This window comes from Streptantibioticus ferralitis, from assembly GCF_029223525.1.
In the GTDB taxonomy this organism is placed as follows: Bacteria; Actinomycetota; Actinomycetes; order Streptomycetales; family Streptomycetaceae; genus Streptantibioticus_A; species Streptantibioticus_A ferralitis.
In genome coordinates, this window is sequence record NZ_JARHTQ010000025.1 from 57,672 (window position 1) to 110,335 (window position 52,664).

The 52,664-nt window shown below is 70.0% G+C and carries 63 protein-coding genes and 1 pseudogene (1 of these 64 only partly in view); 24 read left to right on the top strand and 40 right to left on the bottom strand.

What is annotated here, in order from left to right:
- The 8 genes from P2L57_RS29535 to P2L57_RS29570 all read right to left on the bottom strand — a co-directional run.
- A protein-coding gene (locus P2L57_RS29535) for a hypothetical protein (RefSeq protein ID WP_275819593.1) crosses the window boundary here: on the bottom strand, window positions 1-102 show its 5' portion. 582 nt of this gene lie to the left of the window's left edge; 102 of the gene's 684 nt are visible here — the first part of the coding sequence; its start codon is at window positions 100-102; its stop codon lies beyond the left edge, outside the window.
- The gene (locus tag P2L57_RS29540) at window positions 99-557 is read right to left on the bottom strand and encodes an NUDIX domain-containing protein (RefSeq protein WP_275819595.1); all 459 of its coding nucleotides are present in this window, start codon (window positions 555-557) and stop codon (window positions 99-101) included. Before P2L57_RS29540 ends, P2L57_RS29535 begins: the two co-directional genes overlap by 4 nt.
- 22 nt (window positions 558-579) lie before the next feature.
- Window positions 580-756: a DUF8839 family protein gene (locus P2L57_RS29545; RefSeq protein WP_275819597.1), complete on the bottom strand. Its 177-nt coding sequence runs from the start codon at window positions 754-756 to the stop codon at window positions 580-582.
- On the bottom strand, window positions 753-1,238 hold the full coding sequence (locus P2L57_RS29550) for a hypothetical protein (protein ID WP_275819599.1): 486 nt from the start codon (window positions 1,236-1,238) through the stop codon (window positions 753-755). Before P2L57_RS29550 ends, P2L57_RS29545 begins: the two co-directional genes overlap by 4 nt.
- Window positions 1,238-1,444, bottom strand: a complete 207-nt coding sequence (locus P2L57_RS29555) for a hypothetical protein (protein WP_275819601.1) — start codon at window positions 1,442-1,444, stop codon at window positions 1,238-1,240. Before P2L57_RS29555 ends, P2L57_RS29550 begins: the two co-directional genes overlap by 1 nt.
- 23 nt (window positions 1,445-1,467) lie before the next feature.
- The gene (locus P2L57_RS29560) at window positions 1,468-1,632 is read right to left on the bottom strand and encodes a hypothetical protein (RefSeq protein ID WP_275819603.1); all 165 of its coding nucleotides are present in this window, start codon (window positions 1,630-1,632) and stop codon (window positions 1,468-1,470) included.
- 117 nt (window positions 1,633-1,749) lie between these two features.
- Entirely contained in the window at window positions 1,750-2,190 is a 441-nt protein-coding gene (locus P2L57_RS29565) for an ASCH domain-containing protein (protein WP_275819604.1), read from the bottom strand.
- Window positions 2,187-2,864: a GGDEF domain-containing protein gene (locus P2L57_RS29570; protein WP_275819606.1), complete on the bottom strand. Its 678-nt coding sequence runs from the start codon at window positions 2,862-2,864 to the stop codon at window positions 2,187-2,189. Before P2L57_RS29570 ends, P2L57_RS29565 begins: the two co-directional genes overlap by 4 nt.
- A gap of 107 nt (window positions 2,865-2,971) precedes the next feature.
- On the opposite strand from P2L57_RS29570, the gene P2L57_RS29575 reads away from it, so the two are divergent.
- Window positions 2,972-3,253, top strand: a complete 282-nt coding sequence (locus P2L57_RS29575; protein WP_275819608.1) for a hypothetical protein — start codon at window positions 2,972-2,974, stop codon at window positions 3,251-3,253.
- A 61-nt stretch (window positions 3,254-3,314) separates the two neighbouring features.
- Here P2L57_RS29575 and P2L57_RS29580 read toward each other — a convergent pair whose 3' ends face one another.
- From P2L57_RS29580 to P2L57_RS29615, 8 genes and pseudogenes are all read right to left on the bottom strand, one after another.
- Window positions 3,315-4,160 carry a hypothetical protein gene (locus P2L57_RS29580; RefSeq protein ID WP_275819610.1) on the bottom strand — a complete coding sequence of 282 codons (846 nt, stop codon included), beginning with the start codon at window positions 4,158-4,160 and terminating at the stop codon, window positions 3,315-3,317.
- Window positions 4,161-4,252: 92 nt separating this feature from the next.
- Window positions 4,253-4,735 (bottom strand): annotated as a pseudogene (locus tag P2L57_RS29585) (ATP-binding protein); the annotation flags it as partial.
- Window positions 4,736-4,758: 23 nt separating this feature from the next.
- A complete protein-coding gene (locus P2L57_RS29590) occupies window positions 4,759-5,268 on the bottom strand; it encodes a hypothetical protein (protein ID WP_275819612.1) in 510 nt (169 codons plus the stop codon).
- Between the two features lie 119 nt (window positions 5,269-5,387).
- A complete protein-coding gene (locus P2L57_RS29595; RefSeq protein WP_275819614.1) occupies window positions 5,388-5,654 on the bottom strand; it encodes a hypothetical protein in 267 nt (88 codons plus the stop codon).
- A 2-nt stretch (window positions 5,655-5,656) separates the two neighbouring features.
- Window positions 5,657-6,187, bottom strand: coding sequence for a hypothetical protein (locus P2L57_RS29600; RefSeq protein WP_275819616.1), 531 nt, complete (start codon window positions 6,185-6,187; stop codon window positions 5,657-5,659).
- 28 nt (window positions 6,188-6,215) lie between these two features.
- Window positions 6,216-6,680 carry an RRQRL motif-containing zinc-binding protein gene (locus tag P2L57_RS29605; protein ID WP_275819618.1) on the bottom strand — a complete coding sequence of 155 codons (465 nt, stop codon included), beginning with the start codon at window positions 6,678-6,680 and terminating at the stop codon, window positions 6,216-6,218.
- Window positions 6,681-6,944: 264 nt separating this feature from the next.
- Complete coding sequence (locus P2L57_RS29610; protein ID WP_275819620.1) at window positions 6,945-7,199, bottom strand: hypothetical protein; 255 nt, start codon at window positions 7,197-7,199, stop codon at window positions 6,945-6,947.
- Window positions 7,200-7,286: 87 nt separating this feature from the next.
- On the bottom strand, window positions 7,287-9,614 hold the full coding sequence (locus tag P2L57_RS29615) for a hypothetical protein (RefSeq protein WP_275819623.1): 2,328 nt from the start codon (window positions 9,612-9,614) through the stop codon (window positions 7,287-7,289).
- A 234-nt stretch (window positions 9,615-9,848) separates the two neighbouring features.
- Between P2L57_RS29615 and P2L57_RS29620 the strand changes: the two genes are divergently transcribed.
- Window positions 9,849-11,072: an RNA-guided endonuclease InsQ/TnpB family protein gene (locus P2L57_RS29620; RefSeq protein WP_275819625.1), complete on the top strand. Its 1,224-nt coding sequence runs from the start codon at window positions 9,849-9,851 to the stop codon at window positions 11,070-11,072.
- 57 nt (window positions 11,073-11,129) lie between these two features.
- Here P2L57_RS29620 and P2L57_RS29625 read toward each other — a convergent pair whose 3' ends face one another.
- The 11 genes from P2L57_RS29625 to P2L57_RS29675 form a co-directional block, all read right to left on the bottom strand.
- Entirely contained in the window at window positions 11,130-11,510 is a 381-nt protein-coding gene (locus P2L57_RS29625) for a hypothetical protein (protein ID WP_275819627.1), read from the bottom strand.
- Between the two features lie 21 nt (window positions 11,511-11,531).
- Entirely contained in the window at window positions 11,532-13,367 is a 1,836-nt protein-coding gene (locus P2L57_RS29630; protein ID WP_275819629.1) for a hypothetical protein, read from the bottom strand.
- A 135-nt stretch (window positions 13,368-13,502) separates the two neighbouring features.
- Window positions 13,503-14,138 carry a hypothetical protein gene (locus P2L57_RS29635; protein ID WP_275819631.1) on the bottom strand — a complete coding sequence of 212 codons (636 nt, stop codon included), beginning with the start codon at window positions 14,136-14,138 and terminating at the stop codon, window positions 13,503-13,505.
- A gap of 1 nt (window position 14,139) precedes the next feature.
- Window positions 14,140-14,613, bottom strand: a complete 474-nt coding sequence (locus P2L57_RS29640) for a DUF6197 family protein (RefSeq protein ID WP_275819633.1) — start codon at window positions 14,611-14,613, stop codon at window positions 14,140-14,142.
- A 264-nt stretch (window positions 14,614-14,877) separates the two neighbouring features.
- The gene (locus P2L57_RS40370; protein ID WP_275819635.1) at window positions 14,878-17,082 is read right to left on the bottom strand and encodes a DUF2637 domain-containing protein; all 2,205 of its coding nucleotides are present in this window, start codon (window positions 17,080-17,082) and stop codon (window positions 14,878-14,880) included.
- Window positions 17,083-17,229: 147 nt separating this feature from the next.
- Entirely contained in the window at window positions 17,230-17,604 is a 375-nt protein-coding gene (locus P2L57_RS29650) for a hypothetical protein (RefSeq protein ID WP_275819637.1), read from the bottom strand.
- 156 nt (window positions 17,605-17,760) lie between these two features.
- Window positions 17,761-18,102, bottom strand: coding sequence for a hypothetical protein (locus P2L57_RS29655; RefSeq protein WP_275819639.1), 342 nt, complete (start codon window positions 18,100-18,102; stop codon window positions 17,761-17,763).
- Between the two features lie 110 nt (window positions 18,103-18,212).
- Entirely contained in the window at window positions 18,213-18,515 is a 303-nt protein-coding gene (locus P2L57_RS29660) for a WhiB family transcriptional regulator (protein ID WP_275819641.1), read from the bottom strand.
- Window positions 18,516-18,677: 162 nt separating this feature from the next.
- Window positions 18,678-18,866 (bottom strand): hypothetical protein, encoded by a 189-nt coding sequence (locus P2L57_RS29665; RefSeq protein WP_275819643.1) that lies wholly within the window; start codon window positions 18,864-18,866, stop codon window positions 18,678-18,680.
- Window positions 18,867-18,948: 82 nt separating this feature from the next.
- On the bottom strand, window positions 18,949-19,125 hold the full coding sequence (locus tag P2L57_RS29670) for a hypothetical protein (RefSeq protein WP_275819645.1): 177 nt from the start codon (window positions 19,123-19,125) through the stop codon (window positions 18,949-18,951).
- Between the two features lie 147 nt (window positions 19,126-19,272).
- Window positions 19,273-19,881: a hypothetical protein gene (locus tag P2L57_RS29675; RefSeq protein ID WP_275819647.1), complete on the bottom strand. Its 609-nt coding sequence runs from the start codon at window positions 19,879-19,881 to the stop codon at window positions 19,273-19,275.
- A gap of 326 nt (window positions 19,882-20,207) precedes the next feature.
- Here P2L57_RS29675 and P2L57_RS29680 point away from each other — a divergent pair, with 326 nt between their 5' ends.
- Both P2L57_RS29680 and P2L57_RS29685 read left to right on the top strand, forming a co-directional pair.
- Window positions 20,208-20,966, top strand: a complete 759-nt coding sequence (locus P2L57_RS29680; protein ID WP_275819649.1) for a GntR family transcriptional regulator — start codon at window positions 20,208-20,210, stop codon at window positions 20,964-20,966.
- The gene (locus tag P2L57_RS29685) at window positions 20,963-21,526 is read left to right on the top strand and encodes a P-loop nucleotide/nucleoside kinase family protein (RefSeq protein WP_344185342.1); all 564 of its coding nucleotides are present in this window, start codon (window positions 20,963-20,965) and stop codon (window positions 21,524-21,526) included. The genes P2L57_RS29680 and P2L57_RS29685 overlap by 4 nt, the downstream gene beginning before the upstream one ends.
- Before the next feature lie 282 nt (window positions 21,527-21,808).
- On the opposite strand, the gene P2L57_RS29690 is transcribed toward P2L57_RS29685, so the two are convergent.
- On the bottom strand, window positions 21,809-22,405 hold the full coding sequence (locus P2L57_RS29690; RefSeq protein WP_275819653.1) for a ferredoxin reductase domain-containing protein: 597 nt from the start codon (window positions 22,403-22,405) through the stop codon (window positions 21,809-21,811).
- A 1,590-nt stretch (window positions 22,406-23,995) separates the two neighbouring features.
- Here P2L57_RS29690 and P2L57_RS29695 point away from each other — a divergent pair.
- Window positions 23,996-26,407, top strand: a complete 2,412-nt coding sequence (locus P2L57_RS29695) for a hypothetical protein (protein WP_275819655.1) — start codon at window positions 23,996-23,998, stop codon at window positions 26,405-26,407.
- Window positions 26,404-27,246, top strand: coding sequence for a DciA family protein (locus P2L57_RS29700; RefSeq protein ID WP_275819657.1), 843 nt, complete (start codon window positions 26,404-26,406; stop codon window positions 27,244-27,246). Before P2L57_RS29695 ends, P2L57_RS29700 begins: the two co-directional genes overlap by 4 nt.
- Before the next feature lie 113 nt (window positions 27,247-27,359).
- On the opposite strand, the gene P2L57_RS29705 is transcribed toward P2L57_RS29700, so the two are convergent.
- A complete protein-coding gene (locus P2L57_RS29705) occupies window positions 27,360-27,740 on the bottom strand; it encodes a hypothetical protein (RefSeq protein ID WP_275819659.1) in 381 nt (126 codons plus the stop codon).
- 121 nt (window positions 27,741-27,861) lie between these two features.
- Here P2L57_RS29705 and P2L57_RS29710 point away from each other — a divergent pair, with 121 nt between their 5' ends.
- Both P2L57_RS29710 and P2L57_RS29715 read left to right on the top strand, forming a co-directional pair.
- A complete protein-coding gene (locus P2L57_RS29710) occupies window positions 27,862-29,133 on the top strand; it encodes a hypothetical protein (protein ID WP_275819661.1) in 1,272 nt (423 codons plus the stop codon).
- A 91-nt stretch (window positions 29,134-29,224) separates the two neighbouring features.
- The gene (locus tag P2L57_RS29715; protein WP_275819663.1) at window positions 29,225-29,932 is read left to right on the top strand and encodes a hypothetical protein; all 708 of its coding nucleotides are present in this window, start codon (window positions 29,225-29,227) and stop codon (window positions 29,930-29,932) included.
- 42 nt (window positions 29,933-29,974) lie between these two features.
- Here P2L57_RS29715 and P2L57_RS29720 read toward each other — a convergent pair whose 3' ends face one another.
- Complete coding sequence (locus P2L57_RS29720) at window positions 29,975-31,216, bottom strand: hypothetical protein (protein WP_275819665.1); 1,242 nt, start codon at window positions 31,214-31,216, stop codon at window positions 29,975-29,977.
- A gap of 325 nt (window positions 31,217-31,541) precedes the next feature.
- Here P2L57_RS29720 and P2L57_RS29725 point away from each other — a divergent pair, with 325 nt between their 5' ends.
- The 4 genes from P2L57_RS29725 (at window position 31,542) to P2L57_RS29740 (ending at window position 33,626) form a co-directional block, all read left to right on the top strand.
- Window positions 31,542-32,261, top strand: coding sequence for a hypothetical protein (locus P2L57_RS29725; protein WP_275819667.1), 720 nt, complete (start codon window positions 31,542-31,544; stop codon window positions 32,259-32,261).
- A gap of 9 nt (window positions 32,262-32,270) precedes the next feature.
- Window positions 32,271-32,399, top strand: a complete 129-nt coding sequence (locus P2L57_RS29730; RefSeq protein ID WP_275819670.1) for a hypothetical protein — start codon at window positions 32,271-32,273, stop codon at window positions 32,397-32,399.
- Window positions 32,400-32,975: 576 nt separating this feature from the next.
- Window positions 32,976-33,230, top strand: a complete 255-nt coding sequence (locus P2L57_RS29735; protein ID WP_275819671.1) for a DUF8825 domain-containing protein — start codon at window positions 32,976-32,978, stop codon at window positions 33,228-33,230.
- A 30-nt stretch (window positions 33,231-33,260) separates the two neighbouring features.
- Window positions 33,261-33,626 carry a DUF6233 domain-containing protein gene (locus tag P2L57_RS29740; protein WP_275819673.1) on the top strand — a complete coding sequence of 122 codons (366 nt, stop codon included), beginning with the start codon at window positions 33,261-33,263 and terminating at the stop codon, window positions 33,624-33,626.
- Window positions 33,627-33,742: 116 nt separating this feature from the next.
- Here the strand turns inward: P2L57_RS29740 and ku are convergent, their stop codons facing one another.
- Window positions 33,743-34,780, bottom strand: coding sequence for a non-homologous end joining protein Ku (gene ku, locus P2L57_RS29745; protein ID WP_275819675.1), 1,038 nt, complete (start codon window positions 34,778-34,780; stop codon window positions 33,743-33,745).
- Between the two features lie 310 nt (window positions 34,781-35,090).
- Here ku and P2L57_RS29750 point away from each other — a divergent pair, with 310 nt between their 5' ends.
- Together P2L57_RS29750 and P2L57_RS29755 are read left to right on the top strand one after the other, a co-directional pair.
- A complete protein-coding gene (locus tag P2L57_RS29750; protein WP_275819677.1) occupies window positions 35,091-35,393 on the top strand; it encodes a coiled-coil domain-containing protein in 303 nt (100 codons plus the stop codon).
- A 290-nt stretch (window positions 35,394-35,683) separates the two neighbouring features.
- Window positions 35,684-35,962, top strand: coding sequence for an acyl-CoA-binding protein (locus tag P2L57_RS29755; protein WP_275819679.1), 279 nt, complete (start codon window positions 35,684-35,686; stop codon window positions 35,960-35,962).
- A 318-nt stretch (window positions 35,963-36,280) separates the two neighbouring features.
- Here the strand turns inward: P2L57_RS29755 and P2L57_RS29760 are convergent, their stop codons facing one another.
- Complete coding sequence (locus tag P2L57_RS29760) at window positions 36,281-38,977, bottom strand: ATP/GTP-binding protein (protein WP_275819681.1); 2,697 nt, start codon at window positions 38,975-38,977, stop codon at window positions 36,281-36,283.
- A gap of 163 nt (window positions 38,978-39,140) precedes the next feature.
- On the opposite strand from P2L57_RS29760, the gene P2L57_RS29765 reads away from it, so the two are divergent.
- Complete coding sequence (locus P2L57_RS29765) at window positions 39,141-39,452, top strand: hypothetical protein (RefSeq protein ID WP_275819683.1); 312 nt, start codon at window positions 39,141-39,143, stop codon at window positions 39,450-39,452.
- On the opposite strand, the gene P2L57_RS29770 is transcribed toward P2L57_RS29765, so the two are convergent.
- The gene (locus tag P2L57_RS29770; RefSeq protein WP_275819685.1) at window positions 39,404-41,254 is read right to left on the bottom strand and encodes a zeta toxin family protein; all 1,851 of its coding nucleotides are present in this window, start codon (window positions 41,252-41,254) and stop codon (window positions 39,404-39,406) included. The two genes, P2L57_RS29765 and P2L57_RS29770, sit on opposite strands and share 49 nt — an antisense overlap.
- Window positions 41,251-41,772, bottom strand: coding sequence for a hypothetical protein (locus P2L57_RS29775; RefSeq protein WP_275819687.1), 522 nt, complete (start codon window positions 41,770-41,772; stop codon window positions 41,251-41,253). The genes P2L57_RS29770 and P2L57_RS29775 overlap by 4 nt, the downstream gene beginning before the upstream one ends.
- Window positions 41,773-41,988: 216 nt before the next feature.
- Here P2L57_RS29775 and P2L57_RS29780 point away from each other — a divergent pair, with 216 nt between their 5' ends.
- Window positions 41,989-42,867: a M48 family metalloprotease gene (locus P2L57_RS29780; RefSeq protein ID WP_275819689.1), complete on the top strand. Its 879-nt coding sequence runs from the start codon at window positions 41,989-41,991 to the stop codon at window positions 42,865-42,867.
- A 78-nt stretch (window positions 42,868-42,945) separates the two neighbouring features.
- Window positions 42,946-43,077 (top strand): hypothetical protein, encoded by a 132-nt coding sequence (locus P2L57_RS29785; protein WP_275819691.1) that lies wholly within the window; start codon window positions 42,946-42,948, stop codon window positions 43,075-43,077.
- A 23-nt stretch (window positions 43,078-43,100) separates the two neighbouring features.
- Here P2L57_RS29785 and P2L57_RS29790 read toward each other — a convergent pair whose 3' ends face one another.
- Together P2L57_RS29790 and P2L57_RS29795 are read right to left on the bottom strand one after the other, a co-directional pair.
- Window positions 43,101-43,376, bottom strand: coding sequence for a hypothetical protein (locus tag P2L57_RS29790; protein ID WP_275819693.1), 276 nt, complete (start codon window positions 43,374-43,376; stop codon window positions 43,101-43,103).
- On the bottom strand, window positions 43,373-43,738 hold the full coding sequence (locus P2L57_RS29795; RefSeq protein ID WP_275819695.1) for a DUF6247 family protein: 366 nt from the start codon (window positions 43,736-43,738) through the stop codon (window positions 43,373-43,375). The genes P2L57_RS29790 and P2L57_RS29795 overlap by 4 nt, the downstream gene beginning before the upstream one ends.
- A 297-nt stretch (window positions 43,739-44,035) precedes the next feature.
- Between P2L57_RS29795 and P2L57_RS29800 the strand changes: the two genes are divergently transcribed.
- Both P2L57_RS29800 and P2L57_RS29805 read left to right on the top strand, forming a co-directional pair.
- Entirely contained in the window at window positions 44,036-45,592 is a 1,557-nt protein-coding gene (locus P2L57_RS29800; RefSeq protein ID WP_275819697.1) for a helix-turn-helix domain-containing protein, read from the top strand.
- Window positions 45,592-46,194 (top strand): transcriptional regulator, encoded by a 603-nt coding sequence (locus P2L57_RS29805; RefSeq protein ID WP_275819699.1) that lies wholly within the window; start codon window positions 45,592-45,594, stop codon window positions 46,192-46,194. The genes P2L57_RS29800 and P2L57_RS29805 overlap by 1 nt, the downstream gene beginning before the upstream one ends.
- Before the next feature lie 100 nt (window positions 46,195-46,294).
- Here the strand turns inward: P2L57_RS29805 and P2L57_RS29810 are convergent, their stop codons facing one another.
- Window positions 46,295-46,498: a hypothetical protein gene (locus P2L57_RS29810; RefSeq protein WP_275819701.1), complete on the bottom strand. Its 204-nt coding sequence runs from the start codon at window positions 46,496-46,498 to the stop codon at window positions 46,295-46,297.
- Between the two features lie 194 nt (window positions 46,499-46,692).
- On the opposite strand from P2L57_RS29810, the gene P2L57_RS29815 reads away from it, so the two are divergent.
- The 5 genes from P2L57_RS29815 to P2L57_RS29835 all read left to right on the top strand — a co-directional run bounded on the left by P2L57_RS29815 (window position 46,693) and on the right by P2L57_RS29835 (window position 49,128).
- On the top strand, window positions 46,693-47,361 hold the full coding sequence (locus P2L57_RS29815; protein ID WP_275819703.1) for a hypothetical protein: 669 nt from the start codon (window positions 46,693-46,695) through the stop codon (window positions 47,359-47,361).
- Between the two features lie 150 nt (window positions 47,362-47,511).
- Complete coding sequence (locus P2L57_RS29820; protein WP_275819705.1) at window positions 47,512-47,673, top strand: hypothetical protein; 162 nt, start codon at window positions 47,512-47,514, stop codon at window positions 47,671-47,673.
- A 317-nt stretch (window positions 47,674-47,990) separates the two neighbouring features.
- Window positions 47,991-48,224 carry a hypothetical protein gene (locus tag P2L57_RS29825; protein ID WP_275819707.1) on the top strand — a complete coding sequence of 78 codons (234 nt, stop codon included), beginning with the start codon at window positions 47,991-47,993 and terminating at the stop codon, window positions 48,222-48,224.
- A complete protein-coding gene (locus P2L57_RS29830) occupies window positions 48,224-48,496 on the top strand; it encodes a hypothetical protein (protein WP_275819709.1) in 273 nt (90 codons plus the stop codon). Before P2L57_RS29825 ends, P2L57_RS29830 begins: the two co-directional genes overlap by 1 nt.
- Window positions 48,497-48,840: 344 nt before the next feature.
- The gene (locus P2L57_RS29835) at window positions 48,841-49,128 is read left to right on the top strand and encodes a hypothetical protein (RefSeq protein WP_275819711.1); all 288 of its coding nucleotides are present in this window, start codon (window positions 48,841-48,843) and stop codon (window positions 49,126-49,128) included.
- Window positions 49,129-49,157: 29 nt separating this feature from the next.
- On the opposite strand, the gene P2L57_RS29840 is transcribed toward P2L57_RS29835, so the two are convergent.
- The 3 genes from P2L57_RS29840 to P2L57_RS29850 form a co-directional block, all read right to left on the bottom strand.
- Window positions 49,158-49,655 (bottom strand): hypothetical protein, encoded by a 498-nt coding sequence (locus tag P2L57_RS29840; protein WP_275819713.1) that lies wholly within the window; start codon window positions 49,653-49,655, stop codon window positions 49,158-49,160.
- A gap of 635 nt (window positions 49,656-50,290) precedes the next feature.
- On the bottom strand, window positions 50,291-50,764 hold the full coding sequence (locus P2L57_RS29845; protein WP_275819715.1) for a helix-turn-helix transcriptional regulator: 474 nt from the start codon (window positions 50,762-50,764) through the stop codon (window positions 50,291-50,293).
- Entirely contained in the window at window positions 50,761-51,477 is a 717-nt protein-coding gene (locus tag P2L57_RS29850) for a hypothetical protein (protein ID WP_275819718.1), read from the bottom strand. The genes P2L57_RS29845 and P2L57_RS29850 overlap by 4 nt, the downstream gene beginning before the upstream one ends.
- Between the last annotated feature and the right edge of the window lie 1,187 nt (window positions 51,478-52,664).

Genomic DNA, 52,664 nt, shown 5'->3' on the forward strand with positions numbered 1-52,664 from the left:
GCGCAGGGCGGTGAGCGTCGCGCGGAACTGGTCGACGACGGCCTGGTCCTCGGGGGAGAGGGCGCCAGCGTTGCCGCAGCGGCGGAAGGAGGGTCGCTTCATCGGGTGGACTCCTGCTCGGGGGTGAGGTGGGCGGTGAGGGCCACGGCCGCGCTGAGGATCTGGGCGTGGTCGAACGCCAGCCGGTCCGGCAGGCCGTTCAGGGGCCACCAGCAGGCGGTGCGGGCATCGTCCCCGGCGACGATCGGGGTGTCGGCAGGGACGACAGCCAGGTACGCGACGGTGACGTACCGGCCGCGCGGGTCGCGGCCGGGCTGGTCCCAGACGCCGATCTGGTGCAGGTCGCCGGCGGCCACGTGGACCCCGGTCTCCTCAGCGAGCTCCCGAGCGCCGGCCTCGCGGCTCGTCTCCCCCTGGTCGACGTGACCACCGGCGCAGGCCCAGTGGCCTTCGAACGGCGGCCAGTCGCGCTCGATCAGCAGGACGTCGCCGCCGGGCGTCAGGACGACGACGTCGGCGGTATAGCGGATGGTCTCGTACGTCTCGGTGTCGGTCATGTGCACCTCTCGGTGGGGTGGGCTAGTGGGTGGTGGTGCCGGTGACCACGAGGAACTGGTCGCTGTGGAGGTCCATGACGACGTGGGCGTCGTGGCCCTGGGCGCGCTGGGCGGCGGCGTATTCGTCGGCGGGCCAGGAGCCGCGGGGGTGGCCGGCGGGGAACCGCTCCAGGACGGTGCGGGGCGCAGCGGTGGTCATCGGTCGTCACCGCCGTGCACGCGCTCGTGGATGTCGATCAGGGTGGCGATGGCGTCGGGGTTGTCGGCGAGACCGACCCACTGCCCTTGCGCGGTGAAGACGGGAACGGCGTCGGTGTCCGCGTCGAAGATGACGACGTAGTCGCCGTACCGGTCGATGACCATCTCGCGCAGGGCGGGGACCAGCGCGGTGTCGAGGACCTCCAGGACGTCCACGGTGAGCCGGGCGCGCTCGCCGGGCGTCGCGGGCTGGGCCAGGGTGCCGGTGACGCGCAGCAGGTCGCTGGGCTGTATGCCGGTCAGCAGGTTGTGGACGATCCCGGCGTCCTTGGCGGTGCAGGAGACGACGGTGTCGGGGGCGTCCTCGGGGAGGGTGTCCGCGTCGGCGGGTCGGATGGTCAGGTCGAAAGTGGCGGTGCCGTGCGGGCCGGGGGCGGGGATCGCGTCGACCCATCCGTCGACGGCGCAGTGCTTGGTGTCCATCAGCTGGCCTCCGCCAGGGTCTGGGTGGGGCGAGGGATGCGAGGTCGGGGGGTGCGCTGCGCGAGCAGCAGGAGTTCGCAGTTGCGCTTCTGCTGCGCGGGGGTGAGGGGCCGGGCCGTCGCGCCGCCGTGGCGGTGCCAGAGCGGGGAGGCCGGCGGCTCGGGGTAGGCGAGAGCGTGGTCGACGTCGCGGTCGGTGCTGCTCATGGGGACCTCCGAGGGGGAGGGGTTCAGGCGTGGGTGGCGCGCTTGGTGCTCTTGGACTGGGTGTCGGAGGCGAACCGGCCCTCGCGGCGTGCCTCAACGGGGTTCGCGGCGATCCAGTCCTCAGCGCACGCCTTGTGGACGGGCTCCCCGGCGTGGGAGCGCATCGGCGTGGGCTTGTTGCACAGCACGCAGGGGCGGTCCTGCCAGCGGTCGAAGTGCTGGCTGTCGCGCCATTCGAGGCACGCGCCGGGAGCCGGGACCAGGCCCGGGTTCGAACGGCTGCTTCTTCTTGCCTCGGGCGCTGGTCACGGCCGGAAGTCGGGCAGCTGCTGGAACACGCGCTCCAGCAGGTCCGGCGTCGGCTTCCACGGGACGACCTGCCCGCGCGCGGGGACGGGCAGGGGCAGCTCCTGGACGTCGGCGAGCACCAGGTGCCAGGCCCCGGGGTGTGCCCACTGAGAGCAGAGCGGCGCTCCCTCGAGGTCCTGGTGGCAGTCGGTGACCCGGGCGATGCCGACGACCGCGCCGGTGACCAGCTCGCGGTCGCGGATCGTGCGGCCGATCAGCGGGAGGCGCAGGGCGGGCCGGTCGATGGTCTTGCTCGTGTGCAGCAGCACCCAGCCGGTCCGCCACCGGCCGGGCCGGTTCTCCACGTCCTTGGCACCGGCGAGGATGCAGGCCGCGTACGGCTGCCGGATGCTGATGCCGCGGATCCAGTCGCCCTCGGGCAGGGTCACGGCGCTCATGCGGCCCGCCCCCACACGCTGGTGCCCGGACGGCCGGCCCGGCGCCCGTTGATGGACGCCACGGTGACGTGCTGCGCCGTCGCGAGGACCGCCCGGCCGGAGTGCTTGCCGTCGTAGAGGGCGGCATCGGCGGCCCTCTGCAGCCGGGTCAGGTCGCGGGAGCCGACCGAGGCCGGGGCCGCGGCACCTACCGAGGCGCCGACGTCGACGGTGCGGCCGTCGTCCAGGGTGACCGGCGTGTGCAGCATCCGGACCAGCTGCTCCAGGCGCTGCTCGCGGCGGTCGGCCTTCAGCTCCAGGACCACGGCGAACTCATCGCCCCCGAGCCTGCCGATCGCTGCGCGCGGGCCCGCCCAGGCGGTGAGCCGGGCGCCGAACGATGCGAGGACGGTGTCGCCCGCCGCGTGTCCGAGGCCGTCGTTGATGCCTTTGAAGTGATCGGCGTCGACCATGACCACGGTCGTGTCGTCGCCGTGGCGGGACAGGAGCCGGCGGGCGCGGGCGGTGTAGGTGTCGCGGCGCAGCAGGCCCGTCAGCGAGTCCTTCTCCTTGGCGGCGATCTGCTTGTACAGGGCGACGGCGTGGACCGCCCAGCCGGTCAGCGGGACGGCTGCGGCGGTGATCAGGAGGGTGCGCGGGCCGAACCGGCCCGTCGTGTGCAGGACGGAGTCCATACTGGTGTCTCCCTCTCGTCTCGTACGGGATGGGGAACCCGGGGCAGGCGACGGTTTCGACGCCTAGAGCGCCTGTCCCGGGGCGAATTCACATCAGGTTGTTGGGGTTGACCCACGCCGTGGTGGTGGCGTTGGGCCAGTCCAGGACCCAGTCGGGGCGCAGGCCGTGCGCGGCCCATCCGTCGCTGGAGTCGTCGGGGGGCCGGGCGGCCTGCGGACATCTGCTGCACGGCCCGGTAGTAGGCGTTGTGCGCGGCGGCCAGGGCCTCGCTCTCTCCGGCGGCGTAGCCGGTGAAGACGTGAAGACCTCGCCGTTCCTGGTCCGTTGCGTGGTGTATCGGGACGTCGACCTCGTATCGGCGCATGACGTCCAACTCCTTCCGTGTTGAGGGACCACCGCGGCCGCCCCGGCTTCCGTCGTGCGGAGACCGGGGCGGCACGGAGCGTCCGTCAGGCGCGGTAGGTGGGCGGGCGGACTCCGGCACGGAGTTCGCGGATGATCGAGCAGGGGCCCTTGGTGGCGCAGTACGCGTCGTCGGTGTCCGGAAGGGCGTTGCCCGTGTTGCCCCACATCTCGCGGGCGGCCGCGTTCACGGCGCGCAGCATCTCGCCGTTGTTGGGGCGGCAGGGGCTGTTCGTGTCGCCGACGCCGTGCCAGTGGGCGCTGATGAGGTGCTGGCGGGCCTGGCGGGCGGCCCAGCGGCGGCTGCTGGGGCCGGTGTTCTCGTGCACGTGCCCGCAGTCGTGGAAGGTGTCCATGTGGCAGCCGGTGCAGTGGTAGGTGACCAGCTGCTGCGGCTCGCTGTCGGGAAGCCACTTGCCTTCGAACTCGTAGACGATGACCTCCGCGCCCGGGATCTCGGTGTGCGCGAAGGCGGTGACGAGGCCGACGCCGTCCGCGATGCCGCCGCGCGCCTGCACGTTCCAGAAGACGCGGGGGAGGAAGTCGTCCCAGCCCTTGCCGTGGGGCCACTGGGCGTACATGACTCCCTGGGAGGCGTCGAAGGTCGCGTTGCCGTCGGCGTTCTCGCGCTGGTACTGCTCGATCTGTGCGATCGACCCGAAGTACGTGGCGCTGAACTCCTCGGACTCCAGGAAGATCAGCCCGTACCCCTCGGGGCGGGTGTCGTGGCCGTTGTCCTTGAGGATCTCGACCATGTCCTCGTAGCCGGGGTTCCCCGGGGCGATGGTGCCGACAAGCGGTAACCGGTAGCGGTCGCAGCTGGTGACGTGGGCCGGGTTGGTCTCGCTGACGTTGTGCGCGGTGCCGTACGTGTTCGTGATCGTGATGCTCATGCGTGGGTGTCCTTCCCGGGGAAGCAGCGGGTGCCCGGCGTGGCCGGGTCGCGGCGGGTTGTGACTGTTCGGCGAAGCGTCGGCGGCACGACTCACTCGCGGACCGCGTCCGCGTACTGCGCTTCCAGGTCGGCGCGGCCCTCGGGGTCGTCCTCCTGGTCCTCGTCGGTGTTCGGGCCGTGGACGGTGCAGACGATGTCCTCGTCGTCGTCCAGGTCGCCATTCAGCGCCCGGAACAGGCAGGTGACGCTGTAGGCGGGCACCCAGGCGCGGCCGGTGCATTCGTCGTCGTGCGGACACGGCACCATCACGTCGAACCCGATGTCGCCCTCGCCGTCCACGTCGGTGCGCAGGGCGAGGGTGAGGTACTGCTGACCGAGGCGGATCTCCGCGACGCGGTCGCCGCCGGCGACGTTCGAGCCCGGCTTCCACCGCCACAGCGGCAGGATGTCCTCGCCGAACACCCGGCGTACGAGGTTCAGGTCACCGAGGCCGGCGCCACCGTCCAGTCCGAGGTCGGCCTGCCGGGTCTCGCTCAGGCGCTCCAGATACGGCAGGAGCCGGTAGAGGCTGTCCAGACGGGTCCGGGAGCGGCCGGTCACCGCGTGGTGGCCTTGGTCGTGGCGATCAGCGCGGCGACGGTCTCCCAGCCGTGGTGCCAGGCGGAGTCCAGGTGGAACGCCCCGTTGATTCCGAAATCGGCCAGCTTGTAGAAGCCGCCCTTGCCGGTCTTGGTGGCGATCTTCTCCAGCAAGCCCTTGCCGGGAACCCTGCGATCCGCGGCGTAGTGCGTTCCGAACGAGAGGGCGAGCGCGGCCGCGGCGGCGGCCGGGTGAACCCGGATGCCGAGCACCCGGGCGCCGGCCCCGGCCACGATCGCCTGCGTGGCCGTGTACGTCAGGCAGTGGTGGAGGCATGCCATGCGGCCGTCGGCCGTGCCGTGGACCGTCTTCTCCTCGGTGACCGGGTCCTGGTAGGTGACCGGGTGGTCGTCGGAGGCGCCCTTCACGCGGGCGCAGAAGTCGTCCTGGATCCAAAAATCTCCGAGGGCGCTGGCGGCGCGGGTCAGTCCGAGCAGGGCGGCGAAGGTGGCGGGGCGATGCGTCATCCTGGAGTTCTCCTGATCTCGATTCGGGTGATGGGAGCGGGACGACCGGCCTCTTTGCCGATGCTGCGGTCGACCCCGTGCGCCTCCGCCCCGGCCTGTGTGGCCGGGGCGGAGGTCGTTCAGAACGGCGGTTCGTCCGGCCAGGCCGGGACACGCAAGAGCCGGATGCGGAGCTCGCGCCGCTCGGACCAGCAGCCGCACGCCTCCATCTCCGGGAACGGTCCGCCGGTCCACCAGCCGCCCGCGCCCCGGCAGTCGGGGCAAGAGCGGCGGGCGACGGGCGTGAGGTGGATCCGGTGCCGGTCGGCGTACAGCTCCCAGTGGCCGGCCTTGAGGACGGCGGCGGCCGCGGCGGCCGCGACCAGCACGGCGGTTCGGGCGCGCATGGTCAGGGCCGGGCGAAGGGCTGGACGGTGAAGCGGGTGCCCTGTCCGGAGCTGGTGGGCGTCGCGGCGAGGAAGCCGGGGTCGGACCGCGCGAGATCGGTCAGCAGCGCCTTGATCCAGTCGGTGGTCCGCTGGAGGTCGACCCGGATCGCGTTGAAGTCGGAGATGTGCACCGGGTGCGGGGTCTTGCCATAGCGGCGAGCCCACAGCCGGGTGCGGATCATTTCGGCGGCCTCGGCGTAGTCGGGCCCGGCGGGCACACCGCGCGGCATCGCCCGGCATCCGGCCGCGTGCGCGTTGGCGGCCTTGGCGGCGTCCGTCTCGGACATCGAGTTGTGCGCAGCGTTCGTCGCGGCGCGGTAGGTGCAGCCGAGGCAGGCGACGGCGTACCTGGCGGAGCCCCGGTCGGCGTCGGCGGTGTAGACGAGCACGATCGCGCCCTCCAGCGCCCGGTAGCGCTGGGAGACGAGCGTGCCCTCCGGCGTCCAGGTCTCGGGCACGAGAGCGGGGGCGGGGCGTGTGAACAGAGCCACGGTGACTCTCCTTCGAGGGGTTCGTTGATCAGGCGGCCAGCCGGTGGACGACCGGGGCCGTGGAGGCGAAGTAGGTGTCGGGGCTGGGCTCGTAGCCCCGGGCGCAGGGGTCGCAGCAGCCCTGGGTGCGCAGCGGGAGGCAGAAGTAGTACCGGCGCAGGCACTGCGGGCACGTGGACCTCGCAGCCATCGCCCGGTCCAGCGCCCATTCCTGCGCCATCGTCGGCGTCCGCTTCGGCCGGGCGATCTTTACGTCGTAAAGCCAGGCCCGGGTGGGGTGGTTGCACGACTGGTCGGGCCGGTACGCGCAGTATTTGCAGCGCAGCACCGCGACCGGGCCGTGCCCGCCGGGGCACAGGCCCCGCTCGCGCAGCTGGCGTCTGGTGACCAGGCCCTCGGGACAGGAGCGCCGGTCGAACTCCTCCAGCGTCGCGGTGCTGCGCGGCACCTTCTTGAGCTCGCGGCGCCGCCCCTTCTTCCGAGGGCGCGGCATCACCGGCTCCAGGTACCGGGGAGCCGGGCGGGGCGCTGCGGGTAGCGGGGGCCGGGGCGCTGCGGGCGGGGGCGGCCGATGCGGCCGCGCGGGCGGGGGATGAGCACGGGTGTCCTCCAACAGGGTTGATGGCGGGCAGTGCTGCGCCCCGCCGGCGGAAGGACCGTCGACGGGGCGGAAGGGGTGGGGCGTGCGGCCGGGCGGCCTGTCCGGTCCTCGCCGGCCCCGAAGGCGGGGTGGGCGAGGGCCAGGCAGAGCGTCAGGTCAGCGGAAGGCGCGGAAGCGGCGGGCGGCGCACGACCGCAGCCGGTCGAAGCGGGTGGGGTGGGTGTGCTGCCAGGCGGTGGGGAACACGTCGTGCTCGGTGGGGAAGGAGCGGGACGCGCCGCACGTGCACGTCCAGGCGTACGGCTCGGGGCGGGTGTCGTCGCGGGTCGCGGTGACCTTGGCCTTCGTGCCGTCGTGGCTCCCGTGGAAGGTGCCGACCCAGAACTCGGTCTGCTCAAGCTGCGGCTTCATCAGATTCCCTTCGGTGTTGGACGAGCGGGGCGCCGGACTGGAACGGCGCGCCTCCCGTGTGGGAAGCGCGCCGTTGTGTGACAGCGGTCAGGCGGCCTCTTCGCTGGTCTCCTCCGGCCGGGCGCCCAGGGCCACCTTCGAGGTCTTTCCTTCCTTGATCCGGTGGATCTTCCCGGCCTTCTCCAGCTTGTTCAGCACGTTCGCGAAGGTCGACTCCGCCACCCCGCAGGCGGCCTGCAGCTGGCCCCGTTCCACGTAGTCGATGTCGTCGGGGTCGATCTCGTCGCCCTCGTCGACCATGTCCACGTACATGGGGTCGGACTCGTCACGGAGGGCGGCCAGGACCTTCCCCTCCGACGTGAGCTCCTTGGCTTTCGGGAGGTCGACGCCGGCGTACGAGGTACCCGCTTCGCCGGTCCCGCCTTCGTCGTCCTTCTCCTCGAAGCCGGGGATGGGGGTCTGCGCCAGTTCCTCCATGCGCGCCTGGTCGCCCCACCAGGGGACGTCGACCGGGGCCATGATGTTCTCCGGCCGGATGTGCGGGGTGGCGTCCTCCAGGGTGTCGATCCGCATCATGCCGGCGCGCCCGCCCGGTGCCGCGACGTAGCCCAGGCCGAATGTCCTGCGCGGGTCCGACTCCTCGATGGTCGGGTCGTACACCAGCGCGTCGTCGTCCTCCACCCACACCGGCGGGATCAGGGAGGGGTCCAGGCCCTCGAAGCCGGGGGGGAGGTCGCCCAGGTTCACCTGGTCGCTGTCGGTGCGCAGGATGATCCAGGTCCCGCCGGCGATGAGGTTGGCGCGGATGGCCTGCTCTCCGCCCAGCTGGTCCAGGTTGACGGTCTGGTTGATCAGGACCCAGGGCATGCCCATGGAGCGGGTCAGGGAGGCGCCGTCCTTGACGATCTTGATGGCTTCCTTGCGGTTCGGTGCGCCCGGGGCCAGCATCTGGGCGGCCTCGTCCAGGATCGTGGCGCAGTAGGGCCGCATCGCGGACGGCTCGAAGTTCTTCAGGTCCATGGCGGCGGCCTCTTCGATCCGGTGCTGGAGGACCCACCAGGACAGCCGCATGGCGCCCAGGGCGCCGTACTTCGTCAGGCCGCTGTAGGCGGCCATCTTGGGAATCGCGGGGTTGCTGGCGCCCTTGGGGTCGCCGTAGATCTGGGCCATCTTGTTGGCGTGGTAGGCCAGGCTGATCATCTGGCCCGTGCCTCCCTTGCCGGAGCCGGTGGTACCGGCGATCACGACGTGGAGGGCGCCCAGCTTCGGGTCGAACAGCTGGATCTTCGCGGGGAAGCCGGAGACGATTTTCCCGATGTTGACCCAACCTCCCGGGGTGGCCACCAGGGAGTCCAGGCCCTGGAAGTCGTGGCCGGCCTCCAGCGGGTTGTGGTCCATGACGCGGATGATCGCGCGCCGCGGGTCGCGCCGTCCCGGCTCGTAGGAGACGAGGTCGATGGAGCGGCGGAGCGCGCCGGCCAGCTCCCCGACGTTGACGACGCGGGGGAGCGCGTCCAGGTCGTCGTCGGCCACGACGCGTGCCACCTGGCCGCCGGTGTTCTCGTCCTTGCCGACTTCCTCCAGGTGGGTCTTCGGCAGGACCCGCGCCCTCACTCGCTTCCAGGCGCCCTGGAGGGTGGAGGGGTCCAGCTCTGCGCGCTGGGTGTACCAGACGGTGATGAACGCCTCCCCGGAGTGTGCGCCGTACTTCATGGTGATGTCCTCGGGCGGGCGGCCGAAGAGGCTGGAGACGGTCTCCTTCGACACGTTCACGGAGTCGCCCAGGGCCGCGGTGATCCGTCCCTCCCAGCGGTCCGCGTAGATCACGACGTCGGAGAGGACCTGGTTGCGGTGGCGTCCCGTCTTCGGGTCGCTGATCACGCGCCCCCAGGCCGCAATCATCTTGTCGGCCAGGGACACCGGGCCGGATTCGCCGGCATTGGCCGGGCCGACCTGCGTCGGCGCCTGCTCCACCTCGATCTTCTGCCGGCCGAAGACGCGGCGCAGACGCCAGCCGGTGAAGACGACCGCGGCCCACCAGCCCAGCGACAGGACCCCGGGAACGGTGGTCGGCTCAAGGACGCCGGCCATCAGCGCATCGGACGTGGCGGCTCCGCCCAGCTGGCCCACGGCCAGACCCATACCGGTGGTGATCGCCGAGATCCCCATGGTGTCGCGGTGCGCCCGCGCGATGTCGATCCCGGGGAGCTGGTTCGCCCAGCGGCCCAGCCGGTTCATGTAGTTGGCACCGGCGAACGTCGCACCGGCCAGGAAGCCAGCCCCGACGTAGGCCGCCGCGTTCGGGTCCAGGTAGGGGGCCAGGATGCCCACCCCGACGGGCAGGACGATCTGGAGCGCCGCGGCGGCCCGCTCGGCCGGCTCCGCCTTCGGCACGGTCTTGGTGATGGTGGACATCGGGATACTCCTTGGGTGATTCGCAAGGGCGCGGCCGACCATGGGGGGCTACCCGGGCCGGCTGCGCCGGTGGTGCGTTGTGCTATCGGGATTCGTTCGCAGTGCTCCGGCCTTCAGGCCGGGGGTGAAGTGAATCGTGTGAGGGCGAGGCAGAGCGTCACCGCATCGTTCCGGTGGAGCTGGATGCGGCTGATCCGCCCGGGACTGTCAGTGCGGGGTGTTAGCGTCCGGCTCGTGCAGCTTCGGTACGCCTTCCGCCTGTACCCGAACGCCGTCCAACAGGCCGCGCTGGCCAGGGCGTTCGGGTGCGCCCGTGTTGTGTTCAACGATGCGGTCCGCGCCCGTGAGGACGCCCACAAGGCCGGGCGGCCGTTCCCGACGGCCGGTCAGCTGTCCCGGAAACTGATCACCGAGGCGAAGCAGGCGAAGGAGCGGTCCTGGCTTGGCGAGGTGTCCGCAGTGATGCTCCAGCAGTCCCTGCGCGACGCCGAAACCGCGTACCGCAACTTCTTCGCCTCTCTCAAGGGCGCTCGCAAGGGACCGAAGCTGGGTGCGCCCCGGTTCAAGTCCCGAAAGGATCACCGGCAGTCGATCCGATTCACCGCGAATGCCCGGTGGACCATCACCGACGGCGGCCGTCTGAAACTGCCCAAGATCGGCGCGGTGAAGGTGAAGTGGTCGCGCACCCTGCCCTCCACGCCGACCTCCGTCACCGTCGTCAAGGACGCGGCGGGCCGGTTCTTCGCCTCCTTCGTCATCGACACCGCCCCGGCCGCCGACGCCACGCGCATGCCCGCCACCGAGAACACCATCGGCATCGATCTCGGCCTCTCCCACTTCGCGGTCCTGTCCGACGGCACGAAGATCGACTCCCCGCGCTTTTTGCGGCGGGCGGAGAAGAAGCTGAAGAGGGTCCAGCGTGAACTGTCCCGCAAACACAAGGGATCGAAGAACCAGGCCAAGGCCCGCCTGAAGGTCGCCCGCGCCCACGTCCAAGTCGCTGACGCGCGCCGTGAGTTCCACCACCAGCTCTCCACCAAACTGATCCGCGAGAACCAAGCGATCGCTGTGGAGGATCTGCCGGTGAAGGCACTGGCGCGTACCAGGCTGGCCAAGTCCGTACACGACGCCGGATGGTCCTCCTTCATCAACATGCTGGCGTACAAAGCAGAGCGGTACGGCCGCACCCTGGTGAAGATCGGCCGGTTCGAGCCGTCGAGTCAGGTCTGCTCGACGTGCGGGGTCAAGGACGGACCCAAACCCCTGAACGTGCGGGAATGGACCTGCACCCCCTGCGGCACCGTCCACGACCGGGACATCAACGCCGCGCTCAACATCAAACAGGCCGCCGGACTGGCGGCATCGGCCTGCGGAGCGCCGGTAAGACCAGGAGCAATCCCGGCACAGCGCGAAGAAGCAGGAAGCCACGGATTCCCGACCGGAAACCGTGCCGGGTAGCGGCACGGCAACCCGTCGAGAAGGCCAGAATCCTCGCCCTTCAGGGCGAGGAGCAAGTCACTCCTGCTCGAACCAGTCGCGCGACACCTTCTCCAGACCGTCGACGTCGGAGCGGTCGAAGGCTTCCTGGAAGCCGGCGTGGGTGGTGCGGGCCTGGTCACCGGCTGCCTTCGCGGCCTTCGCGGTGTCGGCCGTCTTCGACGCGTAGGTGATCGCGCCCTCCGACACCCCGCGGATGACCTTCGCCAGTTCCTGGCACTCCGCCAGGGAGTCGCGGTCCACGCTCTTGGCTCCCAGCGCGTCCGCGTCGGAGGCGGTGTCGTCGGCCAGTTCCTTGATGTTGTCTGCGGCCTTCTTGACGCCCTCCGCGTTGCGGGCCAGGGCCTTCTCCTTGTCCTGGGTCTTTCGGACGAGGGCCTTGTACGTCAGCTCCGCCATGATCGGGTCTCCCGCCTGGTCCTACGCGGCGGGCGCGTAGGAGCCCTTGTCGTTGTAGAAGCGCAGTTCAGCTGGCTTCGTCTCGTCGCTGTCCACCACGGCCTTGTACAGCGGCGCGTACCTGGTCCCGATGTTGGTCAGGACGACCTTGCACATTTCCGCCGCCCGCTTCGCGCGCTTGTGGAGTTCGGCGGCCTCCGTCGCCTGGGCCTTCGCGTGGTCGGCCAGCTTCGTCAGCTTCGCGGCCAGCTTCTCCCCGCCCTCGACGGCCTTCGCCTGGTCGGCCAGCTCCTGGCAGTCCTTCGCCTCGACCTCCGCGGCGGCCTCGAGCGACTTGCACGCGTCGGCCACCTTGATCAGGTGGTTCTCCTTGGCCTCCAGCTTGCGTTCGTACTGCTTGAAGTTGCGCAGCTCCTTCCGGCTGATCGACCCGCGTGCGCCCTGCGTGCCCAGGGTCAGCGTGTTCGTGTCGATCTCCTTGACCAGGAGAGGCTTCACATCGGTGCTCACTCCGTCGTCTCCTTCGTCCGGCGGGGCGATGACGAGCCTCTGGCCGCTGGGCCCGGTGACCGTCGTCTCCTCCTGCTGCTGCGGATCGTCCTTCTTCGGGGTCTGCTGCTGCGCCTTGTACTGGGCGTGTTTCCTATCCAGCCGCGCGTGCTCCTTACCGTTCTCCTCCTTCTTGTCCTGGTATCCGTCCTTCGCGCCCATCGCGTACGCCTTCACGTGGTCGACCACGTTCCGGACCGCGGAGCCGTCGCCGTGACCGGTCTCCCGCGACCGCTGGAGCGGACTCCGGGTGTCGATCCCGGCCGAGCCGTGACCAGCAGCGCCGTCCTTGCCGTTCTTGCCGGCGCCGCCGCCCGAGCCGGACCCGCCGCTGCTCCCGGAGGGGCCGCTCGGGCCCCGGCCGCTGCCGCCGCCCTTCTCCAGGTCGACCTTCGCGCCCTTTCCCTTCGAGCCGCCGGACGAGCCGCCCGTCGCCGACCCACCGCTGCTTCCGGAGGCACCGGACTTTCCGTCCTTGCCCGCCTTTCCGTCAGCTCCCGCGTTCCCGGAGAAACCGCTCTTCCCCTTGCCCCCGGAATCGGCCGAACCCTTGGAGCCGGTGTCCTTCGGCGAGCCTCCACCACCGTTTCCGCTGGTGCCGCGCCCCCCGCCGGACCCACTGCTCCCATTCGAGCCGGACGAGCCACGCCCGCCACCGGATCCGCCACTCCCGTCCGAGCCGGACGGGCCGCGCCCGCCGCTTCCGGTGGCGCCGCCGTTTACGCCCCGCCCGGTTCCCGCTGAGCCGTTCCCGGTGGAATTCCTTCCTGAACTCCCGCCACTATTTCCGCCGAGATTCCGGCCCCCTCCACCGACCCCTCCGGAGCCATTTCGGGTGGGAAGTCCAGGCGACTTCATGACCGTGGTGGTACGGGCCTCTTTCACCTGGTGCGCGCCAGCCCTGGCCCTTTCCAGGTCCAGCCGCTTGTTCGCTGTCCCGCCGCCCTTCGCCCAGCGGGTGGCACCGGCCCGGATCAGCGTTTTGATCACGCCCTCCTTGTACCGGGCGCCGGCCGCGTCGGATCCGGCACCGGCCAGGTCCTCCGGTGCGTTGTACGCCGCGCTGGTGACGCCCGGGGAGGAGCGGTCCACTACTCCGTCGGCATCTGCCTTCGCGGCCGGATCGTCATCGGCCGGCCTGGCTCCGGCACCGGTCGCGGTGACCGGCCGGGCCGGTTCCACCGCGGCCATCAGGGCGGCCATGATGCCGGTGTCTGCGGCCGGTGCCGACGCGGTGCCGGCGACCGGGGAAGTGGGCGGATCGGGGGGTTCCCCGGGGGCCGGGGGCGCCGTATCGGTCGCCATCATTTCCTCACTCTCAGTGATGGCCGGTGGTTCCTTACTCCTTACCTCCCAGCGGAGAGCAGCCGCTCAGCCGGACCATGGGGTCCGGTCGCGGCGCTCTCCGCCAGGAGGGAGGGAGTAAGGAACCACCGTGCGTGACTACGCGTCGGACTTCTTGCCCTTGCGCGCGAACACCGCGATGGCCAGGCCACCACCGGCGACGAGACCCAGCAGGGCGGGGGAGTTGACCCCGCCGCCCCCGCCGCTACCGGCGTCCTGGGCGTCACCGGCGGCCGCCATGTCGGACCCGTCGAGGGCCTTGTACTGCTGCTCGCAGTCCGCCACGACGTCACCCCTGGACGGCGATCCGTACCCCTTGCCGATCAGGCCGGAGGAGTCCTTCACGCACTTGTCGACGGCCGCCTGGACCTTGTCGGCGGAGGCGGTCGCGGCCTTCGCGTCGGCGGCCGCCTTGTCGTTCCGGACCTTCATCTCCTCCAGCTCCAGCTTCTTCATCTGGAGCTGGAGGGCGGCGGCCTCCTTCTCGTCCTTTGCGACGGCCGCCGAATGGACCTGGAACCAGATGGTTCCGCCGCCGACAAGCGCCACCCCGGCCACCGCGATGGCGACCTTTCCACGTCGGGTCAGACCGGCCTTCTTGTACTTTACGACCGGGGTTCCATACGGCCCCTCGTCGGCGTACGGAGAAGCGTCCGGCTCGCCATTTCCGAAGGTCATTCCTGTCGCCATTCCGGCCCGAATTCCTTCGAACACCTTCTCTTCTTCCGGTGTCATTTCAGTCTCCGTTCTTTCGTGCCATGTCGGAGGCCGCCGAGATCGTGGCCTCCACACCCCGGAAGGTGTTATGAGGAAGGTCGTTCCATTCCCAGAACCGCATGTTCACGCCCTGGCGAGCCAGCTGGGTCTGAAGGTAATTCACGGCCTTTCCCCGGTCGATCGCGGTCACATGCCCGGTGGATTCCAGAAAGGTCTGGGCACCCCTGATGCACATACGACCGGTGGGGGAGAAATCGAAGCTCTGGCACCAGCCGTAGCGGGTCAGGACCTCGATGACCTGGATGAGGTGATACGACGGCTTCAACGGGCGCGGCTCCTGCCAGAGCCCCAGGTCAGCCATCGCGGACCGGATCCCCTTGGGGATCATGCGCTGGCCCCAGGTCGGAGGGTCGGGCGCCCAGATCTCCAGGGCCGGCGGGATCACCGTGGGGGGTGCCAGCGCGGGCGCCAGCGCCGTCGCCGTGGGTGCCATGCTGCGCTCCTTCCTTGCATACATCAGGTGGGGATCTCCTTCTCGGGGGTTGAGGGAAGGGGTTCAGGGGTCCGTGTCCCCGAGGCATGCGCGCGGGGCCGGGGTCGTGCCCGGTACGGGCTGATCGGCCGCGCTCCGCTCGGGGCGGGCGCGGGCGAGCGGCCTGCCGGCCGTGGCCGTCACCGGTCCGCGCTCACGCTCGGGAGCGTGGGCGCGGGCCGGGGGCGACCATGAGCGGCAGGTGCCGCGCAGGGGTGCGGACGCTCAGGCGTTCGCGGGCGCGCTCGCCTTGGCGCTCACCGGGGCGCTCTCCTCAACCTGAGCGCGCAGGCGCTGCGCGGTCGGACGGGAGACCGGCTCATCGGACAGACTCGCCTCGGTGAGCGCGTCGCGGATCTCCGTCCACTCGGGGCGGCGCCCGAGCTCGGTGTAGAGGAGGCGGATGCGGTCGTGGCGGCGCTCGGTGAGCGCGTCCCGCTCGCTGCGAGTTCGGGGGCTGTCCGCTCGGTGAGCGTCGTCCCCCTCCGTGTCGCGCTCACCGGAGTGAGCGCCCGCATTGAGCGCCGGGCGCTCACGCTCACCTTCGGCGCTCCCGGGGGTGAGCGCGCTCGGTTCCGGGTGAGCGTCGCCGCTCTCCTCAATCCGCTCGACGGTGTGAGCGTCCTCGTGGGTGAGCGCGTCGGCGAGCGCGGCAGGCGCGGTGCCGAGCTTGAGCGCCATCCGCTGCTCCAGCGGAGCCTTGCTCCGCCACCGCCAGCCGTGCGCCTCCTTCAGGCGCGCTCGCAGCAGGGTCTGCTCCTGGAGGCGGGTGAGCGCCTCCTCGTAGGAGGTGATCTCCCACAAGATCATCCGGCGGCGCAGGCGAGCGGTGGGGATCGGGGCGAGGATCCAGCGGGACCAGCGCACGGTCTCCATCCGCTTCTTGCCGGTGACCGCGCCGATCCGCGTGGCGTACACGTGGGAGGCGATCTCCGAGAAGATCACCCACAGCAGCGTGAGGGCGGCGTGCCCGAGGCGGCCCGAGGCGGAGTGCGCCGCGTTCCAGTTCAGGTAGACGGTCACCGCCGTCAGTGCCCTGGGCACCCAGCGGATCCAGCGCAGCTCCATGCCCATGCGGATCAGGACCAGGTTGGCGCCGGTGAAGGCGGGGATCGCGACGTCGATGCCAACCGGCAGCAGCCACGGCCAGTCCCAGCCCCACCCCGTCGCCTTGGTCTCCAGCGCGGTGTAGGAGGAGAGCAGTCCGAGGGTGGAGACGGTCGTGGCCGCGAGGACGATCGCGACGACAAGCACCAGTTCCTGTCCGGACAGCGGCGGCACTTCGCCGGCGGGCCGGGCATCGGCCCGTGCCTTGCGCCGTGCGGCGCGCGACTCGGTCCGGATCTCGCGGCGGCGGGCCCGCTGCACCGTGCGCTGCGTCGCCGCCTCCAGGACCCGTTCGGCCTCGGCTCGGGCCTTCGCGGCGGCAGCCTGGTCGGCCGTGGCCTTGGCCGCCGCCTCCCGGGCCGTCTTCGCGTCCGTCTCGGCCTGCTCGCGCAGCCGGGTGACGTCCTTGTCGGCGACAGCCCGTAGCTCCTCAGCGGAAGTGCGGGCGTCGTCCAGGGCGCGTTCGGCATCCTGGCGAAGGCCGGCGGCCATCTTCTCGGCCCCGGCTCGCACCTGTGCGGCCTGGTCGTCCGCGCTCTCGCGCATCCGGTCGGCCTCGCCCCGCGCCCGCTCCAGGAGCTGTTCGGCGTCGGTAGTGGCGCGGGTGCGTGTCTCGGTCGCGGTGCGCTCCGCAACCGCGAGCAGCTCGGTGCGCGTGGTCTCCGCGTCGGCGAGAGCCTTCGCGGCGGCCTGCGCGGCCTCGGTGCGGACCTGCTCCGCGTGCGCGGCCGCCGTAGTGGTGACCTCTTCCGCCTTCCGGCGCGCGTCGCCGAGCAGCTGCTCGGCAGACGCCTTGGCCTCGGCGAGGACCTGGTCGGCCTCGCCGGACGCCGTCGCCGTGACGGTGTCGGCCACCCGGCGCGCGTCGGCGAACAGCTGCTTGACCTTCGCTTCGGCGTCGGTCAGAACCTGGTCGGCGGCGGCGGCCGCGGTGGTCGCGGCCTGCGTGCGGACCCGGTCGGCGTCGGCTTGTGCGTCGGCGAGGACGCGGGCCTGCTCGGTCGTGACCGCCTCGGTGATCGAAGCGGCCTCGGTGCGCGCACCGTCCAGCAGTTCGACGGCGCGGGACTCGCCGTCGGCGAGGATGCGCGCGGCGTCGTCGGCGGCCAGGTCCCGGAGGTCGGCGGCGCGGTCGGCGGCGTCGGCCAAGACCGGGTCAGCCTCCTCGAACACCAAGGGCACGATCTCCTCAGGAGCGGCGGTGGCCTGGGCGGGGATGGAGGTCGGCGTCGTCGGCGGCGTCGGAGCCTTGGCGCGCCCGGCGCCTCGAGGCTTCGCGGCCGGGGCGGGCTTACGCCTGCGCCGGGTGGCGGTGTTGGCCACGGGGGGGTGTCCTCTCTTACGTTCCGGCGCCTCGTGCAAGAGGTCACCGCGGGTCGGCGTCGGTCGGTAGGGTCGTGACTAGGCCCTCCGAGGCCCCGGCAGCGCTAATGCCGGGGGCTCGGAGGGCCGTCTGTGTGGAGCAGGTGGTCAGCGCTGGTCGGGCAGCTCGGCGGCGTTCTGCGCGAGGTGCTGGCGCAGCCAGGCGACGGCGGCCGGGGTCATCGCCGCGGTGTCCGGCTCGCTCAGCGGCGCGGTGTCGATGTCGTGCATCGCGTCGGCCGGCGGGAGCAGCCGCATGTAGTCGGGGTCGATCCCGGCGCGGTGGCGGTTGCCGCTCAGTTCGACCAGGTCGTAGAGGACCTTGCCGGTGTCGGCGTGCCGCCAGGACCGCTCCACCCGGCCGACGAGGGTGTGGCCGGGCTTGCCGAGCCAGAACTTCTCGACGTCGCGGAACAGGACGATGTCGCCCTTGGCGTAGCTGGTCGTCGGCTGGACGGCCTGTGTCTGTGGCGGCTGTGTCACATCGTGTCCTTCCGTTGGCGTGCACCGGCATCGGGCTGTTCCCGGGCCGGGGGCGTGCGAAAGGCCGGCAGCCCGGCGTGCGGGCGGTCGGCCTGGGGGAGTGCTGTGGGGCGGGCCAGAAGTTGCCCGCGGCTCCCGCCGGGCGGGAGCCGCGGGTCAGCTCTCGGGGAGCTGCGCGCCGTGGCGGCGGAGGTCGGCGGTGGTGATGCCGAAGTGGCGGCACCGGTCGATCAGCGGCTGGAGCGTGGTGCCTTCGGCGCGCGCCTCGGGCGAGCCGACACCGAACAGCTCGTTGAGCGCGGCCGCGGTGCGGGCGGCGTGCCGCTCGAAGCGGCCCTCGCCCACCCACTCCTCCGCGATGACGTGGAGGGTGGTGCGCCAGCTGCCGTGGTAGTCCTCCGGCCCGATCGGCGGGATGTCGCTACCGAAGATCGCGAAAGCGGCGGCCTGGGCAGCGGCTTCCGTGCCGGGCTGGAGCGGGGTCATCGTCGTGGCCATGGGGCCTCCCTCGACTGTCGGTCCGGGCTGTCCGGCTCCCCTTCACCGCCTGTCCCGTCCGCCGTGGTGCAGCGGTCGGTGCCGGCGGATCAGGCAGCCGCCAGAACGGATCAGGCAACGGTGCGACGGCGGGCGGCGCGGCGCTTGATGCGGCGGCGGTCGCCCTCGTCGGTACCGCCCCACACGCCGGACTCGTTGCGGTCCAGGGCGCCCTGGAGGCAGCTCTCCATCAGCGGGCAGCGCAGACGGCAGACGGCCTTGGCCTCCTCGCTCTGGAGGAGCGCCGGTCCGGTGTTGCCGATGGGGAAGAACAGCTCGGGGTCCTCGTCGGCGCAGGCCGGACGGGGCCGGACGGGCGCGGCGGTTGAGACGGCGCCGTAGCCGTAGCGCTCGGTGCGTACGATGGTCTGCATAAGGGCCTCCCAGAAGGTCCGGTAGTACGAAGCGGCCCCGGGGATGCGAGCCCCGGGGCTGTGTCCTGTGTCGACGGCCGGAAGGGCCGGAGCGGGGAGCTCCCGACGCTCTCCGTCGTCCCCGCCCGCAAAGGCGCGGGGACGACGGGCAATGCCGGGGGATCAGCGCTGCCGTTTCGACTGGCGTTCGTTGTAGGCGTCCTGGAACCGGGCGAACCGCTCGTGGATCGGCTCACCCTGCACACACGACTCGCCGGCCTGGCAGGCCGGGCAGTTGGTGGTGTGCTCGCTGGAAGCGCTGAACGCCTCCATGTAGCGGACGTACAGGTCGTCCGTCTGACGGGCGGTCATCGGCGGTTTTCCTCCGACCTCTTGTTCTGCTCCGCGTTCTTCCGCGACAGCTCAGCGCGGTCGGCGTCGGTGAGACAGAGGATCACGCCGCCACCTCCAGGCCGACGAACGCCGGGACGGTCGCGGGCAGGAGCACCAGGGAGACATCGACGCCGGTGATGTCCTCGGGCTCGTAGCCCTTGGAGTCGTCCTCGCGCTCGATGTCGTCGATGATCCCGGCCGACGGCTGCGGCGCGGAGCGTGTCATGCTGTGCTGCATCAGGTCCTCCAGTCAGGTCCTGGACAGCCCCGGGGGTCTCAAGTCGCCGGGGCTGTCGTCGTGTTGGCTGGTCATACGAGCAGCCACGGCCCCGGCCGCCCTGCGCTATGCAGGCGGCCGGGGCCGTGGTCGTTCGTGCGCGGTGGTTCAGCGCGTCGGGCGCTTGGGGCGGAGCGTGGTCAGCGGGACCGGCGGGCTGGCCAGCGGGGCGTCACCGGCGGGCAGCTGCGCGCGCCGGGTGTCGGTCTCACGGACCGCCAGCGCCGTCGACACCCACTTCATCTCGCGCAGCAGCCACAGGGGCCGGCCGTCGCCCGGCTCCCCCTCCGTCGGCGCCGTCTGCTTCTGCGCGGCGATCTGGCTGACGGCCGGCGCGGGCGCGACCTTGGGCTTGCGCAGCACGGTGGTCGGGCGACGGCTGGCGGTCTCCGCGCCGCCGTCCTCCAAGCGCTTCTGCCACACCTCGAACGCGACGTCGATACTGACCAGACGGTTGCTGCCCTGGCAGCGGACCGCCGCATCCTTCCGTGCAACGCCGGTGTCGTGCGGGACGAGCTTCTGCTTCTTGGCCTTGATGCCTGTGATCGGCACCCACGTCTTGCAGTCGGGGCAGACCAGCGACGCGCAGGAGGGGCGCAGGTCGTACTGGTGGGGCTTAAGGGTGGAGACGGCGAGCGCCGGGCGGGGGCTGATGTTCCGGGAGCGGGTCCGGCTCCTGCGGTAGCGGGCGGTGGGTTCAAGGGTCGAAGCAAGCACGTGAACTCCTTACGGGCAGAGGGGCGGGGTGCTTCGCGGTGCTCTCTCCGCCCTCCAGGCCGCACGGCAAGCCGGCGTCCTGCAGGACAGACAGCGCACAGCGCTGCGACGTGCACACAGTCGTCGTGCGGTCAGGCCCGGGGGAGTTTGATGGAGCTCTCTGAAACCCCGGCCACCCCGAAGGGCGGACGACTTCCTGCGGTCTTGCTCACTCAGCGCTCCCGGAGGAACACCGACGCCTTACATACATCAGGTTGCCTGAGGTACCCTCAGGTGTCAAGCGGTATAGTGAGGCACCTAGATGAAATTGAAGGAGGCGAAGGCAGATGTCCGGGCCACCCCGAGCCGACAACCGGCCGCCGTACGCACGCATCGCGGGCCACTACCGCGACCTGATCAGCTCCGGGGAACTCTCGCCAGGCGACCTCCTGCCCAGCATCAAGGCGCTGGCCGAGAAGCACAGTGTCAGCACGGCCACAGCGGACCGGGCGATGAAACTTCTGCGCGACGAGAGGCTCGTGCAGGGCATCCCGGGCGTCGGAACCGAGGTGATGGCGCGGCCCATATCGCTCTCCTCAGGGTCGGAGCGCCATGACCGCAGCACCAAGACGCACTCGTCCTGGGGTGTAGGCGAGACGTCGTCCGGCCACACCGCCGGAATAGTCGCTGCCCCCGAGGACGTCGCGTATGTCCTCGGCATCACCCCTGGTGATGACGTGATTCGCCGGAGCCGCGTCTACCGCGATACTCACGGCATCGTCTCCCACTCGACGTCCTGGATCCCCGCCGAATTCGCCCAGGTGCTCCCGGAGCTGACTCGAAGCGAGCGACTCAAGGGCGGGCTGTCGCTCGACTTGATTGCGCGGGCCACCGGGCGGCAAGTCGTGCAGCGGGTGGATGAGGAAACTGCTCGTATCGCCACGGCGCGCGACCTTGAGCTCCTGGAACTGGAAGCCGGAACTGTCGCGGCGATTCTCGTGCTGACCGCGAGGTTTCTTGATGCCGATGGCCAAGTGCTGGAGTACGGCGTGGACTTGGGCGCTCCCGGCCGCACGCGGCGCACCACCTCAGAGGTGCTGCGGTGACCAACCGCGGCGCTGTTCACGCGATACTCATGACAGGGATGCCGGGCGCTGGCAAAACGACCCTCGCCCGCACTCTGGAGCGGGCCGGCGTCCGGCGTTTGTGCCCCGATGAAGAGATGTTCCGACGCTACGGCCACTACGGGAGGGACTTCCCCCGCGGGCAGTTCCGCGTCCGGGAGGCACCCGTCCTCAAGGACGTCGCCCTGGAGCTCCAGGAGGGCCTACGCGCTGGACACGACATCGTGGTCGATCACGGGTTCTGGACTCCGGAGGAGCGCGCGCAGTGGGCGGCGACCGCGATGGAGGCTGGCGGCGCACCGGTGCTCATCTACCTGCCGGTGCCCCACGAGGTGCGCTGGGAGCGGATACGGGAGCGCAACGCCCGCGCGCTGACCGACCCGAACTCGATCGAGTTCAGCGAGGCGGACTTGTTGCGGTTCGCGGGGAGGTTCCACCCCCCGACACTCGACGAACCGCACATCGTCTACGACGGTCACCCGGAGAACGTGCTGGCCGAACTGCGCTGTGTGCGTCCTTCTGCGGATGGCGGTCCCCATTGACCTCTACCTCCGCTGTGCAGCGGGCACTTGTTTCCCATGACCGTGTCCGGGCGATGCACGCCACAGCATGGCTGTGTGGAGCCCGCTCTGCGGGCGCCAACCGGATCGGGTTCCTGTCTGACGGGAAGACGGGGCCACAATTTGCTCGTCTGGCGGGACACGAAGAGGCATTCACGCGAACCCACTTTGTGGTGTCCCTTGCACGTGATGGATTTGGGGCTACGGCCAATTCGGCTTGCGCGTATACGATTTATTGATCCGCTAGCGGGCTTTACTGACGCGTCATCGGGGAGGTGCAGCGAACGGATGGGCGAGATGCACGGACACATCCGCCTGCGGTTCCTCGTCCACGGTGTTGTTCGGGGTCAGTGCGTTGAACGCGGCCCGAAGAGTCCTGGTGTCCGGCTTCCACCGCTTCGGCGCGATCAACTTCAGCCGCGGCGCGTCTTCCGGGCTGAGGACCTGGCTCCGGCAGTCGATGACTGGGATGAGTCCGAGGCTGTGCGCGTACAGCAGTACAGGCTTGCGCGCGATGAGCGAGCGCAACTCAAGGCGGGCGATGGGGCCGAGGAAGTAGACGCGGCTTCCGGCTCTCTTTTGCTTGCCCACCACGATGAGGCCGTCGATGTGTTCGGCAAAGTCAGCCCAGTCGTATGGGCGGTCCTCGGTGAAAACGTTGCGGTAGTGGAAGACTTCGACGCCGGCAGGCAGTTCTTCCGTAATCCGCTCAAGCCACTTGTCCCATTTCGGACCGTTCATCGTCCTAGGGGCCGCGCTGACGTAGACGCGAACCGGCGCGCCGGGCGCCCGGTCAGCGGCGATCCGCTCCATCGCCACGGCGAAGCGCGCCTGCTGCACCGGGTTGGCGAAGGTGTCCACGTCCAGGGGATCCGTCGGCGTCGCTTGCATGCTGCTCATCATGCCGGTCTGGACTCCCGGAGCTCTGCGAAGGGTTGGGACATTCTCTGCCTGTCGACGCGTCAGGACGGTATATCTCAGGGCCGACACGGTCCGTGGCAGGGTGTCGTTACGCGCCGTGCGAGCGGTACTGTGTCTGCGGACAAGATCTATACGGACATGGTTAGGCCCCGCGAGGTGGTGCTCCGGGGCCCGGCCGCAGACCTAACTTCGGATGGTCTCGACATGACTCAGGGTACCCGTACCCGCTGCCAGACACACACGGCACCCACTGCCGTCGTAGCGATGACCTGCGCGTCGCTCCGGCAACAGGGTGCCTTTTCTATGCTTCCGCGCCGGTCCGGGCGCGGGTACACCTCGCCCCGCGAGGGGGTCGAGATGACGTGAATCTGGGGGCGGCGCCTGCAACGCAGGACTTCTAGCCGCCCGGGGCCTGCCCCTCGGTGATGCCACTCACCTCGGTGCCGCGCCCCATCTGATCTCCGGTTCTGGCCTGCCAGCCGCTCCGGAGGAGTTGTTCGACCCGGTTGCCGCCGGTTTCGAACAGTTCGATCTCGGTTCTGTGAGAGGAACCACGAAGCACCACGAGGGGCTTCGTCGTGCCGTTTGGCGATGCCTCACGACGGGAGTCATTTTGCACTACTCGCCTGCGCCTTGTCAGCCCCGGCATGCCCGCTTGGCCCCATTTCGGGCCACGTCTGCGTCACATTTTCGGCCGCTCACCCCGTTTCCTCGATACGTGAGCGGGGGGCAGCAGCGCGCCCACTTCGACTCGCTCTACCGCCATCTGCCCGGCCCCGCCTACCAAGGTTCGATGTGCCGTTTGGAGCGATTCGCGGCATGCTGCCCGGCACGTACCCTGCCGCAGAACGGGCTCCTCCTTCGTCGATCTCCCGCCGTACCGAGAGGGAAGAATTTCTGGGGCAATTCAGCGACCTCGGTCACTTACATGTCGTCCGGCTTGCTTGATCAGAGTGTGATCACCTCCCTGTCCGCTCCCGCTGTGACCGTTCGCCGTAGTTGGTCGATGAGCTGGAACGTCCTGGCTTGTCAGGCCACGTCTGCTCACCGCAGTTGGAAGGGCCTGTTCGACGGAGTTTGGCGGGCTAGGGGCGACGAGGCCCGGGTCGCTGTGCGAAACCGCAGCTCCCGGGAATCTCGCCACCGCGCTCACCAACTACGTGAACACGCGCGAACTATGTCGAACGGTCACATCCTCGCTCCCTCCGCAGGGGGTGTCTCCCATCGTCGGTCCTTGCCCACAGGTCGGCGGCGGCAGCCTGCGGGGATGGTCGTCCGGCGGAGGTGTCCGCTTCTCGGTGCATCGTCTGCCTCCACGTCTCGTGTGGGGGTGGATTGGTGATTGCTGTTGGGATGTTGGTGCCGGGTCCGCGTCAGTTGGTATCACGGTCGGTGAAGGCCGAGGTTCGGGTGCCGGGGCAGCGGGGTGCGTTGCGGCCGGTGCCTCGTCAGGCCGGTGCGGTGCCGGTCCGCGGGCCGGGCCACCCGTTGGCGCTGGGTCGGGATGCGCGGGCGAGGCTGAGTGGTGCAGTGCGTGCGCTGTTGGACGTCGCCGGTCTGGAGGGTGAGGTGGACGCGGTGCGCCTGGCGGCGGTTGTGCTGGCGGCGCGGACGCCGGAGGCAACTGGCCAGGTGGAGATCCGGACGGGCGAGCTGGCCCGGTGGCTGGGCATGTCGAAGTCGTACACGGCCTCGGTCGTGCTGCCGGGGCTGCGCCGATCCGGGGTGGTGCGCACGGGCGTGGTGGAGGGCGAGTTCGGCGAGGACCGGGCGGTGGCGTGCGAGGTGGTGCCGCTGTGGGAGGCCCGCGGTGTGGTTGGTCATCCGCTGGCGCTGTCACGCAAGGAGCTGGCGACGCTGCTGCGGCTGCTGGAAGCCGTGATGGCGCCGGGTTGGGTGCACCGGGATGGGCGGGTCACACCGGCCGGGCTGCTGGGCGCGCGTACGGGCCGCGGCGCGGCGACGGACCGTCTGGCGCTGCTGCTGCTGGTGCTAGAGGCGACGGAGACCGGGCGGGTGCGGTTGTGCGGCGGCTCGGTGGACACCCAGCGCGGCCGGGCGGCGGCGACGGTGGCCCGGCTGCTGGGTCGCACGGCTGCCTCCGGTGAACGGGTGCTCGAGCGTCTGGAGGACGGGGGGCTGGTGGAGCGTCCGCGACGGGAGACGGCATCGGGGTTGGCGCACCGGTCGCGGTTGCTGGTGCCAGCGGTGGCCGCCGCGCACCGAGCGGTCGGCGGTCCGGCCGGCTCGGAGGGCCGCGGTCGCACCTCGGAGCCCGGTTTTTCAGACCCCGACGTTGCGGCAAGGGGTAGTGGCCACGTGAAGCCGGACGTAGAAGCCCAGGTCAACGGGGCACAGGGGGACTTGGAGGCTGAAACGGCAGAGCCCGACGTTACGGCAGCCCTTCACACTGATCACTCTTCTGTGGCTGATGTGGTTATAGATGGTGCTGTTGTTGGTGGGTTTTCCGGCGATGGCCGTGGGGGTGAAGGCCGTCGGCCGGAGCGCGTGTGCGTGCGCGAGGACCAGGCCGCCGACTGCGGACCGGACGTTGCCGGGTCGGCGCCAACGGGGACTGAGGGCGGCCCGCTGCGCGGGGAAAAGCCCAAGGAGTCCTCGGTCGATGAGCGGGATGGGCAACGGGCTGCTGGGGCCGGTGGTCGGCCGAAGGCCGCGGGTGGTGAAAAGGCGCAGCAGCTGCGGAGAGTGGGGCTTCCTGCTGATCTTCGTCTGGGGGTGGCGCTGGGGCCGGTTGCGGGGCTGTGGGAGCGGCTGTCCGGCTGGCAGCAGGACCAAGTCGAAGCGGCGGCGAAGGCGGAGGCGACCCGGCTGGCAGGCATGCTGATGCGCCCGGAGACGGCGCCGCGGCTGCTGGCCGACCGGCTCTCCGACCGGCTGGAGGAGACCGGCGGCGAGTCCCTGATCGGCAGCCCGTACGGGTGGCTGATCCGGCGGGGCCTGGTGCAGCGGCCGGCCTGCTCGGACCGGCGGTGCGACGACGGGATCCAGCTGGACACCGGCGGTGAGTGCGAGAACTGTGGCAACGTGATCCACCTCCGGCGGGCCCGGCGGGCGAGGATCGCGGCTCAGGTCGACCGGGAGCTGCCCGGCCTCGGCGGCAGCGAGCACCGCCAAGTCCTCGAGGACCGCCTCCGCGAGGAAGCCGCCCGTGAGGCGGAGGACTTTGCCTGGCGTCGTGAGCAGGCCGCCGCGGAGCAGGCCCGTCGTGATACCGCCCGTGCGGTTGCCAAGGGGCGGGCGGAGCGCGAGCGCCAGGCCGCGGCCGCCGACGAAGCGGTCCGCCAGGCGCAGCCGTGCGAGGACTGCGGGCAGCAGCGTGCGGCCGGGCTGTGCGAGGCGTGCGGCTACCGGCGGCGGACCGAGGCGGCGATCGGCGAGGCTGGACTGGTCGCCGCCACCTGGGCCGCCGATCTGACCGACCCGGGCGACGTCGCCGCCGTCACCGACCACGTCCGCGCGACGCTGGAAACCGACATCGAGGCCGCCCTCAAGCAGTTCCTGGAGCTGATGGAGCCGGGCGAACTGGCGGCGAACCCGGTCGCGGCGGCATCCGCACTTGCCTTCACCGCTCTCCAGACCGTGGAGCAGGCCCTGCCGGAGTACCGCAGCAGCGCCCTCGGGCAGCTGGGCCGTACCGAGGAAGCCGAGACGGAGGCGCGGCGGGCGTACAAGACGGAGCAGAACAGCCGCTGGTTTAGGGCCAACCCGACCGGCGCGGACGCCGTCGCGGCTGCGACGAAGGCCGCCGACACCGCCCGGGAGCGCACCGCCCAATACCTCCTGGGGACTCGGCTGAACCAGCTGCGCGAGCAGCAGGCGGCCCGCACCCAGCAGGCCGCGCCCGCACCGTGGGCGGACCGGCTGCCCGAGCTGGCCGCCCGCCCGCTGGACGGCGACACGGCCGGGGCGGTGATCGCGTGAACAGCGGGCTGAGCGGAGTCGACCTCGCCCGCCAGGCCCTGGTCGCGGCCCGGGAGGCGGCCAAGAAAAACGGCAGCCGCCGCCAGGAGAAGCCGAAGCGGTCCCGGACGCAGGTGGTGCGGCACGGCGGTCGTGAGCCGCTCGGACTCGGCACCGAGATCACGATGATGATGACCGAGCGCGGCATGGTCGCCCCGGCCGCTGGCGGCAGCGTCCTCGCCCGGTGGGACGATGTCCTCGCCGCGGCTGCGCCCGAACTCGCCGGGCACGCCCGCGCGGTCGCGTTCGACTCGGACACCGGCCGCCTGGACGTCGTCCCCGACGCCCCCGCATACGGCACCAAACTGCGCTGGGGCGCGCCGAAGCTGATCGCGACGGCCAACACGAAGGCCCCGGGAGCGAACGTGCGCACCCTGCACGTCCTGCCGCCCGCACCCCAGAAGGCCGGCACCGCCCCGGCGGCCGCCGACCCAGACCCGCAGCCGACCGGGCCCGCCGGGCCGGTGCGTACCCGGGAGAACGCCTCGGACGGCTACCGCCGCGCGCTCGCCGCGCACCGCGAGGCCCCGCCGCCGCGCCGGGTGGACCCGGCCATCGCACAGGCGGTGGAGCGGCAGACCGCCGCGATGCGCGAGCTGAGCCGCCGAGCGTTCCCCGAGCCGGAGACGGCGGTCACCAATGCGCCAGCCCCGATCGAGGCGATCCGCGCCCAGCGCCGTCGCCAGGCCGCGGCGACCGAGGCCGCTGCGCTGCAGCGAGCCCGTGCCGAGCGCGCTGCCCGGGAGGCCGGGACGGCGGCCGCCGTCCCGCAGTCGGCTGTACTGCGAACAACGGCGTGATCGGAGCGGCTGTCGCGAAGATCGACAGATGGCTACGTCACCGGCTTCCGGACCTCGGCGCAGGCTGTGGACTGCGTCTATCCACCCACCCAGCAAGAGCCATCAGAAACGGCCTAGCCGTATGCGGCCCGCAGCCGGGCCAGCAGATCACGCACGTCGTCCGCGGAGAAAGCGGTCACGTCGGCTTCATCCACGCCATGGACGGCGATGGTCCATTCTCCTGTGTCCGAGACCGCCGCTTCGATGGGCGGCTGCGCCATCCACATCACATCGATGCCGCGCCGGACCACCACGCCTACGAGGCCAGGCAGTGACATCTTGGCTGCGCCGCCAGGGCCCATGAGCAGGTCCGCGAGGGCGTCGGTGGCGTTGTCGCCCCGCACGCTCTCCGAGGCAACGGCGATCTCCCCGCCACCCACGTGCGTGAGCGTCACCGCCATGTGCGTACAGTCCTCGTGCCGCTCCCACGGTGGGGTCTTCCAAGTGAAGGTCATTTGCTCATCCTGCCCAGGCTGTGGAGCAGTTCGGCTGGATCCGGCCACGCCGGATGGCTGGCTCGGCTTGGATAGTGCGTCGAGACAAGGCACCGGTCGAAGTGAGGGGATCGTTTTCGTGGTGTTCAAGCGTTCCGGGAAGGCGACGCGGCTGTTATGGGAGGCGGTGGCCGCCAGGCCGGCGCGGTTCCTGGGGGCGGAGCGGCGCCGTGGCTGGGTGCTGTACCGGTGGGGAACGGAGTTCGGGCCGGTGGTGCTCGCGCACACGGTGCGCGGTGAGATGGGGATGACGTTCCCGAGCCATGCTCTGCTGCGCGAGCTGGCCAAGGACGCCGTCGCCCTGTCCGTGGTCGAGCCCGACTACAACATCCCGCACGGGCCGAGCCTGGAGGCGATCGACGCTGTCGGCCCCGATGAGTACTACGGCACGACCTGGCGCCGCCTGGAGCGGGTGCTCGGCATGCCCGCTCCCTACTGGCACTCGAATCTGCGCGATCCCGAGCTGATGATGGCCTGGAGGCCGGGCGCGCCCACCCTGCATGTACCGGCCGTTGTCGTCCCGGATCCGGGGCCGCTGCTGCGCCTGGCCGCGGAGGAGCCCGACGGGTCGCACGCGGCCCTGGCGGCCCTCGATACCGCCCGGCGGACGGTGCGGTCCGCGGCGAAGAGCTGCCATGACGAGATCACCGAACACGTGGATACCAGCGAGGACATCGCCTCCATCGCCATCGCGGCCCGCCCCCTTCTCCCGCCGGAACCGGCGACCGTTGCGGAGGAGATCCTGCGCGATGGTTGGCGGACCATCTTGAACCGCACCGACACGCTCGCCGCCGAATGCGCCCGCCTCGGGCATGTCTTGGGCGGGACCCGGTACTTCCCCGGCTCGTGCAAGGTCACTGTGGACCCGGCATCCTGCGCCCAGGCCGGGCAGTGGGCGTCCCGGCTGCGGCCCAGCCCCCGCACCGCGCTCGCCACCTACCTCGGCGACGACCGGGACCAGGACATCCTCATCGACCCGGTGACCGACATGCCCGCCGTACGAACCAGCGACGGATCGATCGAGACCGTCGCCCCGCAGCGGCTGCCGGCGCACTCACCGCTCGCCGCGCTCACCATCGCGCGCCGCTCGGTGTGGGTGACCACCCAGGACGGAACGGTGTTCCTCGCGCCGCAGACCGGCGGCGGCTACACCTACGGATACAGCGGTGGCGGGCCGATGGCGCTGGCCCGGCTCATCGATCTGCTCCTGAAAGACATCACCCACGCCGCGCCCGGCTTCGACGGACAACGGCCTCCGGCAGGCCTGGACCACGCCACCGAAGAGGGATGGAAGGACCGCACCCCGCCCTTCGCCCTGACCCGGGCCGAACTCGAAGCACTGCGCGACCAATGAGTAGCGCAGACCGGATCACGAGCGCCGGGCGAGAACGTCGACGCCACGGCCAGCAACACCCGACAGCGTCGTCGTGAGGAGACAACCCCCAATGGATTTCCCGGTATTCACCGAGGCCGCGCCGCTGACTGCGCTCGAGATCGAGGCGCTGCGCGCCCTGCACGTCACGCTGCAGGACCTGCGGCATGAGTACGAGTCCGCGCTTGCCCTCACCCACCGCTCCTACCGGCTGGAGGAGAACGCGGAGGTGTACACCCACGGCCGGGCCCTAACCCACCATCCCGATGCCTTGCACCAGCTAGGCCGTCTTGCCGACCGCTACGAGCGCGGTGTCGGGTTGCTCGCCTGGCGCTACGCGAGCGCGGCCGTGGTGCTCGGCATCGGCATCCTGGACCGCGTCGTGGGTGGCCGGCCCGCGCTGACGGCGGCCGCGGTGACGGAGCTGTGCGAGGAGCCGACCCTCGGCCAGCTGCGCGAGGCCTTGTCGATCCCGTGTACCGACCTGCTGATCGCGCGCGAGCCCGCGTTCCGGGACCGGCATGAAGAAGAGCGCCACGAGCTGCTCGGTGCGGTGGAGGGCGTCATCGTGTGTGCTGCCGAGCTCGGCGACGGCGTCCCGCAGGGCGCGGCTGCCTTGTGGGCGGGGCGGCTCACCGATTTCGACCGCCTAGGCACGGACCCGCTGTACGAAGGCGTCCTGGGACAACTCTTGCGGTACGCGGAGCAGTTCCCCAACGAGATCAGCTGGTATCTGAAGCAGTCCCGGGCTGGCGCACTGCCCCACCAGATCCGCACCTGACTCAGAGCGAGGTTGGACTGTCGTCCGTCGGCTGCGCACGGTTCAGCGTCGGCGGCCGAATGGCCACCAGCGCCGACGTGTGCGGCGGCGAGGCGGGGCAGCCGGTCGTGGCGGTGTCGAGGGCTGCGGCGGCACAGGCGGGCATGCCGGGGGCGTGGGCTCAGGGGGTGCCGCATCCGGTTCGACGGGACCGGGCGGGGACGTCGGTGTCAGCGGGGCGGGGGCAGCCGCGGTCGTCGGCGGTGCTGGCGGTGTAGCGGTCAGTGGCGGTGCGGCGGATGTGGGCGGCCCGCTGGGCCGGGCGGCCCGTCCCGGTGCGGGCTTGCGTGTGGCTGCCGCCGCGCGGGTCTGCCGGAGGGTGCGCTGGGCGAGGGAGAGCGGCGGCGGGCAGGCGGGCGGGCTGCTTCGGCCGGTGGCGGCGTCGTAGGTCCAGTGGGCGAGCTGCCAGTGTTCTTCGGCGAACATCTGCAGCTCGGGCCTGCCCCTGCGGGGTGTCCAGACCTTCCAGGCGCCGACGGCCAGGACGAAGGAGCCGGCCGCGAGCGGGTTGAGCAGGCTGGCGTGTTCGGACCGGATGCGTACGGTGAAGCGGCGCCCGTCGGCGAGCCGGAGGACCGGCCGGTCCTGGCTGTCGTGCTCTACAGCGGTGACACCGCCGTAGACGGCTACCGGGTGCTTGGGCTTCGTCCCGCTGGTTATGCGCGCGTACAGCCGGGCATGGTCGGCGGGGGTGGGGCCGTGGCAGAACTCGCCCCAGCCCACTGCTTTGGTCTCGCCGGGGCGGCGCACCTTGAACTGGGCGACCACGTCGGCGTCGTAGTCGTGCTTTTGCAGGAAGCGGGCGATGACGACCGCGCTGTTGATCAAAGGGGGCAGCAGCGGTCGCACCGTGGAGACGTTCACGCCGAACCGGTCGCAGGAGGCGGCGGAGCCGGTGTCGATGATGGGGGTGGTGGCGTCGATCTGGCTCAGGTCGTCGGGCAGCACGAGGTGCAGTTCGTCGCCTTCGATGACGGCCACGCCCTGGGAGCCGTGCGCGATCTTCTGCAGGACTTCGGTGGGGTTGAGGGGGCATAGGTCCTCGTGCTGCCGGTCTGCGGCGAGCCGGAACAGCGCGGCCCGGGGAGCACGGCCCACCGTGGTGCGCTGGGAGACCACCGGCGTCATGCAGAACGCGCAGACCAGTGGGACCTTCTGGCGGCGCCACCAGGGTTCGTCGTCGATCTCGTGCGCGAAGACCTTCGCGCCGAGCGTGCCGTGCTGGTACAGGCGTGCCTTGTCCACCGCCTCCAACCCCCCTTGATCCACAGAGTTTAGGGGACGACGAATGCCGGGTGTGTGGAAAGACGGGGGAGGCCAGCAGCGACTGGCCAGCCGCCGAGGAGCATTTGCACCTCGTTCTCGTGATCCACGGACTCGACCGCAAGCGCACGGACTTCGAGGAGATTGCGCGGTTTCCTCTGCACGACATAGGCGGACACCCCATGATCGGGCGCAAGAGCGCGGGCGGCCACCGGTCCAAAGCCCGACTTCGGCGGATCGGCGGCCGGTGTCCGCCCGGGTGGCTAGCGTGATCGTCATACATGGCTCTGCGACGAGAGGATCATCTGTGTCCGTTCTGCCCGCCCTCGCCCAGCTGGCTCCGGTGCGCGACGAGCACGCCTGGCACTTCCCCAACACGAATCTGCACCGCACGCACGTGCGGATGCGGGCCTGGCCCACCGCGGACGGAGCCGGCCACCTGGTCGTGGCCACCGACTTCATGCTCGGCGGCGGGCTGGTCAACATGGCGGAGTGTCTGTACCAGGCGGCGGTGCGGGAGTTCGGTGAGCCCGTCACGGTGGTGCGCCACTTCCCGGCCCACACCATGCTGGCGCGGGGAAACGATCGTTTCGACTTGCTGACCCTTGATGAGGCCGGGGTCGCCCGAATTCAGGCATGCACGGACGAGATCATCAAGCTGCTCGGCCCTGGCGTGCTGGGCTTTCCCGGCGATGAGGCAGCCGCCGACGGCGCCGTGACCACGGTGATGCCGCAGAGCGTGCAGATGGCCCGGATGCAAGCGGCGGCCCTGCGGCTGAAGCAGAGTGGCCACGGCACGGTCGTCGGCCGCGACCTCGATGCCGCCAGCCAGCTGTCGCTCGGTACCGGCGTGCTGGAACGGCTCGCGGACTTCCTCGCGAACGCCCTGGTGGAGGACGAGGGCACCGAACCCGGCGACGCGCGGGAGAGGAAGCTGGAGAAGATCGTCGCCACGCTCAAGGGCCAGGCATGGGAGCTGGTGGCCCTGGCCGACGAACTGGAAAGCGAGAGCCGCGCCCGCCGTTGACAGCTGGCCATGCCACCAGCGGACGATGACGCGGCCGTCCGCCGGGCCGTCCTGGACGATCTGCGCGCATACGTACGGCACCAGTTCGCCCTGTGGATCAGCAATCCCCAGACACCACACGGCCGTTCGGCCGACTGAAGCGGTACGCAGGACGGTGGTGCGGCCTAGGCCGTGGCCTCCTGGCCGCAGACCGGGAAACCGTAGCGGACGAGTGGCCAGGCAGCGGCAAACTAAGCTGAGTTGTGAGGAAGGGGACGGCTGTGGATGAGCGCTCCATCGCACGCGGTGTCGAGAAGGGCATCCGCAACGCTCGGCGCCAGCGTGAGCGACCGTCCTTGAGGCAGTACAAGGGTTGGCGGTTCCCCCTAGCGTTGATCCTTCGGTACCCGAAGGTGATCGGTTGTCTCGGACTGGTGTTCCTGGTTGTGCTGGCCAAATCTGGGAAGTCGTGACAGCCGCAGCCGCGTAGCGCGGAATACACCGCGCCGCTTCCGGCGCGCGGCGCAGTGCCCAGATGGCGCGGGCGGTCTACTTCGCGGTTGGGGCTGCCGAAAGCTAGTCACCGGGCCAGTGCGCCGACCCGCCGTGCCGGAGCGCCACGGTTCCCCGGAAGAGGTCGGTGCCAGGCCGGGTGCGCGGCACCCGCATCCCGATCGGCGTATATCGCCCGTGCGTGTACTGCGCCGCAAATCGAACATGCGGTCCAATCTTGTGGTGACGTCCTACGCCTTCCCTGACGATCTTCTGCAGGCCCAGCGGGACTGGTACACCGCGTACCGACAGCTCGCTGAGGCCAAGCACCCCGCGCAGACCACGGTGTTGCGGCGCAGGTTGCAGCGGCTGTCCGTGGAGATCAGCACGCATCCGTTCTGGGCGACCGTTCCGGGGCGAGGGCCCGCCGCGCGGATGGCACTGAAGCAGATGGCCTGGGATGCAGGGCAGGAGGAGAGGTCATGCGCTCGCTCCTGACCGGCATGAGGTGCGGATGGGCGGCCGGGTGTGAGTGACCTCCCGCCGGACCTTCCCCGCCTGCAGGTGCTGCGGACTTACCTGCGGCTGCAGTTGGAAGCGGTCGACGTGCGGATCAGCGAGATAGAACGTGCTGCCTCCAGCCAGACGCGTCCCACCGCCGGTGGGACGACACCGCCACACCCGACTCGCGGCCAGGAGGCAGTGAACGAGCTGAAGTGGTGGCGCTTTGTCCATGCCGGACCTGGCAAGGTCGGCGGCACGTTGCACCGCGGGGACTGCCGCCACGCTGCCGGCGGTGCCCTGCTCCCCCTGTCTCAGGCGAAGCTGATGCTCGAAGAGGGGGCCAGCCCCTGCCAGCAGTGCACCCCACAGACCCGGCTCCAGGAGCCGTAGACGCAGGGCCGCGCAAGGTCGTCGCTTCTGGTGGGACGTGATCCTCAGTAACCGACGTCGCCGAACGCTATCGGCCCGGATCCCGCACTGGGGCCGGGTCGATCACATGTTCGTGCTCACGACGCCCGGCGGCGGTGCCGCCGCGGAGTGCTCAGCGCCTTCATGAGCTCGTCGCGGCTCATCGTGGATCGACCGGGGATGCCGGCCGCGGTGGCGTGGGCGTACAGCTCGGCCTTGGTCATCTGTTCCAGTTCTGCCGTGCGGCCAGACCGGCGCTTCGCCGCGACCTCGTCGTCCGCGCGCGCGGCGGCGGCTGGTTTGCGGTCATCGGTCGCGCGTTCTTCGGCCCGCCGCACGCTGGCCTGCAAGGCTGCGGTGAGGTCGGCGAGTTCGGGCGATGTCGGTGTCGGCGGCGCTTCTGTCTTGGCCTGTACCGTGCCGCCGCTGTGTTTGGCCTCGACCAGTTCGCGGACGCGGTCGGCGTAGTCATCGCGATACTGCTCCGGGTTCCAGTCGTGGCTCATCGCTTCGACCAGGTGCACGGCTCCTTCCAGTTCCGAGGGCGTCAGCGGCGCCTGGGGGAGGGGGAGCGTGGGGATCTGCCGGTATGGGTCGCGTACTTCGTCGGCCCAGTGCAGGGTGTGCATGACCAGGACGTCGTCTTTGGCTTTGACCGCGACGAGGTACTCCTTGTTGTGCATCACGACGGTGGCGATCCCGGCTTTGCCTGACAGTGCCATGGCTTCGCGGAGCAGCATGTAGACGCGCGCGTACTCCTCGCCGCGGGGGGCCAGGTAGTAGGTGGAGTCGAAGTAGATCGGGTTGACCTGGTCCAGGTCCGCGAACCCGGTGATCGTCAGGCTTTTCGACCGGCCCGGGGCGATGTCGTCCAGTTCGTCTGGCTCCACGACTACGTAGTCGACGCCGGTGTCGTATCCCTTGACGATCTCCGAGAGGGGCACTTCTTCGCCGGTGCGCTCGTTGACTCGGTTGTTGCGCACGCGGTCGCCGGTGCCGCGCTGCAACTGGTGGAAGCGCATTGTGTGGCTCTCGATCGCGGTTAGCGCCTGGACGGGCAAGGTGACCAGGCCGAATGACAAGACGCCGCCCCATACCACTGCCACGACGCCCACCTCCTTGCTGATCACGACCATCGCACCGCCCCTTCGTTGTGATCGCTTCTTCGGGGCGCGCGCGTCCCAGGGCCTACGAACGCCGGGCAGTAGGAGAGACTGGACCGCGGCCCGGCGGCGCTGTTGTCCGGCCGATACTGCCGCCGCCGGGCACACCGGAGCTTCCTGGGTCTTCGCGGTCAACCAAGGTTGCCCAACATGGCAGCAGTTCCCGCGGGGACGTCGGACCGCGGCGACCGGGCGCGGCGCCAGGCGCTAGCGATGGCATTCACGCCGGGGCACGTGCCGTGATCAGCCGCGTAGACTGGCGCACTGACCGGAGGGGAGAGGGATGCCTGAAGACGAGATCGCGCAGCGGGAGCTGGCCGCACTGACGCGTCGCTTCGAAGAGGTCGCGGAGAAGACCGACCGCGAGTTCGGCATCGTCAAGAGCGACTTGACCGCACTGCGCCTGCAAGTCGGGAACCTCGATCAAAAAGTGGACCGGCTGGAAGGCCGTCTGGGGAATCTTGATCAGAAGGTGGACCGGCTAGAGGGCCGTTTCGACACGCTGAGCGAGAAGATGGACCGGAACCAGGCGCAGATCATCGAGCTGCTCTCGGGTCTGGTCGGCCGGGGCCCTAACGCCAGCTGAACCTGATTGTCCTCCAATGCCGACGGCCCGAACCCCACCATGGGGTTCGGGCCGTCGGCATTGGCCCTGTTTTGTGCCCTGCCGCTGACAACGTGACGCTGTCGGGGATCTTGAGTACGTGTTTCTCATCCGGAGCGTCGGGCTTGAGGGTGCCTTGGTCTGTTGAGGCTATGGGGTGGTCTGGGCTCAGTCCGCCCACACAGACCGTCTTCGGCGGCGTGTCGTTGACCATGGGGCAGGCCGCCCGAGACCATTGAGTCCGGCTAAGTCACAAAACAGGAGGATCTGGCATGTCGGATTCCACGTCGACCGGCAACCAAGCGTTCGTCACGGCGAGCCAGGAGGTCGTAAAACTTAGCAAGGCTCCGAGCAACGACATCAAGCTCAAGTTGTACGCGTACTTCAAGCAGGGGATCAAGGGTGACAACGACACCCCCGAGCCCGGCTTCATCGACTTCACGGGGAAGGCGAAGTGGAAGGCATGGACCGAGGTGAAGGGGATGTCGAAGGAAGAGGCTCAGAAGAAGTACATCGAGTTGGTTGAGGAACTGAAGGCGGCCGACGCCTGACGTTCTTGGTGTCGGGTCGCGCCACCTTCGGGTTTTTACTTGAGGCGAGGGTGGTCGACCTGGTCACCGAACTCGGCTTGGCCCAGCCCCCGGTGTCAGGTACGGGGAAGCTGAGGCTCAGCGGGTTGCGCGCCATGATCTCGGGCGGGAGATGCTTTGCCAGTCGAGGAAGCCTTGGACCGCTGAGCAGGGAGAATCCCTGAATGGCGGGAAACAGCGAAACCGGGGCGATCACGCTCTTGTCCTCGTGATTCTCGAGATCCCCGACAGCGTCAAGCAGTGAACTGAAGGCAGACCGCTCTCCTCGGTGCAGAGGAATCACTGCGAAGTCCCCAGCTGGCGGGCGCGGGCGGTGACTAGCGCGTGCCAGCGTTCTCGTACGGGGCCGTGGCCGTCGAGCCAGCGGACGGTGGAGTGGGATGGGTGGGGGAGGTTGCCCATGAAGTGGGCGATGTCGGTGAAGTAGGCGAAGTCGCCGGTGGCGGCGGTGAGTTCGTGGAGCCGGTCGATGGTGGCGGCCAGATCCTGGTGTGCGCCTTGGATGGCGTGGTGGAAGGCGAGGGCGATCTGCAGGAACCGGATCAGCCAGGGGAGTCCAGCGTCGGTGACCTCGGTGTGCAGGGCCTGGGCGCGGCCGGTGACATTGCGGTCGGTTCCGGCGTCTTTGATCAGGGCGGCGGTGTGGGCGAGCAGGGTGGTGGCGCGCTGGTCGAGGTGGTCGAGGAGCTGGTAGGCGAAGGCGAGTTCGTCGTCAGCGCGGACGGGGTCGGCGAAGGCGACGACAAGGGCGAGGCGGACCTGCGCTATGGCGCGCTCGCCAGGGGCGTCGTGCTGTTCGGCCTCAGCGCGCGCGGCCTCGAACGCGGTGATGGCTTGGTCGATGTCGCCGTGGGGCCAGTGGATGTCGCCGAGGACCTTGTGGTGGCGGCCTTTCCATCCCAGGGTGGGGACGGCGGCCAGGGCGGTGGGGAAGTCGCCGGCGATGCGGGCGAGGTTGGCCAGGCCGCGGCGGGCCTTGGGGGCGAGTCGGCCGCCGGCGTCTGCGACGTGTTGCATCCCGGCGCGGGAGGCGGCGTTGCTGCCGAGGTCTTTGTGCGCCTTGGCCCGGTAGTACACGGCCATCTCGGTCAGCTCGGCGGGCAGCAGGTTGGTGTCCAGGACCGCGGTGAGGCGGTCGACGGTGCGCTGGCGGTGCTCGTGCTGCCGGCGGACGATCGCGCTGAGCAGTTCGGCCAGAGCGTCGGCGGATGTGGCCAGGCCCGGGCGCGGATCACGGCCGTCCGGAGCGGTAGAGGTGGGTGGGGCGAGGGGTTCCCAGATGGAGTCGTCGGTGTAGGTGAAGGCCGCGTCCGTGAGCCAGCCCAGGTCGTTGAGGCGGTGGTCGCGGGCCAGGCGCAGGCCTTGGCGCAGGCAGGCCACGAGGAGCCTGCGGCTGGGGGCGAGGTCGGTGGTGTTGGCCCATTGGTCGCCTAGGGCGGCCAGGGCGCGGGTGGCGGCCTGGTGCCAGTCGGTGTCGGTCCAGCGGTCCTCGCTGTGGTCGTCGGAGCGCACGGCGGAGCGGATCGCGGCGTGCAGGTGGTAGGGCCACAGGGCGTAGGGGTCCTCGGTGACGAGTGGCCGGTCTACCAGGCGCCGGGCCGGGGCCTGGTGGGTGAGGCCGGCGGCGCGGGTGGCCAGGTCGAGGTCGAAGGCGTCCAGCAGCGAGGCGGAGCGCAGCACGTGCCGTTCCTCGCCGGTGAGGTCGGACAGGGTGCGGGCGAGGAGGGCGGGGAAGGTGCAGTCGAAGTCGGCCGCGACGGGGATCTGGCCGGTGCGGCGGATCTCCAGGAAGCGGCTGACGGCGAGGTCCAGGTGGAGGGGGAGGCCGTGGGAGCGGGCGGTGATCACGTCGCGGATGTCGGCGCCGATGAGGGGCTGGCCGCCCGCGACCAGGCGGCGGGCGAGGTGGGCGTCGCAGTCCTCGGGGGACAGGTCGCCGATCAGATGCTGTCGGCCACCCGGCTCGGCTGCCCGGGGTCCGGGCACCACCTGGTCAGCCGGGGCAGCCAGGCCCGGCCAGGCGATGGGGCCGGTCCAGTCGAGCTCGCCGTGCAGCGCGGGGTCGGCCCACGACAGACGGCTGCGCCCGCTGATGATGAAGAGCGTGTTGGGCATGAGCCAGACCAGGCGCTGCAGCAGGCGCTCGAAGTCGCGGTGGCGGTCGGCGGTGTCCTCGAAGGTGTCCAAAAGGACGATCGGGGTCGCCGTCTTCTTCGGGGGAAGGCGGCTGAGCTCCCACTCCAGCAGATGCGGATAGTAGGAGAGCGCCTCCAGGTCGGGGGTGGCCTCCAGCAAGGAGGCGGTGCGCGAAGCGCCCGCTAGGGCCCGGGCGCGCTCGTGGCGCTCGCGCAGCGCCTTCACCAGCGCCGCGGTGACCTTCCCGGCCGCGGACCCGACCACGCCGGGCAACTGCAGGGCGTGGGCGACCTCGCTGACCGCGGCCTGCGTCTGCTGGGGCAGCACGGTGGACAGGCGGCCCATCAGCCCGGTGCGCCGCACATACTCCTCCAGTGGCTCACCGGGGTGGGTGTGCTCCCAGTACTGGCGCAACGCCAGGTCGAAGGAGGTCAGGGGGCGGCCGAGGGCCCCGGCGAGCGCGAGGCGGATCGTCAGGATCACCCGCTCGAAGTCCGAGCCGCCGGTCGAGGCGGAGCGGGCCAGGTCGATCCGGATGGGCAGGAGCCGCTCGGTCCAGGCTGGTGCACCCCAATGAGCGGGGCGGTCTTCAGCGGCGGTGAGCGCGGCTTCGAGCTTGCGCAGCAGCGTGGACTTGCCGACTCCGCCCACGCCGTGAAAGACGGTCACGTTCGTGCGGGGCGCTTCGAGATCCTCCACGTCGAAGGCCGCATCCTTGATGCGCTGCAGGTGTTCCTCCAACGCGGCGGCCACGACGGCCCACTGGCGCTGCCGGTTGGTGAACGCCTCATCGACCTCGAAGCGGTCGTTGGAGCTGAACAGCACACGAAGGTCGGCCATGGTCCTGGTCCCCCCACAGATGATCGTCTGGGCACCAACGGTATTCCGCCCGGGACCTGGACGGCAGCACGGTGGTACGCGCGGGGCCGATACCCCGCCGGTGATGGACGGGAACTCGGCCACGAGACAATGATCCTTTTGTTCCCTATTGAAGGTGGTTCTCGTGCACGATCCGACATCCCCCTCGTCCAACTCCCCGCAGCCGTCCCCTGGCGGCCCGGCCGACACCGGCGGCTACGAGACCGCCGTCGAAACGGTGGGGCTGGTGATCGCCTGGTACAGCCGGCAAATCCTGGCCGAGCGCCGCTCCGACACCCCCGATCCCGAGCGGCTGGAGCAGCTGATGGCCCAGCAACGGGCGTGCGTGCAGGACCAAAGGCGGCTGGAGGAAGCGGGCCCCGAGGAGGCCGCGCGGATCACCGCGGTTTACGCGGCCCGCTTGAAGGAGCTGGAGGACTCCGGACCACAGTCGTAGAGGCCGGGCAGGGGGAGGGCGGCCACGGCAGCGGGCCCGGGAAGCCGGTGCGGCTGCAGGTGCGAGGGCATCAGCGGCCACGCCAGCCTCGCGATGTGGGCAAGTTCGTCGCGGTAGTGCGGCAGTTGGGCCCGCAGACGGCGCTGCACGGCCCAAAACTTCTCCGCCTCCCCAGAGGTGTAGGGCCGACTCTGCTCGGCGAGCAGGGCACCGGCCGCACCAGTCGGCCGCGCCCAAGAGTCCTGTGGCGTGCGTTCGTTGCGGTAGACCACGGTCGTGTCCCGCCGCAGCACCATGACGGAGTCGGCCACCGGTACCTGTTCGGCGGCCGCCACCGCATCGGCAAGCGCCGAGAAGTGGCTGTCGTGCCCACCGGCGGTGGTGAACCGGGCAGGCCCTCCAAGCTGGCTCACCTGGGCGTAGCGGTCGGCGGTGCCCTGCCGGGAGTCCGCCGCCCGCACCGCCAGGACCACCAACTCCACCCGGTAGCCCGCTTGCCGGTACAACATCGCCCCGGCGGTGAAGTGGTCCGCGTTGCCGGGGGCGATCTCGATGACTACGTCCCCGCGCCGTTCGCGCACGTAACCCTCGGCCATCGCTTGCCAGGCCCGGTAGTCGAAGCGGATCCGGGCACCGGCCGTGCGCGGCTCCTCGCTGAGCAACTGCAGGTAGTCCGGGTGGTAGGCCTTGAACGTATCGCCGCTGATCCGGGTCGCCCGGCCTCGCAACGCGCGACGCAGCAGCGGTGTCATCCCGGTCTTGCCGGCGCCAGGCTGGCCCATGACGTACACGACGACCGGCTTCTCCTGCGGCGTGATGCGGTCAAGGACGGACGGCACGATCAACTCGTCGAAGATCCAGCGATGCTCGGCGGCGGAGAGCCGGTGATAGTCGACCCCGGGCGCCTCCCGCCGGACCTGCGCGGTACGCCGGACCGGTTCGGCGAACGCGGCGGCCCGCTCGGCGTCACGCCGCACAGCCAAGGCCCAATCCTGCGGCAGCCGCGGATCGTGGGCGCGCCGGTCAGCGTCGGCGAGCTGCTGGCGAAAAGAACCGGTCTCCGCCGCGCTCCACGGGCGCAACCGCTCCGTGAGCACCGCATCGCGCGCGCCCGCAGGGCGCATCCACTGCCCGCCGACAGCGAGTTCATTGCTGTACACGACCTCGGCGCCGCGCCTCACGACGACGACCCGGTCGACCAGGCGCTCGGCCTCAATGTCCGCCAGGGTGGTGGGCAACGCTGCCGCGCAGGCGTCGTGGTTGTCCCAGGACACGTACCGGGCCCGGCCTTCGTCGGCGAGCCGCAGGTACCGGTCCAGCACACCGAGTTGGCTGACGGCCTCGGGCACGGCCAAGGCCACGACCTCAATCCGGTACCCGGCCTGGCGGTAGGCCGCCACCGCGCCCCGCCACGCGGCCGGTTCGGCCAGGGCCTCCTCCACCACCACGTCGTACCGGCACGCGCGAGCATGGGCTTCAAGTTCGGCCTGCCAGCGATAGGTCTCCGGCCGCACGCGCACCCCAGCCGTACGCACATCCTCCGTCAAGTAGGCGGCGTAGTGCGGATGGACGGCCTTGTAAGCGTCACGGTCCACCCGCACCGCACCACCACGCCGCCCAAGGGCCGCGTGCACCAGATCCATCACGAAGCTCTTGCCGCTGCCGGCCTGCCCGAAGACGAACACCACCACCGGCCGCTGCTGGACCACAGCGCCCGCCGTCCACTCCGGCACGATCACACCGGTGAACACCTCGCGGTACTCCTCTGCCGACATCACCGGCCCGATGCCTTGCTCGGTCACCGTTCCGCCCGGCGCGGTCCGTGCGCCTCGTACCAGTCCAGGAAGTCGGCGACGGAGCCGTCGAAGTCGTGCCGGATGAGCTGGAGTACGGCTCGCTGGTCGTGCCCCGGCCGCCACGTACCCCTGGTCCCCTCACCACAGCCGCACCGGCACGTACCCGGGTCATCGACGTAAGTGACCGCGCTACGCGTCGCCGACGGGGTGGGATCCGGCTGTCCCACCCACTGGTCATACACCGGGTCCCCGGGCCCAAGGATTGTGCCGGAGAACGCGCGGCGTCCCCGCTCGTCCGTCGCCCATTCCTCGATCGCGATGGCCATCACCACGAGCCCGGTGTCGCGGCTGACCACGACAGCGAAGCGCTGTGCCAGCGCGTGCTCGGCCAGCACCCACCAACCGCGGGCGGCGTCATAGACCTGCTGGGGCAGCATGGTCGCGTCGTGTCCGCGTAGTTGGCGGGGGAGGAAGGGGTGGTTGTCGGGCTCGTAGACACGGGCCCCGGGACGGATCCGCAGCACGTTGCGCTCCTGGTTCTCGGGCGGTTGCCCCTCACCCTAGCCAACGATCAGCATACTGGTCCAGTGATTGTAAAAACGGATAGAAGACCAGTTGAAAGTTCGTTCTTGCGGCCCGCGGGCCCGCACCGACAGCCCCACCGTCCGGTCCTGGGCTGCCGATTGAGTGGAAGACCAGGTCACCTGACGGGGCGCCGACGGGCGGCTACGGTGACCGCCGTGGTCAGGAACATGCTGAAGCGGTTCGGGATGCCCGGTGTCGTACTGCTCGTCACCGCAGCGGTGGTGACGGTCCGCCAGTTTCGAGAGGTGTCGCTCGCCGAGGTGCTGGTGGCGGCGGTCATCGCCGCCGCGCTGCGGGCCGGGCTGGGCTTCGGCGTGCTGTCGGAGGCGACGTTCCGGGGCATTGTGCGGCAGGACATGACCTGGGAGGTCTACCGGCAGCAGGCATGGGAGCCGAGCCAGGCCGATATGGCGGCTGAGGCGGAGCAGATGCGCCGGGTCGACGCCCGGGTGACCGCGTTCGCCGACGAGTACGGCATGGAGAGGATCTCGCTGGCAGTGGCCGGCGCCCATCTGGGATGGTGGGGCGCCGCCGAATCCATCCGTCCGGACAGGGCACACGCGCACATCGAACTGGGGCATTTCTGGTTCTTCCCCGAGGGTCTCACGAGCCTGCCGCACATCGTGGAGCACGAGCTGGCCCACATCCAGCGTCGTGACACCCGCACGCACGAGGTGACGGCGGCGTGCGCCGTAGCGCTCACCGTGCTCTGGGCCGGGCTGCTGCCGTATGCGTACGCGGCCGTCGCGATCGCCGCCACCGCCCTTGCCGTGACGGCCTGTTCATGGTGGGCCGAACTGGCCTGCGACACGATCGCCGCCCGCCAGTGCGGCCGCCCGGCTGCACTGGCCGCGCTCAGCTACATGCTGGGTGAAGCCCAGGCGCTGCCGGGGTGGGCGCGCCTGCTCCACACCGCGACCATGCTGCGCAGCCATCCGCCGACGCGGCTGCGCCTGTGGTGGGTTCGCCGCATCCCGTCCGTCCCCGCCTCCCTGGGGGAGGCTCCCACTGCGGGGTGGGGCATCGGCTGCTGACCGTCGGCAGCGCGTCCAGAGAGCTCGCCAAAGATCGGTCGGCCGCACCGCCGCGACGAACGTGGCACGCGGCGGGTCATGGGCGTTGATGCCCCGGGCGGTCCACTGCACATATCCGTGCTGGCCGACGGAGCCATGGAACTCGTCGGCCCTGCAGAGATCGTCGCCCAGGGGACCGTCAACCTCCCCCGCAGCGACCGGGTCTTGTGAAGGCCGCCAGGTTCTCCGGCTGGTCAGCCCTGTGGGGTGGCGGGCCAGTGCTGGACGCGCAGGATGAAGATCGTGGTGAAGCGGCGGTGCTCTTGGTACCAGACGATCAAGCGGCCTTCCGCGTGGTCCAGGAGCCGGGAGACTCCCGACTCCTCGGCCGGCGGATCACCGAGGTACTTCACCGCGGCGGCATCGGCCAGGCGCTGTGCCAGGCGCTCGACGTCACTGCGGACATCTGGGTCCAGGCCGCCGACGACGTGCGCCGCATCGGGCAGGTACTCCCAGGTCCAGTCGCTCACGCGGCGATCTCGCGGCGCGCCTCATCCAACAGGACCGCGATCTGGGCCGATGCCTCCCGGGCCGCATCCAGCGTGTCTGCCTGCGCCACCTGCCGCTCTAGTTCGGCCAGCCGTGCCGCACGCTGAGGGGACCGGCGCAGCGCCACGAAGACGCCCCAGCGGTGCAGAAAGGTGTGCATGGGCACGGTGCTGTCGGTCTGGACCGCTTCCTCCCACGCAGTGTGGAACTCGGCTTCGAAGCGGACCGCGGCGGCGAGGTCGAGGGTGCGCACGGCAGCCCGCAACGCCTGCTCCGTCAACGGCGGCATCGCGATCAGCGCCTCACCCAATGGCTCCGGATGCCGGTCGGGCTGGCTGCTCATGCACCGCTCCCTGTCCCTATCTCGTCGGCTGCTGCCGGGCGGCGGTCACCGCCGCGCCCCAGTCTGCCGCACACCCGGCGCGAAGTCCCGGCATAGTCGGGAAGCCATCGCTACGCCGCCAGAACCCGCAGGCCACTGGATTGGAGGCCTGAGCCCGACCGTCGCCGCGGCCTTTGTGTTTCTGGCGTGCCGGGGACCGGCGCAGGGGAGTCGGCGCACAGCAGGGCTGCAAAATGTATGCCTAGCGTCTGTCTAATCTTCGCCCATTGCACGCCTAGTGTGGTGTAGGTTTGGGGTATGAGTGATGGCCAGTTCGACAGTGTGGAAGCGTTGCTGGAGGAAGCGCGGTTGACGGCGTGGATGCCGACGCCGGCCGAGCGCTTGCGGCTGCGCCAGGCGGCCGGCCTCTCGCGTGCCCAGGTGGCCGCGGCGGTGGGTGTCGGTCGGCAGACGGTCGCCAACTGGGAGTCGGGTGACACCGATCCGCAGCCGCCAGGGCGCGTCAAATACCTGCGCCTCCTGGAAGGTCTTGCCCAGCTCCACCCCGCCCCCACGCAGGCACCCGCGGAAACCGCCGCCTCGGCGGCGCCTTCGGCTGCGTTTACCGCGCCCCAGAGTGCCTGGGGCTCCGACGGCCTGGCCGTGCAGGGCGAACCCGCCCCGTGCGTGCGCTGCGGCGTCGTGACGCCTTACAAGGCCACCGACGGCCGCTCCCTGCACGTCGGCGGCATGTGCCAGCCTCCTGCCGCCCCGCCAGCCGAACAACCCGCCAACGCCTCCGCCACGCCCTCGGCCCCGACCTCGGCCGCTGCGGCCTCACCCGTACCGGCGCCGGTGCCCTCGCGGCCGCAGCGCCGAGCCAAGTCGGCGGCCCGCGCCCAAGCGGAGACCACCGGCCTGATCGCCCGCGCCGTACACGAAGAGCTGGAGCGCGCCGAGGGCGACGCCGACGCCGCACTTCAGGCTCTGATCAAGCGAGCCATCCCGGACGTCATGCGCCTGTTCGACGAGACCCGCGCCACCGCCCGCTACACCTACACGGCCTACCCCGCGCTGCCCGACATCCTCAAGAAGCCCTCGAAGAAGGAACCGGACCAGATCTGGGAGGCCCGCCCCAACTTCCACCACCCCGGCTACTCCCTCAAGACATCCGGCAGCATCAAGGTCACCGCCTTGGATGCCAACGCGGCCTACCTGTCCGCCCTCAAGTGCTGGTTGCCGATCGGGAAGTTGGAGCACTCCACCGGCAGCGACGGCGTGGACCCCAAGCGCTCCGGAGTCCACCTGATCACCCCTGCCGAATGGCGCCACCCGCGCTTGCCCGACCCGCTCGGTGACCGCGACGAGCCCGGTGCCCTGTGGGTCACCGACGCCACCTTGCGCCTCCTGCTGCGCCTTTCCGGGCCGAAATTCGGGCTTCTCGACGCGCCCGTAATTCACGAGTCGTGGACGTCCGGCGCGACAGAGAATTTCCTGGACGCCCTGCGAAAGACCCTCACGGCGGCGCGGGAGACGGCTATCACCGAGGATGACACCATCACCGAGGAATACATCAAAGCGATGTATTCGAAGTTCATTTCCACGATGGGTGAGTCGATTTATAACCGCGACATCGAGCGCCCGGACTGGATGCACATCATCCACAGCCAGGCGTACGCCAACCTGTGGGGCAAGGCGTACAAGGCCCACCAGGGCGGCTTGGACGTCATCGCCATGATGGGCACCGACGAGCTGCACGTCACCGGCGACTGGCGCCAGGTCTTCCCCGAAGGACGCGGCGTCACCCAGATGAAGATCAAGTACAGCGACGCCAAGGCATCCGGTGAGTACACCGTCGGTACGGTGGCCCGCTGATGGCCGGCTCCAGCGGCCGCTGGCGAAACATCGGCCACTACAACGCCCGAGGCATCCACGGGGGGCGGGCCCTGGCCGAGGGCATCGACAAAATGGTGACGGGCATCGAGTCCCCCGTCGACTCCGAGCGCGGGCTTGCTGCCCGACTGCGCTACCTGACCGCCTCCGACGCCGGCTACGAAGCCATGGACCGCGCAGGCGTCCACGTCCGCCCCCGCACCCTGATCGCGTGGCTGGCCGAGGAACAAACGCCCAGCAAAGCCAACCTCACCCGCCTCGACGCTGCCTACTGGGAACTGCGCCGCCGTAACGTGGTCGCCGACCTCAAGCGCCGGCTCAACAAGGGCGGCCGCGGCACCCGCATCGAGATCGACCCGGTCGACCAATCCCGCGTCCACAGTCGCCATCGGCGCGATCTGGAGCGTGGTCTGGAAACCCGCGTCATCAACGTGCGGGGCAATGTGTGGGACCGTGCCGTCGACGCCTGGATCGCCGGCAACGAGCCAGAGCTGGAAGCAATCTGGGACGAGATCATCCAAGGCGCCCTGGGAACCGACTGGGACGCCTACACCTACGTCTCCTCCGTCGGCTGGGCAGCCTGACCTGCTGGTCGGTAGGTGCGCCGCACCTACCGACCAGCAGACACCCCGCGCTCCCGCCCCGTCATAAGCGACTGCCCCAGCCTGTCCGCCACTTCGTGACCTACCCGAAGTGCCCCCAATGCACCGCGATGATCAGCAGCACACCCGCCGCGGCGAACGCGGTCCCGGCGACGATCGTTCGGGCCGTCGGATGCCGCATCTTCGGGATCTGCGCCGCCGCCAACCAGATGCCGCCGAAGACCAGCAGCAGGCCGGCGATCTCGGCGAGGAGGAGGCCGGTGTGATGCATCAAAGCAAGGCCCATGCCCGGAATCGTCCCGCGCTGGCGCGTCGGCGTCGAGGAGGTAGGCCCACCGACACAGGAGTAGATCAAAGCGCGCTCACAGTCTGTTTTCCCAGGTAAACACGCTGTGCTGCGGGTGTGAGGCGATGACTGCGGCCGTATTTCCGCACCATCGCGCCCCGGGGGCAGGCTGGAGGAGTGGGAGAGAGGTCGGCATGCGTGTCCCGGACATCCGGATCGGCGAGACCTACCAGGTGAAGGTCCCTCAGAGGCTTCCGCCCGCCCTGCGCCGCCCTCCGCAGACCGAGAGGGAGTTCATCGCCTACATGCGACTGCCCCGGCACTGTGGTCACCGCTTCGAACTCACCGTCACCGACCTCGATGCCGAGAACGCCACCGTCGACGGTTACGAGACCGCCACCACCAACCGCACCACCGTGCCGCTCACCCCCGAGCAGGCCGAGGCGCTCGGCCTGCCCACCGGCTCCGCGTACGAGATCGACGGCTTCGTCACCGACACCGACGGCAACGAAGCCACGTTCACCGTCACCGTCGCCTACACCAGCCTGCCCGCCATCTGGCTGCGCCCCCTGGCCGAACCCGTCCCCATCGCCCCCAGTAGCGCACGCTTCTACCGCGCACGGATCCGCAAGAAGGCCACCGGTCTGTCCGCCGACGATGTCGACCGCGCCGCCGACGAAGCACAGGAACACGAACGCGAACTCGCCGGGCAGGCACTCGACAGCTACCAGGCCGAGGAATGGCTGCGCACCGCAGAGGTCGAACACCACGAATGGCGCCGGATATCGTCGCTTATGACGGAAACGGGGATGGTGACGTACGACCCCAGCAAAGACCCGCAAGGCGCCGAAACGGATCCCTGAATCCGAAACCCTGTCGACTCCGAGGCCACGGTGTGCTGGGACGCTGGCAGATGAGGGGACGCCCGGCCAGGGCCTGCGCCAGCCCCAGTCCGGTACCGAATGCGTCGTCGGCCGTTGGACACGGTAAACCGTCCGACGAAGGAGAATGCCGTGCCCGACCCTCGCACCTTTCAGATCCCCACTGACCTCGACCGCCGCCACCCCAAAGAGATCACCGAGTGGATGAGCAGCGTGGAGGATGACGAGACGATCTCGGACGCCGACGTCTTCCGCGCCCGAGAAGCCGTCACCCACGCCCTCGGGATCGACTGACCGAGGCCCACGGCACCCGATGGCGTCGTGCTGCTGCACCGAGCAGCAGCACGACGCGTTGCAGCAGCACGCTGCGCCCGTACTCCCCTTGCTGCTCATGGTCCTGCCGCTCGAAAGTGCAGCGCAGCATTTGCACGCCCCAGGCGGCACACGGCTGCTGCGCGTGCAGCAGGCTGGCCTGGTGGAGCAGCAGCTCGGTGCAGCAACCGCCTGGCTCCTGCCATGGCAGTGGCGGGTTTTCCCCGGTGTGGTCTCCGACCTTCGGACCGGGCTATACCGTTGTGGGACACGCCAGTTCTGCCCTTACGGAGCCCTCGATGAGCGAACAGCCGGCCCCCGCCGACACCGCCCGGCAGCAGCTGGAGCCCGCGGCCGCCGTCGCCGTGCGTGCGTACGCCGCCAAGACCCGCGCCAACGCCGACCAGTTCGCCGCCGTCCTGGAGGACATCGCCACCAACGGCCTGCCTTCGGTGGAGGACTGCACCCCCTGGGAGGAGCTGCGCGAGGCCCACCTCGCCCGTCTTACCGCCCAGCGCCCGGCCGTCGCCTGATGGCCCCGCAGCACTGCCCACGCCGCGCCCGCATCGCCTTCTCCGACTCCGCCACCAAGCAACTGGAGAACATCACCAGCGAAGCGGAGATCCACGCCCTGGACCGCGCCCTGGTCGTCATCTCCGTCCAACCGGACATCGGCGAGCCGATCCACGGCGACACCACCGGCCCCCAGCTGCGCCAATACACCGACGAAGTCGAGTCCGTACGCGTCCTGTACTTCGTCACCACCCTGCGCACCGTCGTGGTCGTGGCGTACATCGAGGTCTAACCCGCAAAGGAGTCCAGGTGCCCTCCGATGTCAACCAGCTCACCGCCGGCCGGAAACTCACCTCGCTGCGCAAAGTGCTGGACTGCCCCGCCACAACGACTCGGCTCCGGCAGGGACCTGACGTAGAGCCGGGGGCAGATCGCTTTCCTGTGCCCCGCACACGCCGCAGCCCTGCCCGGTTGGTCCGGCACCACCACGGGCGCCGACAACCGGTACGCCTGGCCTGCGGGACCGTCATGGACCTCCGGCCGACCGAGCAAGTGCTCCAGTCACACGCCGACCTGTGGCTGACACCCTGACCGGAAGCGCACCACGTCCACTTGCACCAAGGGGAGGAACGCCACATGGCAGTCGAGTTCGAGTCGTTGCAGGAAGCCGCCCAGGAACTGGGCGACGACATCAGCACCCACGACAAAGCCGGGCTGGAAGCCCTGAGCGACGCACACCTCCGCGAGCAGTACGACGCCCGCGACGAGCTATACGAGTTCATCGACGGCCTGTGGGACAAGACCAAGGCCGACGTGCCCGACGCTGGGGCACGCGATGAGTACGCCGGGCTGGCCGGGCTGCGCGACCTGGCAGCAGCCCTCAGGAACAACGCCAGCGACATCCTCACGGAACGCGAGGGCTGAACCGCACCACACGGCTGCGCCGCTGCCCTTTAGCGCGAGGCGGCCGGAGAGTACATCGAGGCCAGGGCCAACACCGTCTCGAACATCATGGCCCGGTCCGTCGGGTGCCCCTCAGCGACCGTGCGTACCACCTGGACCATGCCGGAGGTGTCCTGCCGCTGGACCGCGCGGAGGTAGGCCGCCACGTGATCGAAGATGACCGCCATAGGCGCGGGCGACTTCCCGCAGCCAGCCGCGTGACTGAGCCAGTCGGGGTGCACAAGATCGGCCAGGGCCTCGAACTGTTCTGCGGTGAGCGCGAGCCCCGGCTGTACCTTGGCGAATGGGTTCCGCACCTCATCCGGCGCGTACTGCACGACGTCCTCGGCAAACTGGAGCATGAGGTAAGCAAGGCCGCCAGCCCCGAACTGGGCCTCGACCACCGAGCCGATCGAGTTCACCGCGCGCTGATCGCCCGCCGCCGCACGCTCCACCATTGCTGCAGCCGCTGCTCGCACCGCCTCGCGGTTCTCGTCGGTCAGTTCCATCACGTGCTCCTTCTGCTACAGCCAAGATCTCGACGCCGCGCTCATCCTGTGGCAGATCGCCAGACCCTAGCCACCGACCGCCGCAGTGGGAAATCGGAGTCAGGCCGCCGCACCACGATGCGCCCACCACTGCGGAAGAGCCGAGTGGTTCCACCGCCCAGCCGTACCCTTCGGCCAGGGCCACGATCTTCGATGAGTATCACCGGGCACCAGCACTCGGTGGCTGGATCGACGATCTCGTCCCCGCGACGGATGTCCTCCACCAGGACCACCAGCTCAACCCAAGGCTGGACGGCAGGGCGCACCACGCGCCCGGTGAGCACACCCACGCTCTTCTCCCCATGTGATGGGCCCCTGGTCAGGGAGCCCGTGGCTCTTGTTCGGCTGGACACCACTGAGCGGCGCCCGCGCATGGCCGCGCTCATCCAATCACCTGGCCGACCGCATGCCGCTTGCGGGCTCCAAACCGTTCTCGCTCCAGCTTGCCGGTGGCCGCAATCAGCGATCCGGAAGCCAGCGTTATGAAGCTTTGTTCTGCTGCTCCAGAACGAACCGGTTTCGCTGGTGCTACCGACGCGGGGCTGCGGGCACCCGGGAACGGTGCGCCGCTCCTGGTCGGGCCCTCTTCTCCCACATCAGCCGACCGCGTGCAGGGATCCGCGGCGCTTGGCGGCGGCGGCCTTCTTCGCTGCGGCTTGGGCGGCGCGCTTCTTGCGTTGCTGGGCGAGCTGGTCCTGGTACGCAGCCACGGCGCGGTGGTAGTTGTCGACGAAGCCGGGGACGTCCAGGCGGTCGTCCTTCGGCATGTCCCGGACAGCGGCGACGGCGTCCTCAGGGGAGTTGTAGCCGGCCAGCATGGGGTTGATCTGGTAGACGCCGTTGCGGACCTTCGTGACCAGCTTGGCCAGCTCCAGGCTGCGCAAGGCGGCATTCACGCTGGGGCGGCTGAGCCCGAGCAGCTGGCCGATGGTGGCCTGGTCAATGGTGATGCGGCCGCCGGCCTCGCTGAGGGCCCGCAGCTTGAGCAGCGCTCGGTAGGAGGCGGGCGGAAGGTCCAGATCAGCCAACAGGCTGTCGGCGTTGACGGCGGCGAATCGCAGCGTGCTCACTGGGGTTCCCCTTCCTCCTGGCGCTGCGCGCGCTTTAGACGGCGTACAGCGCGCTCCGCGGCACGCTGCTCGCGCAGTTCCTCGATGGCCTGGCGCATGTGCTCCAGCGACGGGAAGCGCACCAGGTCCGGCAGACTCGCGTCCTTGCGGATCTTCGAGATGGTGTCGTACTGCTCGACTTTGACATACCGGTTCTTAGTACCGGCGGTCTCCGTGCCGGGGATGAACTCCGCCACCCGGTAGGAGTAGGGCGGGTTGAACTGGTAGCAGCCGCGCTTCACCTTGAAGACGATGCCATGGCTCATGATGACCTGCAGGGTCTCGGACGCCTTGGTCCGGGAGACATCCAGGACCGTCGCCATCTCATCCTGGGTCAGGTAGATCTGGCCGCCGGCGCGCTGGCAGGCGATCAGCAGCAGGATCATCCGCAGGGGCAGCGCCTCGCGGAAGTACTGGGCGATCAGGAAGAGGAACTCCAAGGAGTCCATGGAAAATGCGTTCGGCTGGCCCGGATCGCTGCTGTAGAACTCCAGCGGCCGCCGTTCGCTCTCCAGCGTCAGCTTCCGGTCCGGGTAGCGCCTGGCGACCTCGTCCAGGTCCTTCACTGGCGACAGGGGTTGGCCCCACGCCTTGATCGCGTCATCGACGGGGACCTGCGGGCGCGGTACGCGCCGCGGGCTCGACTGCTGGCCCTCCTGGGGCTCCAACGCCACCGGCGCTCCTCTCCACTTCCGTTGATCAACGTCGGCAGCAGTATGTCAGCCACGCCGACACAAACGTCGGTCTCACTGACGTTCCGCGTGTCTTGTGTCCCTCCAGGGGGGACACAACTCCGTCCGGACCGTACGGCGAGACGCGAGCCGACCGACTCCGGACGCCCCGGCCCACAACGCACCGCAAAACGTCGGCCTCGCTGACGTTTTGGCTCGAACCCTGTCGGCCGCACCGACATTTCGCGGTCGATGTGTACCCCCAGGAGCGACACATCGAAGTCGATCTGTCCCTGCTGGAGGTACACATCTCCCCAACTACACCCGATCTGACCTGCGAAAACACATCTCCGTACCCTCTTAGAGGCCGGTAGCCAACCTGCAGCCCGGACCCCGCCATGGCTGAGCTCGCTTCGCATGCGGCTCCGTGAGCCAGCTGCGGACCGTAGGTAGCAGCAACGGTGCTGAGTCTCGGGTGCTGGCAGCCGTGACGAACAAGCCAACAACAGCGCGGCGGGGCCCGGTGGATGGTCCGCCGCGCGGCCTGGCGGCCACTCGGCTCCCGTACCTCCGCACGCCAGAATGCGTCTGTCGCTCCAATGAAGTTCCGTTCTGTGGCTAATGTATTGACCGGCCAAGAGCATTCAGCCAATCTCAAAGTGCGCTTTGTGGTCCCAGCCTCAGGCCTTTTCGGTTTTCCGCAGCTACCTTTTCCCGGTCCATTCCCGTGGTTTTCTTCTTTCACGGACCGGCGGAATTACCCGGGGCCTCCTGGCTCCCGGGGAGGTGCTGTGTTTTTACGGACTCTACCCCGCATCACGGAGTGATGCATCAGGAACGGCAAGGTAGACACGAAAGGGGTACCCAGGGTATCGTTGCCCTTGAACCTGCAGCGCAAGGTCAGTCCAGGCAGGCATCGGTGACGCCAGGTCATGAACTGGTACCCCATCACCCGAAGCCGCTCCCGACAGGTAGCTGTCGACTCACCGTCACCCCTCCTTATAACCTGCCAGCTTGGACCCTCACCACGAGAAGCCCAGCACATGCCGAACCCGCCTGCACCACCCCCAGCATCTTGCATGAATTCCGGAGGAATTCATAAACAATTCCGGAGGAATTGTTTCAACCCCCGGAGGGGGTTGGCATCTTTACGACCCGTAGGGTCGTGCGTCGTTCCTGCGGAGCAGGAC

Excerpts from the sequence above, each read along its gene's own strand:
- P2L57_RS29785 (WP_275819691.1), top strand. The coding sequence starts at position 42,946 with ATGGGCGTTGATGCCCCGGGCGGTCCACTGCACATATCCGTGCTGGCC.
- P2L57_RS29825 (WP_275819707.1), top strand. The coding sequence starts at position 47,991 with ATGAGCGAACAGCCGGCCCCCGCCGACACCGCCCGGCAGCAGCTGGAG.
- P2L57_RS29670 (WP_275819645.1), bottom strand. The coding sequence starts at position 19,125 with ATGCAGCACAGCATGACACGCTCCGCGCCGCAGCCGTCGGCCGGGATC.
- P2L57_RS29680 (WP_275819649.1), top strand. The coding sequence starts at position 20,208 with ATGTCCGGGCCACCCCGAGCCGACAACCGGCCGCCGTACGCACGCATC.
- P2L57_RS29605 (WP_275819618.1), bottom strand. The coding sequence starts at position 6,680 with ATGCCGCGCCCTCGGAAGAAGGGGCGGCGCCGCGAGCTCAAGAAGGTG.
- P2L57_RS29640 (WP_275819633.1), bottom strand. The coding sequence starts at position 14,613 with ATGGCACCCACGGCGACGGCGCTGGCGCCCGCGCTGGCACCCCCCACG.
- P2L57_RS29565 (WP_275819604.1), bottom strand. The coding sequence starts at position 2,190 with ATGAGCGCCGTGACCCTGCCCGAGGGCGACTGGATCCGCGGCATCAGC.
- P2L57_RS29550 (WP_275819599.1), bottom strand. The coding sequence starts at position 1,238 with ATGGACACCAAGCACTGCGCCGTCGACGGATGGGTCGACGCGATCCCC.
- P2L57_RS29715 (WP_275819663.1), top strand. The coding sequence starts at position 29,225 with ATGGATTTCCCGGTATTCACCGAGGCCGCGCCGCTGACTGCGCTCGAG.
- P2L57_RS29750 (WP_275819677.1), top strand. The coding sequence starts at position 35,091 with ATGCCTGAAGACGAGATCGCGCAGCGGGAGCTGGCCGCACTGACGCGT.
- P2L57_RS29630 (WP_275819629.1), bottom strand. The coding sequence starts at position 13,367 with ATGATGGCGACCGATACGGCGCCCCCGGCCCCCGGGGAACCCCCCGAT.
- P2L57_RS29625 (WP_275819627.1), bottom strand. The coding sequence starts at position 11,510 with ATGGCGGAGCTGACGTACAAGGCCCTCGTCCGAAAGACCCAGGACAAG.
- P2L57_RS29810 (WP_275819701.1), bottom strand. The coding sequence starts at position 46,498 with ATGGGCCTTGCTTTGATGCATCACACCGGCCTCCTCCTCGCCGAGATC.
- P2L57_RS29610 (WP_275819620.1), bottom strand. The coding sequence starts at position 7,199 with ATGAAGCCGCAGCTTGAGCAGACCGAGTTCTGGGTCGGCACCTTCCAC.
- P2L57_RS29540 (WP_275819595.1), bottom strand. The coding sequence starts at position 557 with ATGACCGACACCGAGACGTACGAGACCATCCGCTATACCGCCGACGTC.
- P2L57_RS29795 (WP_275819695.1), bottom strand. The coding sequence starts at position 43,738 with ATGAGCAGCCAGCCCGACCGGCATCCGGAGCCATTGGGTGAGGCGCTG.
- ku (WP_275819675.1), bottom strand. The coding sequence starts at position 34,780 with ATGGTCGTGATCAGCAAGGAGGTGGGCGTCGTGGCAGTGGTATGGGGC.
- P2L57_RS29595 (WP_275819614.1), bottom strand. The coding sequence starts at position 5,654 with ATGCGCGCCCGAACCGCCGTGCTGGTCGCGGCCGCCGCGGCCGCCGCC.
- P2L57_RS29755 (WP_275819679.1), top strand. The coding sequence starts at position 35,684 with ATGTCGGATTCCACGTCGACCGGCAACCAAGCGTTCGTCACGGCGAGC.
- P2L57_RS29655 (WP_275819639.1), bottom strand. The coding sequence starts at position 18,102 with ATGGCCACGACGATGACCCCGCTCCAGCCCGGCACGGAAGCCGCTGCC.
- P2L57_RS29555 (WP_275819601.1), bottom strand. The coding sequence starts at position 1,444 with ATGAGCAGCACCGACCGCGACGTCGACCACGCTCTCGCCTACCCCGAG.
- P2L57_RS29545 (WP_275819597.1), bottom strand. The coding sequence starts at position 756 with ATGACCACCGCTGCGCCCCGCACCGTCCTGGAGCGGTTCCCCGCCGGC.
- P2L57_RS29815 (WP_275819703.1), top strand. The coding sequence starts at position 46,693 with ATGCGTGTCCCGGACATCCGGATCGGCGAGACCTACCAGGTGAAGGTC.
- P2L57_RS29730 (WP_275819670.1), top strand. The coding sequence starts at position 32,271 with ATGCCACCAGCGGACGATGACGCGGCCGTCCGCCGGGCCGTCCTGGAC.
- P2L57_RS29760 (WP_275819681.1), bottom strand. The coding sequence starts at position 38,977 with ATGGCCGACCTTCGTGTGCTGTTCAGCTCCAACGACCGCTTCGAGGTC.
- P2L57_RS29635 (WP_275819631.1), bottom strand. The coding sequence starts at position 14,138 with ATGACACCGGAAGAAGAGAAGGTGTTCGAAGGAATTCGGGCCGGAATG.
- P2L57_RS29805 (WP_275819699.1), top strand. The coding sequence starts at position 45,592 with ATGGCCGGCTCCAGCGGCCGCTGGCGAAACATCGGCCACTACAACGCC.
- P2L57_RS29800 (WP_275819697.1), top strand. The coding sequence starts at position 44,036 with ATGAGTGATGGCCAGTTCGACAGTGTGGAAGCGTTGCTGGAGGAAGCG.
- P2L57_RS29580 (WP_275819610.1), bottom strand. The coding sequence starts at position 4,160 with ATGAGCATCACGATCACGAACACGTACGGCACCGCGCACAACGTCAGC.
- P2L57_RS29570 (WP_275819606.1), bottom strand. The coding sequence starts at position 2,864 with ATGGACTCCGTCCTGCACACGACGGGCCGGTTCGGCCCGCGCACCCTC.
- P2L57_RS29835 (WP_275819711.1), top strand. The coding sequence starts at position 48,841 with ATGGCAGTCGAGTTCGAGTCGTTGCAGGAAGCCGCCCAGGAACTGGGC.
- P2L57_RS29830 (WP_275819709.1), top strand. The coding sequence starts at position 48,224 with ATGGCCCCGCAGCACTGCCCACGCCGCGCCCGCATCGCCTTCTCCGAC.
- P2L57_RS29665 (WP_275819643.1), bottom strand. The coding sequence starts at position 18,866 with ATGACCGCCCGTCAGACGGACGACCTGTACGTCCGCTACATGGAGGCG.
- P2L57_RS29705 (WP_275819659.1), bottom strand. The coding sequence starts at position 27,740 with ATGACCTTCACTTGGAAGACCCCACCGTGGGAGCGGCACGAGGACTGT.
- P2L57_RS29660 (WP_275819641.1), bottom strand. The coding sequence starts at position 18,515 with ATGCAGACCATCGTACGCACCGAGCGCTACGGCTACGGCGCCGTCTCA.
- P2L57_RS29615 (WP_275819623.1), bottom strand. The coding sequence starts at position 9,614 with ATGTCCACCATCACCAAGACCGTGCCGAAGGCGGAGCCGGCCGAGCGG.
- P2L57_RS29590 (WP_275819612.1), bottom strand. The coding sequence starts at position 5,268 with ATGACGCATCGCCCCGCCACCTTCGCCGCCCTGCTCGGACTGACCCGC.
- P2L57_RS29840 (WP_275819713.1), bottom strand. The coding sequence starts at position 49,655 with ATGGAACTGACCGACGAGAACCGCGAGGCGGTGCGAGCAGCGGCTGCA.